Origin of the sequence: Providencia rettgeri (genome assembly GCF_001874625.1) — a bacterium.
In the GTDB taxonomy this organism is placed as follows: domain Bacteria; phylum Pseudomonadota; class Gammaproteobacteria; order Enterobacterales; family Enterobacteriaceae; genus Providencia; species Providencia huashanensis.
This window is the reverse complement of sequence record NZ_CP017671.1, coordinates 1,384,115-1,441,785: the sequence shown is the minus strand read 5'-3', so window position 1 is coordinate 1,441,785 and position 57,671 is coordinate 1,384,115. Positions and strand designations below refer to the sequence as shown.

48 protein-coding genes and 1 other annotated feature (1 of these 49 cut by a window edge) are annotated in these 57,671 nt (G+C 41.1%); of the genes, 28 read left to right on the top strand and 20 right to left on the bottom strand.

What is annotated here, in order from left to right:
* Positions 1 to 81: 81 nt before the first annotated feature.
* Both RB151_RS06435 and lrp read right to left on the bottom strand, forming a co-directional pair.
* Complete coding sequence (locus RB151_RS06435; protein WP_071547882.1) at positions 82 to 3,735, bottom strand: DNA translocase FtsK 4TM domain-containing protein; 3,654 nt, start codon at positions 3,733 to 3,735, stop codon at positions 82 to 84.
* 413 nt (positions 3,736 to 4,148) lie between these two features.
* Positions 4,149 to 4,643, bottom strand: a complete 495-nt coding sequence (lrp, locus tag RB151_RS06430; protein WP_004918089.1) for a leucine-responsive transcriptional regulator Lrp — start codon at positions 4,641 to 4,643, stop codon at positions 4,149 to 4,151.
* Between the two features lie 538 nt (positions 4,644 to 5,181).
* Between lrp and trxB the strand changes: the two genes are divergently transcribed.
* The 6 genes from trxB to infA all read left to right on the top strand — a co-directional run bounded on the left by trxB (position 5,182) and on the right by infA (position 13,002).
* A complete protein-coding gene (trxB, locus tag RB151_RS06425; RefSeq protein WP_042846507.1) occupies positions 5,182 to 6,141 on the top strand; it encodes a thioredoxin-disulfide reductase in 960 nt (319 codons plus the stop codon).
* A gap of 183 nt (positions 6,142 to 6,324) precedes the next feature.
* A complete protein-coding gene (locus RB151_RS06420; protein ID WP_048606565.1) occupies positions 6,325 to 8,004 on the top strand; it encodes a DUF4153 domain-containing protein in 1,680 nt (559 codons plus the stop codon).
* Between the two features lie 417 nt (positions 8,005 to 8,421).
* Positions 8,422 to 10,188, top strand: coding sequence for a heme ABC transporter permease/ATP-binding protein CydD (cydD, locus tag RB151_RS06415; protein WP_071547881.1), 1,767 nt, complete (start codon positions 8,422 to 8,424; stop codon positions 10,186 to 10,188).
* A 2-nt stretch (positions 10,189 to 10,190) separates the two neighbouring features.
* Positions 10,191 to 11,933, top strand: a complete 1,743-nt coding sequence (gene cydC / locus RB151_RS06410) for a heme ABC transporter ATP-binding protein/permease CydC (protein WP_042846510.1) — start codon at positions 10,191 to 10,193, stop codon at positions 11,931 to 11,933.
* A 7-nt stretch (positions 11,934 to 11,940) separates the two neighbouring features.
* Entirely contained in the window at positions 11,941 to 12,642 is a 702-nt protein-coding gene (aat, locus tag RB151_RS06405; RefSeq protein WP_042846511.1) for a leucyl/phenylalanyl-tRNA--protein transferase, read from the top strand.
* 141 nt (positions 12,643 to 12,783) lie between these two features.
* Complete coding sequence (gene infA, locus RB151_RS06400) at positions 12,784 to 13,002, top strand: translation initiation factor IF-1 (protein ID WP_004244560.1); 219 nt, start codon at positions 12,784 to 12,786, stop codon at positions 13,000 to 13,002.
* Between the two features lie 62 nt (positions 13,003 to 13,064).
* On the opposite strand, the gene clpA is transcribed toward infA, so the two are convergent.
* Together clpA and clpS are read right to left on the bottom strand one after the other, a co-directional pair.
* Positions 13,065 to 15,347 carry an ATP-dependent Clp protease ATP-binding subunit ClpA gene (gene clpA / locus RB151_RS06395; protein WP_048606557.1) on the bottom strand — a complete coding sequence of 761 codons (2,283 nt, stop codon included), beginning with the start codon at positions 15,345 to 15,347 and terminating at the stop codon, positions 13,065 to 13,067.
* 30 nt (positions 15,348 to 15,377) lie between these two features.
* Positions 15,378 to 15,698 (bottom strand): ATP-dependent Clp protease adapter ClpS, encoded by a 321-nt coding sequence (gene clpS / locus RB151_RS06390; RefSeq protein WP_042846513.1) that lies wholly within the window; start codon positions 15,696 to 15,698, stop codon positions 15,378 to 15,380.
* A gap of 400 nt (positions 15,699 to 16,098) precedes the next feature.
* Here clpS and cspD point away from each other — a divergent pair, with 400 nt between their 5' ends.
* Positions 16,099 to 16,341, top strand: a complete 243-nt coding sequence (cspD, locus tag RB151_RS06385; protein WP_071547880.1) for a cold shock domain-containing protein CspD — start codon at positions 16,099 to 16,101, stop codon at positions 16,339 to 16,341.
* 94 nt (positions 16,342 to 16,435) lie between these two features.
* Here the strand turns inward: cspD and RB151_RS06380 are convergent, their stop codons facing one another.
* The 7 genes from RB151_RS06380 to RB151_RS06350 form a co-directional block, all read right to left on the bottom strand.
* Positions 16,436 to 17,398: a DUF1177 domain-containing protein gene (locus RB151_RS06380; protein ID WP_071547879.1), complete on the bottom strand. Its 963-nt coding sequence runs from the start codon at positions 17,396 to 17,398 to the stop codon at positions 16,436 to 16,438.
* Positions 17,399 to 17,648: 250 nt separating this feature from the next.
* Positions 17,649 to 18,398 carry an IclR family transcriptional regulator gene (locus RB151_RS06375; RefSeq protein WP_042846516.1) on the bottom strand — a complete coding sequence of 250 codons (750 nt, stop codon included), beginning with the start codon at positions 18,396 to 18,398 and terminating at the stop codon, positions 17,649 to 17,651.
* Positions 18,395 to 19,228: a nitrilase-related carbon-nitrogen hydrolase gene (locus tag RB151_RS06370; RefSeq protein WP_048606539.1), complete on the bottom strand. Its 834-nt coding sequence runs from the start codon at positions 19,226 to 19,228 to the stop codon at positions 18,395 to 18,397. The genes RB151_RS06375 and RB151_RS06370 overlap by 4 nt, the downstream gene beginning before the upstream one ends.
* A gap of 3 nt (positions 19,229 to 19,231) precedes the next feature.
* A complete protein-coding gene (locus RB151_RS06365) occupies positions 19,232 to 20,584 on the bottom strand; it encodes a purine-cytosine permease family protein (RefSeq protein WP_042846518.1) in 1,353 nt (450 codons plus the stop codon).
* Positions 20,585 to 21,053: 469 nt separating this feature from the next.
* The gene (macB, locus tag RB151_RS06360; protein WP_042846519.1) at positions 21,054 to 22,997 is read right to left on the bottom strand and encodes a macrolide ABC transporter ATP-binding protein/permease MacB; all 1,944 of its coding nucleotides are present in this window, start codon (positions 22,995 to 22,997) and stop codon (positions 21,054 to 21,056) included.
* 1 nt (position 22,998) lies between these two features.
* Positions 22,999 to 24,105, bottom strand: coding sequence for a macrolide transporter subunit MacA (macA, locus tag RB151_RS06355; RefSeq protein WP_048606537.1), 1,107 nt, complete (start codon positions 24,103 to 24,105; stop codon positions 22,999 to 23,001).
* Positions 24,106 to 24,316: 211 nt separating this feature from the next.
* On the bottom strand, positions 24,317 to 25,981 hold the full coding sequence (locus tag RB151_RS06350; protein WP_071547878.1) for an ATP-dependent nuclease: 1,665 nt from the start codon (positions 25,979 to 25,981) through the stop codon (positions 24,317 to 24,319).
* A 391-nt stretch (positions 25,982 to 26,372) separates the two neighbouring features.
* Here RB151_RS06350 and RB151_RS06345 point away from each other — a divergent pair, with 391 nt between their 5' ends.
* The 6 genes from RB151_RS06345 (at position 26,373) to artM (ending at position 31,812) form a co-directional block, all read left to right on the top strand.
* Positions 26,373 to 27,272: a lysine exporter LysO family protein gene (locus RB151_RS06345; RefSeq protein WP_048606535.1), complete on the top strand. Its 900-nt coding sequence runs from the start codon at positions 26,373 to 26,375 to the stop codon at positions 27,270 to 27,272.
* A gap of 51 nt (positions 27,273 to 27,323) precedes the next feature.
* On the top strand, positions 27,324 to 28,805 hold the full coding sequence (locus tag RB151_RS06340; protein ID WP_042846523.1) for a DUF2867 domain-containing protein: 1,482 nt from the start codon (positions 27,324 to 27,326) through the stop codon (positions 28,803 to 28,805).
* 98 nt (positions 28,806 to 28,903) lie between these two features.
* Positions 28,904 to 29,632 carry an arginine ABC transporter ATP-binding protein ArtP gene (gene artP, locus RB151_RS06335; protein WP_042846524.1) on the top strand — a complete coding sequence of 243 codons (729 nt, stop codon included), beginning with the start codon at positions 28,904 to 28,906 and terminating at the stop codon, positions 29,630 to 29,632.
* Positions 29,633 to 29,650: 18 nt separating this feature from the next.
* Entirely contained in the window at positions 29,651 to 30,394 is a 744-nt protein-coding gene (artJ, locus tag RB151_RS06330) for an arginine ABC transporter substrate-binding protein (RefSeq protein WP_042846525.1), read from the top strand.
* A gap of 12 nt (positions 30,395 to 30,406) precedes the next feature.
* Positions 30,407 to 31,147: an arginine ABC transporter permease ArtQ gene (artQ, locus tag RB151_RS06325; RefSeq protein WP_042846526.1), complete on the top strand. Its 741-nt coding sequence runs from the start codon at positions 30,407 to 30,409 to the stop codon at positions 31,145 to 31,147.
* Positions 31,144 to 31,812 carry an arginine ABC transporter permease ArtM gene (gene artM, locus RB151_RS06320; RefSeq protein ID WP_048606531.1) on the top strand — a complete coding sequence of 223 codons (669 nt, stop codon included), beginning with the start codon at positions 31,144 to 31,146 and terminating at the stop codon, positions 31,810 to 31,812. The genes artQ and artM overlap by 4 nt, the downstream gene beginning before the upstream one ends.
* Positions 31,813 to 31,941: 129 nt before the next feature.
* Here the strand turns inward: artM and rlmC are convergent, their stop codons facing one another.
* From rlmC to RB151_RS06305, 3 genes are all read right to left on the bottom strand, one after another.
* Positions 31,942 to 33,069 (bottom strand): 23S rRNA (uracil(747)-C(5))-methyltransferase RlmC, encoded by a 1,128-nt coding sequence (gene rlmC / locus RB151_RS06315; protein WP_048606529.1) that lies wholly within the window; start codon positions 33,067 to 33,069, stop codon positions 31,942 to 31,944.
* A gap of 9 nt (positions 33,070 to 33,078) precedes the next feature.
* The gene (locus RB151_RS06310) at positions 33,079 to 33,597 is read right to left on the bottom strand and encodes a YbjN domain-containing protein (RefSeq protein WP_042846530.1); all 519 of its coding nucleotides are present in this window, start codon (positions 33,595 to 33,597) and stop codon (positions 33,079 to 33,081) included.
* Positions 33,598 to 33,733: 136 nt separating this feature from the next.
* Positions 33,734 to 34,060, bottom strand: a complete 327-nt coding sequence (locus tag RB151_RS06305; RefSeq protein ID WP_042846531.1) for a YbjC family protein — start codon at positions 34,058 to 34,060, stop codon at positions 33,734 to 33,736.
* A 159-nt stretch (positions 34,061 to 34,219) separates the two neighbouring features.
* Between RB151_RS06305 and RB151_RS06300 the strand changes: the two genes are divergently transcribed.
* On the top strand, positions 34,220 to 34,483 hold the full coding sequence (locus RB151_RS06300; RefSeq protein WP_042846532.1) for a GrxA family glutaredoxin: 264 nt from the start codon (positions 34,220 to 34,222) through the stop codon (positions 34,481 to 34,483).
* Between the two features lie 246 nt (positions 34,484 to 34,729).
* Here the strand turns inward: RB151_RS06300 and RB151_RS06295 are convergent, their stop codons facing one another.
* Positions 34,730 to 35,158, bottom strand: a complete 429-nt coding sequence (locus RB151_RS06295; protein ID WP_042846533.1) for a secondary thiamine-phosphate synthase enzyme YjbQ — start codon at positions 35,156 to 35,158, stop codon at positions 34,730 to 34,732.
* Positions 35,159 to 35,360: 202 nt separating this feature from the next.
* Here RB151_RS06295 and ybjG point away from each other — a divergent pair, with 202 nt between their 5' ends.
* The 3 genes from ybjG (at position 35,361) to RB151_RS06280 (ending at position 39,578) form a co-directional block, all read left to right on the top strand.
* The gene (gene ybjG / locus RB151_RS06290) at positions 35,361 to 35,969 is read left to right on the top strand and encodes an undecaprenyl-diphosphate phosphatase (protein WP_042846534.1); all 609 of its coding nucleotides are present in this window, start codon (positions 35,361 to 35,363) and stop codon (positions 35,967 to 35,969) included.
* Positions 35,970 to 36,819: 850 nt separating this feature from the next.
* A complete protein-coding gene (locus tag RB151_RS06285) occupies positions 36,820 to 38,136 on the top strand; it encodes a serine/threonine transporter (protein ID WP_042846536.1) in 1,317 nt (438 codons plus the stop codon).
* 74 nt (positions 38,137 to 38,210) lie between these two features.
* Positions 38,211 to 39,578 (top strand): L-serine ammonia-lyase, encoded by a 1,368-nt coding sequence (locus RB151_RS06280; RefSeq protein WP_048606527.1) that lies wholly within the window; start codon positions 38,211 to 38,213, stop codon positions 39,576 to 39,578.
* A gap of 75 nt (positions 39,579 to 39,653) precedes the next feature.
* On the opposite strand, the gene RB151_RS06275 is transcribed toward RB151_RS06280, so the two are convergent.
* Positions 39,654 to 40,859: a serine hydrolase gene (locus RB151_RS06275; protein WP_071547877.1), complete on the bottom strand. Its 1,206-nt coding sequence runs from the start codon at positions 40,857 to 40,859 to the stop codon at positions 39,654 to 39,656.
* 232 nt (positions 40,860 to 41,091) lie between these two features.
* On the opposite strand from RB151_RS06275, the gene RB151_RS06270 reads away from it, so the two are divergent.
* Positions 41,092 to 41,715, top strand: coding sequence for a glutathione S-transferase family protein (locus RB151_RS06270; protein WP_042846539.1), 624 nt, complete (start codon positions 41,092 to 41,094; stop codon positions 41,713 to 41,715).
* On the opposite strand, the gene RB151_RS06265 is transcribed toward RB151_RS06270, so the two are convergent.
* Positions 41,716 to 42,543 carry an SDR family oxidoreductase gene (locus RB151_RS06265; RefSeq protein ID WP_042846540.1) on the bottom strand — a complete coding sequence of 276 codons (828 nt, stop codon included), beginning with the start codon at positions 42,541 to 42,543 and terminating at the stop codon, positions 41,716 to 41,718.
* A gap of 268 nt (positions 42,544 to 42,811) precedes the next feature.
* Positions 42,812 to 42,939: a sequence feature (His leader region), on the top strand.
* Positions 42,940 to 42,979: 40 nt separating this feature from the next.
* Here RB151_RS06265 and hisG point away from each other — a divergent pair.
* The 8 genes from hisG to hisIE are packed head-to-tail and all read left to right on the top strand — an operon-like array spanning position 42,980 to position 50,056.
* Positions 42,980 to 43,879 carry an ATP phosphoribosyltransferase gene (hisG, locus tag RB151_RS06260; protein WP_042846642.1) on the top strand — a complete coding sequence of 300 codons (900 nt, stop codon included), beginning with the start codon at positions 42,980 to 42,982 and terminating at the stop codon, positions 43,877 to 43,879.
* 6 nt (positions 43,880 to 43,885) lie between these two features.
* The gene (gene hisD / locus RB151_RS06255) at positions 43,886 to 45,202 is read left to right on the top strand and encodes a histidinol dehydrogenase (RefSeq protein ID WP_048606526.1); all 1,317 of its coding nucleotides are present in this window, start codon (positions 43,886 to 43,888) and stop codon (positions 45,200 to 45,202) included.
* A gap of 3 nt (positions 45,203 to 45,205) precedes the next feature.
* On the top strand, positions 45,206 to 46,276 hold the full coding sequence (hisC, locus tag RB151_RS06250) for a histidinol-phosphate transaminase (RefSeq protein WP_048606525.1): 1,071 nt from the start codon (positions 45,206 to 45,208) through the stop codon (positions 46,274 to 46,276).
* A gap of 13 nt (positions 46,277 to 46,289) precedes the next feature.
* The gene (gene hisB / locus RB151_RS06245; RefSeq protein ID WP_042846543.1) at positions 46,290 to 47,357 is read left to right on the top strand and encodes a bifunctional histidinol-phosphatase/imidazoleglycerol-phosphate dehydratase HisB; all 1,068 of its coding nucleotides are present in this window, start codon (positions 46,290 to 46,292) and stop codon (positions 47,355 to 47,357) included.
* Positions 47,357 to 47,950: an imidazole glycerol phosphate synthase subunit HisH gene (gene hisH, locus RB151_RS06240; RefSeq protein WP_042846544.1), complete on the top strand. Its 594-nt coding sequence runs from the start codon at positions 47,357 to 47,359 to the stop codon at positions 47,948 to 47,950. The genes hisB and hisH overlap by 1 nt, the downstream gene beginning before the upstream one ends.
* Before the next feature lie 5 nt (positions 47,951 to 47,955).
* The gene (gene hisA / locus RB151_RS06235; RefSeq protein WP_071547876.1) at positions 47,956 to 48,693 is read left to right on the top strand and encodes a 1-(5-phosphoribosyl)-5-[(5-phosphoribosylamino)methylideneamino]imidazole-4-carboxamide isomerase; all 738 of its coding nucleotides are present in this window, start codon (positions 47,956 to 47,958) and stop codon (positions 48,691 to 48,693) included.
* Entirely contained in the window at positions 48,675 to 49,451 is a 777-nt protein-coding gene (gene hisF, locus RB151_RS06230) for an imidazole glycerol phosphate synthase subunit HisF (protein WP_071547875.1), read from the top strand. Before hisA ends, hisF begins: the two co-directional genes overlap by 19 nt.
* Positions 49,445 to 50,056 carry a bifunctional phosphoribosyl-AMP cyclohydrolase/phosphoribosyl-ATP diphosphatase HisIE gene (gene hisIE / locus RB151_RS06225; protein ID WP_071547874.1) on the top strand — a complete coding sequence of 204 codons (612 nt, stop codon included), beginning with the start codon at positions 49,445 to 49,447 and terminating at the stop codon, positions 50,054 to 50,056. The genes hisF and hisIE overlap by 7 nt, the downstream gene beginning before the upstream one ends.
* Positions 50,057 to 50,090: 34 nt before the next feature.
* On the opposite strand, the gene RB151_RS06220 is transcribed toward hisIE, so the two are convergent.
* On the bottom strand, positions 50,091 to 51,077 hold the full coding sequence (locus tag RB151_RS06220) for an ABC transporter substrate-binding protein (RefSeq protein ID WP_081363939.1): 987 nt from the start codon (positions 51,075 to 51,077) through the stop codon (positions 50,091 to 50,093).
* A gap of 60 nt (positions 51,078 to 51,137) precedes the next feature.
* The gene (locus tag RB151_RS06215) at positions 51,138 to 53,315 is read right to left on the bottom strand and encodes a TonB-dependent receptor (protein ID WP_071547873.1); all 2,178 of its coding nucleotides are present in this window, start codon (positions 53,313 to 53,315) and stop codon (positions 51,138 to 51,140) included.
* A 349-nt stretch (positions 53,316 to 53,664) separates the two neighbouring features.
* On the opposite strand from RB151_RS06215, the gene RB151_RS06210 reads away from it, so the two are divergent.
* Entirely contained in the window at positions 53,665 to 54,141 is a 477-nt protein-coding gene (locus RB151_RS06210) for a YbaK/prolyl-tRNA synthetase associated domain-containing protein (protein WP_042846643.1), read from the top strand.
* Between the two features lie 49 nt (positions 54,142 to 54,190).
* Here RB151_RS06210 and RB151_RS06205 read toward each other — a convergent pair whose 3' ends face one another.
* Complete coding sequence (locus tag RB151_RS06205; RefSeq protein WP_042846551.1) at positions 54,191 to 54,832, bottom strand: CatB-related O-acetyltransferase; 642 nt, start codon at positions 54,830 to 54,832, stop codon at positions 54,191 to 54,193.
* Between the two features lie 286 nt (positions 54,833 to 55,118).
* Here RB151_RS06205 and RB151_RS06200 point away from each other — a divergent pair, with 286 nt between their 5' ends.
* Positions 55,119 to 57,671, top strand: the 5' portion of a protein-coding gene (locus RB151_RS06200; protein WP_071547872.1) for a M66 family metalloprotease. Its footprint extends 609 nt past the window's final position; 2,553 of the gene's 3,162 nt are visible here — the first part of the coding sequence; the start codon lies at positions 55,119 to 55,121; its stop codon lies off the right edge, out of view.

Here is a 57,671-nt window from a genome sequence, read left to right as displayed (position 1 = left end):
CTAAGAGGTGTGATAACGTTATACACCCCTAAAATTAAACCAACAATCAGCACACTAAATGATTAAGCTGTTAACCTATTTTTAATGCCCCATTGACGGTGGCGCAAGGACTTCACGATTCCCGTTATGACCTTGTTCACTCACAATACCTTGGATCTCCATTTGCTCAACAATCCTTGCGGCGCGGTTATAGCCAATCCTAAATTGACGTTGAACACCGGAAATAGAAACACGTTGTTTTTCAACCACAAACTCTACAGCTTGGTCAAATAATGGGTCAAGTTCTTCCCCACCACTATCATAGCCCCCACCTTCGTTATCATCACTACAAGTGGTAATGTTATCAATATATTGTGGTTTCCCACGCGCCTTCCAATCATTCACAACCGCATGAACCTCTTGGTCACGAACAAAAGCACCGTGTACACGCATAGGGATTGATGAGTTTGGCGGAAGATATAGCATATCCCCCATCCCTAATAGGGACTCAGCACCGCCTTGGTCAAGGATAGTACGAGAGTCTATTTTACTGGAAACAGTAAATGCAATACGAGTAGGGATGTTTGCTTTGATCAACCCAGTGATAATGTCGACAGACGGACGTTGCGTTGCAAGAACAAGGTGAATACCTGCTGCTCGGGCTTTTTGTGCCAATCGAGCAATTAGCTCCTCAACTTTTTTACCTGCTGTCATCATTAAATCAGCAAATTCATCAACCATAACAACGATATAAGGTTCTTTTTTCAGCATAGGATGTTCAATTTCCATGCTATCACTAGGTTTCCAATGCGGATCAGGTATTGGACGCCCCATCTCTTCGGCTGCTTTAATTTTATCATTATAACCCGCAAGGTTACGTACACCGAGAGCAGACATTAGCTTATAACGACGTTCCATTTCATTCACACACCAACGTAATGCATTAGCGGCGTCTTTCATGTCGGTAACGACTTCTGTCAATAAATGCGGGATCCCTTCATAGATGGAAAGCTCCAACATTTTCGGGTCAATCATAATAAAGCGGACATCTTCGGGCTTCGCTTTATACAAAATACTGAGGATCATGGCGTTGACACCAACGGATTTACCTGACCCAGTGGTACCTGCTACTAATAAATGCGGCATTTTTGCTAAATCAGCAACCACGGGGTCACCTTCGATATCTTTACCTAACACAATCGTTAATGGCGAAGGGTTTTTCCTAAAGTCATCGCAGTCTAAAACTTCACTTAAATAAACCGTTTGGCGTTTTTCGTTAGGGAGTTCAAGCCCAACGTACGGCTTACCCGGTATCACTTCCACAACACGTACTGCCACTGTAGATAAAGAGCGTGCAAGGTCTCGTGATAATGTTGATATACGAGCGGCTTTCACACCGGGTGCCAAATCCAGTTCAAAACGCGTGATCACAGGCCCTGGGGAGAAACCAACAACCTCAGCTTTCACCCGATAGTCATTTAACCGAGCTTCGATTAACCTAGCGGTTTGCTCAAGTTTAAACATGTCGACTGGTTCTTCCTGTTCAGGTGGGCTCGCCAGTAAGTCAAGGGATGGCATTGGTGTTGTTGGTTTTGGTAAAGGTTGATCATTTCGCACCAAAAACGGGTGGAATAAGCTATCTTGCTGTGGCTGCTGTGGCTGCTGTGGCTGCTGTGGCTGCTGTGGCTGCTGTGGCTGCTGTGGCTGCTGTGGCTGCTGTGGCTGCTGTGGCTGCTGTGGCTGCTGTGGCTGCTGTGGCTGCTGTGGCTGCGCAAAAGTGTGTGCCGATGTTGACGAATTGCCAAGACCTTCATGAATATTATTTTGTGAATTTTCCGAAGGAACTGGCACCGCACTAAATGAAGGCATAAATAATGGGTCAGCTGGTTCATCGTCTACCAGATCATCAACTGGAGAAAAACTACCCAGCACGGAAAACTCTTTTTTCAAATCAACCTTAGATTCAAAGTGATCAGATATCTGGGAATGTTCATCTTCTGCAAAGCTATTTTTGTACACGTCATCGACTGCAGGAGTGGATTCAGTTGATGCGGGTATTGTGTGAGTATTATTAGAAAATGCTGACGCTGATGGCCAACGATGCTCAATTTCTGGCTGCGTCAAAGAACCTGATTCAGATGGTTCATCTTGCTGCTGTTGTTCTGCAACGCTCGGTTGTGCGCTAAATACCGGCGATTCATAGTCAGTTTCATCGATATCACCATAACGCTCTCGTTGTTGCTCTAAGAACTGAGCTCGTAGCAATTCATCTTGCTGTGCTTCCTCTTCCGTTTCAGAGGACTCCTGCTCACCTGCGGACCACTGTTGATACGCTTGCTCGCGTTTTAACGCCTCTTCTTGGCGGCGTTGCAACTCAGCATCACGCTGAGAAGGGATACGGATACCGTAAAGTTCACGACGAGTAGGTAAACGAACAGGGTTTGGCCTTGGTAATTCAGGCTCTACTGTTTGTTTTACTTGGGCGTGGCGTTCAAGTGCGGCAATGGAAATCCCCGCAGCAGCAATGGCCGCTGGGTCTGAAACACGCTCCGTCACTGTTGAACTTACAGCACTCGCGACATCACTAACATTCATCGATGGCGATGAAAGTGATTGTGGCTCAAACGAGTTATATTGTGGCCTTTGAGGCTCTATTTGATTATTTGACTGTTCTTGATGAGGAACATCAGCTTGATTTTGTGGTGTTATATGCTCATTAGCGTGATATTCAAATGGCGTGGATGTCGCGTTTGATTGATGAACAGGAGGTTCATCCGATATTGGTGTCGTTTCCTCAAAACCAGAACCTAATTGAGGTTGGTAATCTTCAGGCACTTCAAAATGATAGGTATTAGGCTCATCAATAGCAGAAAACGATGGCACCGTTTCTTGTTCTGGTACACCTTGAGCCGCTATTGGCGTTGCCCCTTCAGTAACCGCTGTATTTTCGGTAGACTCTGCCTCTGGTGCAGGGGATACTTCAGTCACCAACTCGGCAACAGTAGGCGCAGAAAATAAAACGTCATCTGGGTCTATAGTATCTGGGTAATTGTTAGCCCTATGCTCTGCTTCTTGCGCACGTTGTAACGCACCTTCGGTTTCTTCGACATCTACATCATAGTCATCTAAGTCATCACCCCTCGCCCTATTTGTTAATAAAGCGATAGGAAAAAGGACGGCAGATCCAATTTTTTCTGCAATTGTCAGCCATGACCAACCTGTAAATAACGTAAAACTAATAGCCCATAAGAACAGCAATGCAAGTGTTGCACCTAATGAGTTAAACCACGGCATTATTGCGTTACTAAACACGCTACCAATAACACCGCCTGAAGCAAAGTTAGGTAAATCATCAAAATTCAGTGCAGCTAGCCCACAAGAGGATAAAATTAGCGCTAACCCACCAATTAACCTTAGAGAAAGAGAGAAGAAATCAATATAGCGACGCTGACTTTCGTATTGGAAAATAGCCCAGCAACCGAGAATTAATAAGGGAGGAATTGCAAAAGCAAGAATACCAAAAGCAGAAAAAAGAATATCCGCGCTCCATGAGCCAACACTACCAGCTAAATTCTTTACGGGCGCATTCCATGTGGTTTGGGACCAACTTGGGTCCGAAGGGCTGAAACTCAATAAAGCAACCATTAAAAAGATAGCGCTCAAGCAAATTGCGAGCAAAATAACCTCTAATAGCCGCCTACCGCTACTTAATTTTTTAAATTTGATGTGTTTATCTTCTGTGTATTCTTGGCTCATTATTGTTTCTTTGCTGACTGATGTTCTTTACTGATTTATGTTTATTCTAACATTAATCGCCTTGCTGTGCCTGTTTTACCGTTACGGAAGTAAATCAATGCATCACAGGAACGACAAGTTTCAGTATTTCATCTAACGCATAAGGATTCAATTTCTATTTCCCGTTAAAAATCCTAAATATTTATAGATTTAAAATCAATTAATTGGAAACAATACTCCTTGTTTACTAAGTAATTTTAGCAAACAAATGTCAACGCGGTTAGATTTGCGATTAAATGAGACACTTGAGGGTGAATAACACAATGTTTTTACTGTATTAAAACGGAACAACGCTGAGTAAACTCAGCGTTGAAACTGCAGTGCGACAACAAAGCTGAAAATGCTGTGCTGAAGTGAGGTTAAAAAAGTAAAAATTAGCGTGTTTTAATCACTAAACGGTTACTTTGTTTAACTTCTTCCATAACCACGTAGGTACGAGTATCGTTTACACCAGGTAAGCGTAAAAGAGTTTCACCTAGCAGCTTACGATATGCGGACATATCTGGCACACGCGTTTTCAACAAGTAGTCAAAATCACCAGAAACAAGGTGACATTCTTGAATTTCTTCAAGCTTTTGAACTGCTGTATTGAATTGTTCGAACACGTCTGGTGCACCACGATTCAGTGTAATCTCAACGAACACTAATAGGGATGCATCTAAGTAATGTGGATTTAACAAGGCGGTATAGCCAGAAATAAACCCTTGTCTTTCAAGACGACGCACACGCTCTAAACACGGTGTCGGTGATAAACCAACACGCTTAGACAATTCTACGTTAGAAATTCGCCCGTCTTTTTGTAATTCGTTTAATATATTCCTGTCGATACGGTCAAGGTCTTTGCCTGGACGCTTTTTATTGTCAATCATCTCTTAATCTCTCTTTCTCTAATTGTTATTTTCTACATCTATAAAATAGCACCTTAGCCGCACCTTTTATATTTAGGGAACCGTGTTCAGGAGCAAATTTTATTCATAGTGCTGAATTTCGTGTGAATGTAATTATCACCCACAATTTTGACTCATTTTTTAAGTTTGTAAGTAGCGTAAAGTTAACTTTCCAGTAAGAACAAAAATGCGCCATTTCCATTGACCTGCTAGATAATTAACTCTTACACAGATGTTTTCGCAAATGCGCAGCCGATTGTCAAAGCAAATGAATAAAAATCAGTACAAGATTTCGCTTTTTTTTCCAGTAAAACGTTTCGCAGCCTTAATTCAAGATAATTCCTAAAAATTGTGAAGCGTGACATATTCAACTTTTTGCTACATTTTTTTACAATTAGTAGGTATTGCCTATCATAGAAATTAGTGGCATGACACTCACTCGCACTTAAACCACTTTTGTTAACCTGCTATTTCTCCTACAATCCTGTTAACGCTTTTTTTTAGATTAAAAGAGGAATTCATGAGCACAACCACACATCGCAAGTTAATCATTCTAGGTTCAGGCCCCGCAGGTTATACTGCCGCAGTCTATGCTGCACGCGCAAATTTAAGCCCAGCCCTGATTACTGGGGTGGAAAAAGGTGGTCAGTTAACTACCACCACTGAAGTTGAAAACTGGCCAGGCGACCCTGAAGGGCTTACTGGACCGATGCTAATGGAGCGCATGCATGAGCACGCAGTTAAATTTGAAACTGAAATCATCTCTGACCATATTCAAAAAGTAGATTTAAAGCAACGCCCTTTCCGACTAATCGGTGATGAAAATCAATATACTTGTGATGCCCTCATTATCGCAACAGGAGCTTCCGCTCGTTATATTGGTTTACCTTCAGAGGAAGCCTTTAAAGGTCGTGGGGTCTCTGCTTGTGCCACTTGTGATGGATTTTTTTACCGTAACCAAAAAGTCGCCGTCGTTGGTGGTGGAAATACCGCGGTTGAAGAAGCACTATATTTATCGAATATTGCCTCAGAAGTTCATTTGATCCACCGTCGTGATAGCTTCCGTGCAGAAAAAATCCTTATTAATCGTTTAATGGATAAAGTCGAAAACGGCAATATTATTCTGCATACCGACCGTACTTTAAACGAAGTACTCGGCGATGACATGGGGGTTACGGGTGTACGCCTTGAGTGCACTAAAACCCACGAAACAGAAGAAATACCTGTAATGGGAGCCTTTATTGCTATCGGCCATAGCCCAAATACCGCTATTTTTGAAGGGCAATTAGACTTAGACAATGGTTACATTAAAGTCCAATCTGGCACACAAGGTAATGCAACCCAAACCTCAGTAGAAGGTGTTTTCGCCGCTGGTGATGTAATGGACCATATATACCGCCAAGCCATCACCTCAGCAGGGACAGGCTGTATGGCAGCATTAGATGCAGAACGTTACCTTGATGGGCTTGCTTCTAAATAATCTATAACGAACACCTAGGCTTTAATCTTAAATAGATTAAAGCCTTTTTTATTCCTTCCTACTCTCCCTAGTTTTTCTTAACAACTTGCTATTGCTCTATATTTTAAGAGCAAGTTTATATTGCGTGCAAAACATTCAACCTATACTGTTTTTACATAAAATTAACGTTAACAAGGCACAAATATGGGGCAGCAATTAGGGCGTGATGATATTCGTGGTTATGCCTATTTTATTATTGTAGTTCTCGCAATAATCCAAGGTGTTATTATTGCAGCTACCACGGATTATTCTATCCGTTATGATAGCCAGTTAAGTACAACAACAGTGTATCTACCAGTCTTACTCGCTATTTTTGTTCCTTCGGTCATTAGCTACTTAATTACTAATGCGAAATCCGCCATTTTTTATCTCAATATTGCAATTACAGTCGGGTTAACTTGCTGGATTAACTACTGGCACGCCCAAGATTTTAAAACGCCAACAGAAGCAGACCCATTTTTTGCCTTTCTCACACTGACTGTTTTATTCTTTTTCATGTTGCCATGGATGCAAATGTTACAAACAAGCGCAACATGGAAAATCAATTACAGTTGCTTAATGGGTTTATATATTAAAAATACTTTCCTAGGTATTTTATCCTCTGCCATTGGTGGGCTATTAGCGTTAATTATAAAGCTAGCTAGCTTTTTATTTGGCATTGTAAACCTCAATTTTTTGCACGATATCCTAGATAACGAATTAGTCTATTGGGCAGGCTTTGCTCTTGGATTCAATATCAGTTTGGTCTTTTTAAGGGCTGTACTTGATATTCAACTTAGTAATTTTGCCAGTTTTATTGCTCGATTTTTCTTACCGTTGCTTAACCTAGTCGCTGCCATTTTCTTAGTGGGTTTTGTGATTTCATATTTCTCAGGTTTAGCCTCCGTCGGTCTAGGTTCGGCAGTCATGCTGTGGTTTATTATCCTGAACCTTATTTTTATTAACTTCGTATATGGTGATGGCAGTACACAATACCGATTCCGTCCGGGGCTAAATGGTTTTGTTCTCCTTAGCATTATTCTGCTCAATGCATTTTCAGCACTGTCTCTATACGGGATCATTGCACGTGTTAACCAATACAGTTGGAGCATTGAGCGCTTATACGCTTTCACAATTGCCTTGTTTTTATCCGCTATTGTCCTTGCTTATAGCCTTGCAATTCTTCGCAAAAAAACAGCATGGATGGCATCTCTAGGTACTATCAACAAAGTCGGTATTTTGTCTTTGCTAGCGATTATTTTGGTCATCAATAGCCCGATTGCCGATTTTAAAAGGATCACGGTCAACAGTATCATAGCGGGGGTTGAAAACGGCAAAATTAAGGTAAATAGTTCTTTAGCATACGACTTAAAGCATTTAGGTGAATATGGGGAACAAGCCTATAAACAATTAGATAAAAACCCAGAATACACAGAAGCGTTTCAAACTAGCCCATACAATGAAGAACAACGTAAGCCATTGAAAGGTGTGTTAATACAAGCTAAAAACAGCCCTAAATTACCAGATAGTTGGTTTGACCTCGGTGAAAATCTCACCGGCGAATGGTATTGCACATCACAGTATGAGCCATACTCATGCATGGGCTTTATGGCAGACGCCAACCAAAATGGGCAAAATGATGTTGTTATGTGTTATACCTACCCCACCAGTGCCAGTATTGAATGCAATATTTGGCAACAACAGGAACAAAGCTGGGAGTTAGTCGATAACCAAACTCGTTTGTTTAATACTGTACAAGCGAAAGACAAAGCTTGGGATAATTTATTAGACGGACATTTTCAATTAAAACCTAAAGAATGGTTAATGATTGACCCTACCCCTTAATTTTTTCTAAAAATGTAGATGGCTTAACAGAATGTCATTTAGCCATCTACATATCAAATAAAAATACAGTAATATCTCAACCAACCTCATCTTTTAAGACTGACTGAAATATTAAATTTACCTTTATAAAACAATTTAATAACAAAACACAGTTCACTTTAAATAAGGTGCTTTTATTATGTAACATATCCTAATGAAGCTGTTATGATGGAGCCTAAATAACTCGAATTACCGAGCAAGATCAAAAATACTGGTTTTCATATCGTCATTAATTATGTTGCTAGGTCACTCTATTATCTTTCTTGTGCAGTTTAAAATAGGGACTAGCGCAATATAGTAATGATGAAAGCGACGTTAGGTTGGCATAATCTAACTACACTCAATAACATTAAAACTACACCTGCTAACTAAATCATTATGGATAAATCAAGACAGACTGAATTGGTACGTTGGTTAAAACAACACAGTGCTCCCGCGAAGCGCTGGTTGCGGATCTCTATGCTGTTGGGCATGCTTAGTGGCTTACTGATTATTGCTCAAGCGTGGTTTTTAGCCGTTATCCTACAAGCATTAATTATGGATGGCACTCCACGGGAACAACTTGTAACGCCTTTTATTCTACTAATTAGCGTCTTTATTCTTCGTGCAATTGTCACTTACATACGAGAACGTATTGGCTTTCGCTGTGGGCAAGTTGTACGCCAAGAAATCCGCACAATGGTGCTAGATAAACTCCAAGAATTAGGCCCCGTTTGGGTCAAAGGGAAACCAGCGGGGAGTTGGGCAACCATTATTCTTGAACAAATCGAAGATATGCAAGACTACTACTCCCGCTATCTACCTCAAATGTATTTAGCGGGTATTATCCCCATCATGATTTTGATTGCTATCTTTCCCTTTAACTGGGCTGCTGCGTTAATTTTATTCGTGACCGCACCGCTTATTCCTATTTTTATGGCATTAGTTGGGCTTGGCGCTGCGGATGCTAATAGGCGTAATTTCATTGCATTAGGCCGCCTCAGCGGTAGTTTTCTTGATAGGTTGCGAGGCCTCGATACTTTACGATTATTCTTCCGTGAAAAAGCAGAAATTCAGCAAATTCGTGAGTCAACTGATGATTTTCGCTCTAGAACCATGGAAGTACTGCGGATGGCCTTTCTCTCTTCTGGGGTCCTCGAATTTTTTGCGTCAATTTCTATTGCGGTTGTTGCCGTCTACTTCGGGTTTTCATACCTTGGTGAAATGAACTTCGGTAGCTATGGTTTACCTGTCACACTGTTTGCGGGTTTTTTAGCTCTCATTCTTTCCCCTGAATTCTTCCAGCCATTGCGTGATCTCGGCACATATTACCATGCGAAAGCCCAAGCGGTTGGAGCTGCTGAAACGTTAGAAACATTGCTAAATAGCGAGGGGGAACAAAAAGCCCAGCAAGGTACAAAAACCCTCCCAAATGAACCTATTCGTATCGAAGCCAAGCAGCTAGAAATTTTATCGCACGATGGAGTGTGTCTTGCAGGGCCATTAGATTTTAGTATTGAACCACAGCAACGTATTGCTTTAGTAGGCCAAAGCGGTGCGGGCAAAAGCTCTCTACTCAATCTACTATTGGGTTTTTTACCCTATAACGGCTCAATCACGGTAAATGGCATTGAATTAAGTGAATTATGCCCCGATAAGTGGCGTGAATTGCTTGGCTGGGTTGGGCAAAACCCACATCTACCCGAACAAACACTGATTGAAAATATCTGTTTAGGTAAACCTAACGCTTCTGAAGCAGAAGTTAAACATGCTATTGATAATGCTTATGTCTCTGAATTTTTACCGCACTTACCTGATGGCTTAAATACACGGCTTGGCGACTACGCCGCTCGCCTTTCTGTTGGGCAAGCACAACGAGTTGCTGTTGCTCGCGTTTTATTGAAACCATCGCGTTTATTGCTGTTAGATGAGCCCGCCGCAAGCCTTGATTCTCATAGCGAACAACGGGTTATGCAAACACTAAACCAGCTATCAGAGCAACAGACGACCCTGTTAGTCACCCATTTACTGGAAGAAACTATCGATTACGACCAAATTTGGGTAATGGCTAATGGCCAAATCATTCAACGGGGTAATTACAAACAACTCAGTCAATCTGAAGGGGCGTTTGCCCAGTTACTTGCCCACCGCAGTGAGGAGCTTTGATAATGAAAGTTTTATTACCCTTCTTAGCCCTTTATCGCCGTCATTGGTTTTTGATCACCTTAGGCATTATTTTAGCCATTGTGACCCTACTTGCCAGTATTGGGCTGTTAACTCTTTCTGGTTGGTTTTTAGCAGGTACCGCAATTGCCGGTTTCCCTGGGCTGTACTACTTTAATTATATGTTACCTGCCGCAGGTGTACGTGGCGCTGCTATTTTCCGTACTGCTGGTCGCTATGGAGAACGCCTAGTTAGTCACGATGCGACGTTTAAAGTTTTAGCTCACCTACGTGTTTTTGCATTTAGTAAAGTACTTCCACTCTCCCCAGGTGGGATCAGCCGCTTTCGCCAAGGTGAATTACTTAACCGCCTTGTTGCCGATGTAGAAACACTTGATCACCTCTATTTACGGGTGTTATCACCAATTATCACTGCATTTTTCGTGACTTTCGTGCTGATTTTTGGCTTAAGTTATCTTGACCCTCGCCTTGCGTGGACACTGGGAGGGGTCATGTTATTTTTATTATTTACCATGCCAATAGCCTTTTATCATGCGGGTAAACCAATTGGTCGAGAACTGACTGAATTACGTGGAAATTACCGCACTATTTTAACGTCCGCACTACAAGGGCAAGCGGAATTAACATTATTTGGCGCAACATCGCGTTTTCGCCAAACCTTGTGGGGAATAGAAAATAGCTGGCAAGCTCGCCAACAGCAACAAGCTGCGCTTACAGGGCTATCACAAGCGGTTATCTTGTTTGCATCGGGTATTACCGCAACATTATTGCTGTGGATGGCTGCGGAGCATGTAGGAGGTGATACAAAGCCTGGCGCATTAATCGCATTATTTGTTTTCTGCGCCTTAGCAGCCTTTGAAGCGCTAGGCCCAGTTGCTGTTGCTTTCCAACATATGGGCCAAGTTATTGCTTCTGCCACCCGAGTTTCACAACTGATGACAGCCAAACCGGAAGTGACTTTCCCTACCCAAAGCCATTCAATAGAAACACTAGAAAGCTTAGAGGTTGAAAATATTTCGTTTACTTATCCAGAGCAGCCTTTTGCTGTTCTGAACAATGTCTCCCTGTCTTTGACTAAAGGCCAACATTTTGCCTTGTTAGGTAAGACTGGCTGTGGAAAATCTACTTTGCTTCAGCTTCTTACCCGCGCATGGGATGTCGACAGTGGAAGCATTACTCTCAATGGTCATCCCATCAATGAGTTTAGTGAACAAGCCTTGCGCAGCGTGATGTCCGTAGTACCACAGCGCGTTCATGTGTTTAGTGATACTTTACGTAATAATTTATTATTAGCAAAAGAACAAGCGACTGATGCAGAACTTAATGAAGTGCTTCGCCAAGTTGGGTTAGGTAATTTGTTAGAAAACGAATTAAAACTCAATGCATGGATGGGCGATGGTGGCCGCCAATTATCTGGAGGGGAACAACGCCGTTTAGGGATTGCTCGGGCACTATTACACAATACTCCATTGGTCCTTATGGATGAACCGACAGAAGGGCTTGATGCACAAACTGAGCAACAAATTTTAGCACTGCTAAAAGAAAAGTGTGCAGATAAAACCTTGATTGTCATTACTCATCGGATGCAAGGTCTAGAAGAAATGGATAACATATGTGTGATGGATGATGGTAAAATCGTCGAACAAGGCACCCATCAAGCGCTGTTAGATATGCAAGGTCGGTATTACCAATTCCGCCAGCGCCATTGGGTACAGCAACCCCTTTGAGGCGCATATGTACCAATTAGATGATGACTCCAATTTATTTCCTCCCGTGTCTGAAGCGATGCGGGAACCGAATGGTTTATTAGCCATTGGGGGAGATCTTTCATCAAAAAGGCTGCAAGCTGCTTATTATGATGGTATCTTTCCTTGGTTTAATCCTGGAGAGATGCCTTTATGGTGGTCACCAGACCCCAGAGCTGTGCTAATGGTGGGCGATTTACATATTAGTCGTTCAATGAAAAAAGTGTTAAAAAAACAGATTTATCGCATTACGATTAACACTGCTTTCAAGCAAGTTATTGAAGCTTGTTCTGTCCGTCCCGAAGGTACGTGGATTTTACCTGAAGTACAAGCCGGTTATCTGGCTTTGCATCAAGAAGGGATCGCGCATTCTGTTGAGGCTTGGCATGGCTCACAACTTGTTGGGGGGCTCTACGGCGTGAACATGGGTCACCTATTTTGTGGGGAATCTATGTTCAGTAGAATGAATGATGCATCCAAATTTGCTTTTATTACATTCTATTTTCATTTTTTGCGCTATAATGGGCAGCTTTTTGATTGTCAGGTACTTAACCACCATACCGCCTCGATGGGCGCAAAAGAGATATCCCGTAGGGATTTTTTACATATTCTTTATCGGTGGCGTAACAAAGCGATTGACCCCGCCTGCTGGTTACCGCAATCGATTGAAATACCGCCAATTTTTAATTAGTAAAAATTGGTTTTTACAATAATTTTATTCCCCATGAAAAAATAAAGATCGTGTTAAAATGCGACACTTCTTTACTTAGTGCGGGTTTTTGGGCATTATCTTGCCCGTTAAAAATCACGGTTATTAGACTTAGAGGATTAGATGGCCAAAGAAGACAATATAGAAATGCAGGGCACAGTTTTAGATACCCTGCCAAACACAATGTTCCGTGTTGAACTAGAAAACGGTCACGTAGTGACTGCTCATATTTCTGGTAAAATGCGTAAAAACTATATCCGCATCCTGACAGGCGACAAGGTAACTGTAGAGTTAACTCCTTATGACCTGAGCAAAGGCCGAATCATTTTCCGTAGCCGTTGATATTCTCTTCAGGCAAGGCCTGACATTACCACAGGTGCATGACACACCTGTGGTCTATTTCGTCAGAATACCGCATCCTCCGGAGAGGCCTTGTGCACGCTACTGAAGCTGTATGTCAGTGTGTTACTTTTTTCATCAAGCCCGATACTTACAGAGCCGCCATTGGTTAATGAACCAAATAGCAATTCATTTGCTAATGGTTTTTTCAGGTTATCCTGAATTGCGCGCGCCATAGGTCGGGCGCCCATTGCTTTATCATAACCTTTTTCACACAACCAACGACGAGCCGCTGAGCTCACCTCAATGGATACCCCTTTCTCATCAAGTTGTACTTGTAATTCAACAATAAACTTATCAACCACTTGCGTGATAATCTCAGGCGTTAACGAATTAAACCAAATAATGCCATCTAGACGATTACGAAACTCTGGAGAAAATACTTTTTTAATCTCAGACATCGCATCAGTACTGTTGTCTTGGTCAGCAAAACCAATGGAACGACGTTGTGTTTCTTGCACACCAGCATTGGTTGTCATCACCACCACTACATTACGAAAATCAGCCTTACGGCCGTTATTATCGGTTAATGTGCCGTGATCCATTACTTGCAGCAGAATATTAAACACATCAGGATGTGCCTTTTCGATTTCATCCAATAACACCACTGAATGTGGATGTTTAATAACAGCATCAGTCAGTAAACCGCCTTGGTCAAACCCGACATAGCCCGGAGGTGCACCAATTAAACGACTAACTGTGTGGCGCTCCATATACTCAGACATATCAAATCGTAATAGTTTGATATCTAGTGCTTTAGCTAACTGAACGGTGACTTCTGTTTTACCAACCCCAGTTGGACCTGCAAATAAAAACGAGCCAACAGGTTTATTGTCTACCCCTAAACCTGCTCGATTCATTTTAATGGCTTCCGATAATGCATTGATCGCATTGTCTTGGCCAAATACGAGCATTTTCAAACGCGAATCAAGGGTTTTCAGTTTGTCTTTATCACTCGATGAAACCGTTTTTTCTGGGATACGTGCAATACGTGCCACCACGGTTTCTATTTCAGGTACACCAATGGTTTTTTTACGCTTACTTGGTGCAATAAGCCGCGTACGGGCTCCAGCTTCATCAATAACATCAATTGCTTTATCTGGTAGGTGCCTGTCTGTGATGTATTTAATAGATAAATCCACAGCAGCTTGGATAGCTTTAGCGGTATAACGCACATCATGATGCGCTTCATACTTAGGCTTTAACCCAGTGATGATACGAATAGTTTCTTCTGGTGTAGGTTCAACAATATCAATTTTTTGAAAACGACGCGCTAACGCCCTATCTTTCTCGAAAATACTACTAAACTCTTGATATGTCGTTGAGCCAATGACTCGAATACGCCCACCTGATAGCAAAGGCTTAATCAAATTAGCGGCGTCAACTTGGCCACCGGATGCAGCACCCGCACCGATAATCGTATGTATTTCATCGATAAATAAAATACTCTTCGGGTCTTTTTCTAGCATTTTTAGCAGCGCTTTAAAGCGTTTCTCAAAGTCCCCGCGGTATTTGGTGCCCGCTAATAATGAGCCAATATCTAATGAATAAATAGTGCAACCTTTCATCACTTCTGGGACATCGTCTTGCTCAATACGCCACGCTAAGCCCTCTGCAATTGCTGTTTTACCAACGCCAGACTCCCCGACTAATAGTGGGTTATTTTTACGGCGGCGACATAGCACTTGGATCGTACGCTCTAATTCTGCCTGCCGTCCCACCAGTGGGTCGATATTCCCTTTTTTAGCCTGCTGGTTCAGGTTAGTCGTGAAGTTGTCCATATGGTCTTCTGAGACCGGCTGTTCTTCATTTGGAGTACTACTCGGGGAAATATCTTGTTCAGATGAAGGCCCCTCACCTTTTACTGTGCCATGAGAGATATAATTGACGACATCTAAGCGACTGACATCATGCTTACGCAATAAGTATGCCGCTTGAGATTCTTGTTCACTAAAAATAGCGACTAAGACATTCGCACCACTGACCTCGTTGCGCCCAGATGACTGCACATGAAAAACAGCTCGCTGTAATACACGTTGAAAACTCAGAGTAGGTTGGGTGTCTCTGTTATCATTTTCGGGTAACAAAGGTGTAGTTTGCGCGATGAAGTGTTCCAGTTCTTGGCGCAGCGCGACAAGATCAACCTTGCAAGCATCTAGAGCTTCGCGCGCAGAGATATTACTCAATAACGCCAGCAATAGGTGCTCTACTGTCATAAACTCATGGCGGCTATCTTTCGCTTTTGTAAAAGCTACATTTAAACTAAGCTCCAGTTCTTGATTGAGCATAAGCACCTCCCAAAATTGATATTAAACCAGTCAAACTTTCTCTATAGTGCAAAGCAAAGGGTACTCATGTTCACGAGCAAAAGTATTGACTTGCGCCGCTTTTGTTTCAGCAACCTCTGCGGTAAAAATTCCACAAACTCCCTTTCCTTGAATATGGACATCTAACATTATCTGTGTAGCGCGTTCTTCATCAAAAGAAAAGTATTTTTGTAACACTTCGACAACAAAATCCATCGGAGTATAATCGTCATTATTTAATAATACCTTATACATCGATGGTGGCTGTAAGGTTTGCTCTACTTCATCTTTAAAAATGACGTCTGTTTTAAATGTGCCCAGAAAATCGCTCATTACTTTCTTGCTCAGTCTTACTAAATGTTAAATTTCAATTTTAGCATAGTCTTTATTATCAACGATTTCACCAATCAAGTTGATAATGCCATCAAACTATACGGTTAGATTAGTATGTCATTTTTTATCATATGTACTATAAACCACAGTGTAGCATGGCAATCGCCCTCACTTCTATGATTTGCAATCTGTGAGCCATATCAAATATCACAGAAAATAGCCGTCAATGCTTATCGAATTCTTAACACTTTACCATAATTACTGAGACTCGCCTCTTGACCTTATAAGGCAATTTACTACAGTATGTTTTACGAGCAATCAACAGAGTATTTATACTTAGTTGTTGTGTGTATTTTATACATGTCTGTAAAACACTATTTGCAAACCTAAAGGATAAAATATGGAGACGGGTATCGTTAAGTGGTTCAATAACGCAAAAGGCTTTGGTTTTATTTGCCCGGCTGATGGCGGAGAAGATATTTTTGCTCATTATTCCTGCATTAAAATGGATGGTTATCGGACTTTAAAAGCAGGTCAAAAAGTGCAATTTAGCGTAACGACTGGGCCAAAAGGTAATCATGCGGATCTGATTATTCCAATTGAAGTTGAGAGTACTCTTCCTGATAATACTGAATCAAATTAATACGTTGTACAATTTAACACTTTGTGCAATAGAGCACAGTTAATTATTTCAATATCATTGATGACGTCAATAATTAACTGTGGCTATTTATAACTTAACTATCAGATAATGGTTTTTTAGCCGCACAACCACCCGCTGTTTGCAGATGGGACATATCACCATACAATGACGTTAATAATGCATATTGTTCAACGTCATAAAACTTACATTGGTTTTCTGTAAACGCTTTTGCAACTTCAATCATAAATTTTACAGCCGCCGCAATATCAACTTCATGGCTAGCCCCTGTGGAGCAACCCGGTACGACGGTATCTGAGCAAATGGCCACACCAACAACAGGAGCTGATGTTGACACCGCAGGTTGTAAAATACTATTAATATGATGAAGGCCATTGCCGTAAGGCGTTATGTCTTGAATAGATAACGGGAACGTGACTGCCTTTTGCCCACTACTCCACTCCATTAAGCGGATCAAATCTTCAGACACAGGCAGGATATAACCACTTTTTACTGTAGGGGATAACGCATACCCCTTGTGGTTCAGTAAACGGTTTCCTTTTGTCGTATCTACCGACAAAATTGCATCCGCCCCAGGAATTGCTTCATGCTGATTCATCGTCGCATCTTCAAGGGGAGAATCCATAAAATCAACAGGTGTATGAGGGCGCGTTGGGGCATTAGGGCAAATATGAGTTGTGATAATCACATCCCCTGCCAGTTTGTCCCCCTTTTCATGCATTTCTGCTAACTTAAGACCTGCCGCAACTGCAGCTATGGCACCATCAGCATCAGAAACAACACCAATTCGAGATGGCCTAGCACCAATACCACCTAAGCGGCCGATAATCCCCAGTGTTGGAGCATCTTTACCTTGTGATTTACCTTGTGTGCCAGGAATATGAATACGGACAAAATCACTTTGACCTTTAAGATCCTTGACTGTTTTAGACGTGACATTAATTTGTGGGAAACCCTGGAATAATGCAACAATGTCTTCACCCCTAACACTAGCGCTATCGATTAAATCGTAAACGCAAAGAGTTTGTTTTAGACTCATTGTATTTCCTTCAATTTTAATTATTTTTTATAAAAATGAAGGGCTACTTTGGGGATAACTAGCCCAATAAAGCTAGGTTTCCCCATTTCACCCCATGTGAAACCACTTATTGCTGAGGTCTCACCTTTTCCTGATGAAGGCGTTATTCACGCACTTAAAATAAAGTACTAACGATATAAACTGCTTATAATTTACTCTTTACTTTCACTACTTACTTTTACTACCTACTTTACTACATGACATAATTTCACTACTTTTTGATACTTTTTTGTAGCCAGTAAGGGTCGCCAACCATACAACCTAGATAAGCAGCCTTATGGCAAAGATTAGTGGATAATTGCTCCATAACCTCTTTGTTCATCTGCATTTCAGGCAAACTTAAACACAGTGCATATAATGAATTTTGCGATGGGTCAAAAACGGTACTGGATACAGAAGCAACACCAGCTACAGATTCATTCATCGAGAACTCCCAGCCACGCTCAGCAATAAGGTTCATTTGTTGAATCAACCTTTCTTGCTCATCTTTTGACTCACGACTAATAATTTCTGACCTTTCATTCAACGGTAGCCTAGATAACAACGCACGCCCCGTAGAAGTACCAAGAATAGGCAAACGAGTCCCCGGCTGGGTAACCACTTGCAACATACTATTGCCAAAACGCGCATGGACAACACGCACCATGTCATCATCAAGTGCGGATACATAGCTGGTAAAACCGCTATCTTTAGCAAGCTCATCAAGCGCTTCAAGCATCATATCGATTAAAGGGTTCATCCCCCTCGCTCGGTGAGCTAATTCCATAATCAATAAGCCAGGCCGATAAATTGGCGCATTATTTTTCTTTTCTAACAGCCCTAGTTCTGCCATCTGTTTTAAAAGGCGTGATGCGGAGCTCTTTGGCATACCTAATTCATTTACCAACGTTGTTACTGTTAGCTCAGCGCCTGTACGCAGGAACAGTTGATAAACATCAACGACACTAGATAAAATACTCATGACCCTAAACCTTGGGTTAATACACCGTAACTTTGTGGTTTTCTATCTCTTAGATAAGGTACTTTAAGGCGTGTATGCGCTTGGTCTAAGAAATCAATTTCACCAATTAATAGCTCTTCACCTGCATGAGTTGCTTCATAAAGAACTTGTCCACGAGGGCCTAATACCTTGCTTCCACCAAATAAATGGAGGTCTTCTTCATGGCCCCAACGGTTTACAGCAAGTAAGTGGGTACCATTTTCCAGTGCTCGACAAGCGCTGTTGATATCCCAAACGTCTTTATCTTGTACACACCATGCAGAGGGGGCTAATAACAATTCGGCCCCTTGTAGCGTTAAAATACGAGCGACTTCAGGGAACCCCATGTCATAACAGATCATGATGCCAATTTTCCCTATTGGTGTGTCAAATACAGGGAAGCTGTCACCACGACCAAACCACTGTTTTTCTAAACCAAAAGCATGGACTTTGCGAAATATACCGCTAACCCCTTTACACCCTGGGTTCCAAACCCCCACAGAGTTATATATGTCACCTAAATAGTCGCCACGCTCAACAAAACCGCTAACGATGGTAATATTAAGGCGGGTCGCAAGTTCACTAAATAAGTTATAGGTTTCGCTGCCCTCTGAATCACTTAAGTCCCAGAGTTTTGTAGTTAATAAATCACCACGATAACCTGTTGTTGCTAATTCAGGGAAACAAACCAGCTTCGCACCTGAATCAGCAGCTTGTTGGCACATTAGCGCCATGCGCTGCAAATTATTCTGCTTATTACCGAGTTCAGAATTAAACTGAGCCAAAGCAACTTTAACTTTTGTACCTGACATTGCTTAATCCTTATCCAAATTAGAGACTTGGCGAAAATGCACAGCTTCAACACCTTTTGCTTTTGCCTGCCAGCTCATGGCAACCCAATAAGCTATAGCCCCCGTAACTAATGAGTTAAGTGCTGGAATACCGTAATCTGCATTAAATGGCCCTAACTCTGATGTTCCCCATCCGACTATGACGGCAATTAACCAGACAATTAAAGTAATGGGGTTATACGCTTCGCAACTAGGCGGCAATATGCCCTGTGCACGCGTAGTATCTAGCTCTTTGCGGTCTCGTTTTAAGATATAGTAGTCAACAACCATAATCCCTGCGACAGGAGGGATTGCTATTCCAAGGTAAATTAAGAAGCCAATAAAATTGTCTAAAATCCCTAACATTGAAGCGATGGTCCCAAAAATACCAATCACCCACGTTAAATAACGGCGGTCAAAACGTTTATTAAAAATCGCATTGAGTAGTGTTGAGAAACCTAAAGATGATGAGTATAGATTGATATCATTCATTTTTATTGTTGAAAAAATAACAATCGATGCACCTAATAGGCCAGTCAATGCCATCATTAAATCAAACACTTGGCTAGTACGTAATGAAAGTGCCATCAGTACCGCTATCATGTTTACCAGAAGCTCTCCAAAAAAAGTGCCGATGAGCGTCATCCAAAACACATCTTTAGGGGCTTTCATAAAGCGGCTGATGTCTGGTGTTGTCACCGCTGCAATAATAAAACCGCCAGCAACCATCGTGATTGCAGCTGGCATTGTCATTAGTGGCCCGGCGGGTTCAGTGTCATTGATAAGAGTACCAATATCCTGACCTGATAATAAATTATACGTCGCCCAACCTAATGCGAATAAAAATAGCGGCGTTGAGATATTTGCAGTAATAGATAAAAATCGATACCCATATACTGTAATAACCGTCACCGCAATACCTGTAATAAGTGACCAAGTCCCTGGTGTTAGCACGTTAGTCGCTTTATACATACCATCCGCGAAGAAGCCATTTTGTACGCCAAACCAACCCATTAAAGAAATGGCAATTGCGCCACCAATCAGAGCTGAACCTAACTTACCAAAACCCGCCCACCTAGAGAGTAGGCTAATCGACATACCTTCGCGACATGCAGCCGCCCCAAGCCCCCAACTGACTACCTGCAAAATTACAGAGCCAAGCATGGTTGCCCAAAACGCCTGCCAAAAAGTTAACCCGTACCCGAGCGCCGCACCTAACATGACTTGTGAAACACAAGCTAGTGCACCAATTCGTAGAATTAACACTTCATAGAATGGTCTACGAGCACTTTGGGGTACCCGAGCCAAAGAATAATCTTCACCTACTTTATTCGCCATATTCGCACCTGCTGTGTGGTTGTCTTTGCTTAGTTTTTTACTGGCTTTATTATAAGTTCCATTATGTGGAACTAGGTTTCATTTATTCTACAAGCAAATAATATCCATGATCGCTACCAATTCGCAAGTAGAATTTATCTTTTCAGACAATATTTTTATTATGAAATATTTAAATAAATGAGGGAATACATATAGCGAGAAAAAATTTCATTGATAAATGAATAGGTTAAATTTGGAGCATTTAATTAGCAGAATTTAATCGAGGAACTCAGTTCCATTAAACGGAACTGTAACATGATGTAAATATATTCTTAAATAGGCAAAACTTCAATGCATGAATACCCTACTTATAAGGAAAATGATATCTATATTGATTGGAAAGGTCAGATATTAAACCGCCTTAAAAAACACTAAAGCAATTTCCTCTGTATTGTATAACCCAATACAGAGGAAAATATTAATAGGTTAATTACTCCCTCGCTAATGCATCAATCGGATTTAATCGAGCGGCATTGCGTGCGGGTAGAAAGCCAAAAATAACCCCGATCGCTGTTGAACAAGCAAACGCACTCACTAGCGCCATAGGGTCAAAGGAAAAAGTCCAGCCGGGCAATGCCATTTGGGCCAATAAACTGATGCCATAGGACAATCCAATTCCTAGCAGCCCCCCCATTAAGCATACTAAAATGGCCTCAATCAAAAACTGCTGCATGACATCACTGGTCCTTGCCCCCACAGCCATACGAATGCCTATTTCACGAGTTCGCTCCGTCACCGAAACAAGCATGATATTCATCACCCCGATCCCCCCGACCACGAGTGAAATAACAGCCACTAAAGTTAGGAATAACTGCATTGTTCTCGTTGTTTTTTCAGCTGCTTTAACAAAAGTATCAAGGTTAAAAGTAAATATATCTTGCTTACCATGACGCAATGTCAGTAAACGAGTTAATTGTTGCTCTACCGTTTTAGCGTCATAACCCTCTTTTACCCGAACCGTGAAACTATCATAATAAGGGCGATTAATAATTTTACTGTTCACTGTGGTATCTGGCAGCCAAATTGATAATGACTTGCTTGAGCCAAAAGCTGATTTTTTCTCTTCAAGCACCCCAATAACGGTAACAGGCATATTACCAACTAACAAAGTTTCGCCCACCACACGCTCTTGCTTAGGAAAAAATCGTCGTTTCGTGTTCGCATCAATCACAACAACTTGCGCACGCCTATCCACCATATCTTGCGTAAAATTCATGCCTTCTGAAAACTTTGACGCATAGACATCAAAATAACCGCGCCCAACACCTAAAAGCTGTGCCGCCGCATCTAAATTTCCCTTTCTTAGGCGAGTCGAACTATTGATTTCTCCTGAAATCGCATACACATAGGGTTGTTTTGCTAAGGCTTCAATATCTGCGGCTTTTAAAGACTGACGATTTTGCGCATCATCACTGCCAAAATCTTCCCCGGGATAAATTGAAATGGTATTAGTTCCAATTGATTTTATATCATTCAAAACCATATCTTGTGCTGCATCACCAATAACCATAATCGATACCACCGAAGCGATACCAATGATGATCCCTAACATTGTCAGCAAAGTACGCATTTTATTGACGACCATTGCACGCCAAGCCATCAATAAAGCTTCACTAAACCGACCATATACCTGACTTAAAGACAGTTTACGGCTAGCAGCTTTTGGTAGCGAATTAGTACGAACAGCTGCTACCGCCCCCGAATCACGAAGAATTTCACCATCCTTAATCTCAACAACCCGCTCCGCTTGCTCAGCTATTTTTGGGTCGTGGGTGACAATAATTACGGTATGCCCCTGAGCGCAGAGGTCTTTTAAGATTTTCATCACCTCTTCGCCAGAATGGCTATCGAGTGCGCCTGTCGGTTCATCAGCTAAAATGATTTGCCCACCATTCATCAGTGCCCTTGCAATACTGACTCGTTGCTGCTGGCCACCAGAAAGCTGACTAGGACGGTAGTTGATGCGTTCACCTAACCCTAAGCGTTGTAATAATTGCGCGGCTCGTTCGCGGCGCTGTGCCTTCCCTGCTCCCGCATATATAGCGGGGACTTCAACATTTTGCTCTGCACTTAAATGACTCAATAAGTGATAACGTTGAAAAATAAAGCCAAAATGTTCGCGTCGAAGCTCAGCAAGTTGGTCGTTATCTAAAGTGGCAATATTTTGCCCGTCAACGATGTAATCCCCTGACGATGGTTTGTCTAAACAACCAATAATATTCATCAGTGTTGATTTACCAGACCCTGATGCCCCAATAATTGCAACCATTTCACCTGCATTAATTTTCAGTGAAACATTTTTCAAGACTGTAGTTTGGTTTTCACCTTCACCGTAACGACGGGTGATCCCTTGAAGCTCAATTAACGCAGACATTTTAGTTCTCCGTGTCACTGTGCCCAATGATCACTTTGTCACCATCATTTAACCCCTTGACGACCTCCACATACACATCATTACGGCTACCAATCTCAATTTGTTTTTTCTCTACTTTATTACCTTGCAGAATATCTACCTCATAAGTTTGTGGCGAAATTTGATCTCCCAATGCAGATAGAGGCAATAACAAAACGTTCTTACGTGAGTCTAATTCGATTTTGACCTGTGCCGTCATTTGTAATTTTAATAAATGTTGTGGGTTAGGCACTTCAAACCGCGCATAATAGAAAATAGCATCATTGATTTTTTCAGGTGTCGGCAGTATATCCTTTAGCTGGCCTGAAAATTTTTTATCTGGTGCGCCAAGCACCGTAAACGATGCCTCTTGCCCTGGCTCTAAGTAAATTACGTCAGCTTCAGAGACTTCAGCTTTCACCAACATAGTATCCAAATCAGCAAGCGTTAAAATGGTTGGTGCCTCTTGGGCTGCGATTACTGTTTGCCCTTGTAATGTTTTAATAAAAGTAACAATACCGTCCATTGGTGCAGTAATTTGCGTGTATTTTAGGTTCGTTTTCGCGGTGTCTAAAGTGGCTTGGTTACGTTTAATTTGCGCTTGATAAGTCGCGACTTGGGCTTTTTTTACTTCAACGTCGGTTTTTGCTTTGTCTAAATCTTGTTGTGCAACCGCTTGTAACTTTGCCAAGCTAACATGACGCTGGTACGTGACTTGTGCCAAACGCAACTCAGCTTGAGCTAAGGAAAGGTTAGCTTCTAACTCGCGAGTCGTTGCTTCGGATTCAATCACATCATTTTGGGCTTTTTTAGGGTCAATAACGGCAAGTAAGTCACCTTTTTTGACGTAATCGCCTTCTTTAACATATAACGTTTGTAGCTGACCACTTACTTGGGCTCCGACATCAACTTTACGTACCGCATCGAGTTTACCTGTAGCGAGAACTTGCTTATCCAAATCGCCTCGAGTGACATCAACGGTCTGAAAAACTTCTGGATCGTTATCATTAAAGAGAAACCCAGCGATACCAGCGGCAACAATAATTATCACCAAATAAAGAGGCCACTTTTTTTTAGGCTTTACCTTCATTTATACCTGCTTCCTATGAACAAAAAGAGGGCTGCGCCCTCTAAAATAACTTACTGTAAGATAACAATAATGTTTCAACTTAACATATTGGCTTAATTCAATATGTTCATAATATATAACTTAAGTTATCAATTGATTAAACACATAGCAGGCTAAACTTTTCCTAGGTTAAATAATCAATCAACAACATACCTATTTTTGTTATCTCAGCTTAATTAGCTTTTCCCCTTGCAAGCCATGCAACACGAGAAAACATATTTTTCAGTTGCAGTGGAATGCTATCAGGCCCTAACTCTGCCGCCCGATTTACGGTGGCTAAGGCTAAATCAGGTTTTGAAGTACGGGAAATCGCTTTAATGATCACCCGTCTGGTTGAGACTTTTGCATTATCAGGAATATCTGCAATTTCATGATATAGGCTTCTGAACCCTTCGCGATATAGGAAATGTTCCATATCTGGAGCGGTTAACATCGTTAGCCTATCCCTATCTGGCGAATTGATTTTATTCGCATAATGCGTTGCAGTAGCGGCATATTTACGCCCCGCTTCATCACCATCCGTCAACACATGCCATTCAATCCCCATTTTATTGGCAAATTTCAACAGCGGCTTCAAGCCACTTTGTGCAAACGCAATAACTTTAATGCCTTCCGTTTCAAAGTAATAATGACATTGGCTTGCAAACTCGCTCATTAGCCAAATTTCAGTTTCCCCTTCAACCAATAACCAACAACGAGCAAAAAGTGCAGATGGCCGGTTAAATCGAATATGGAAAGAGATTTTACGTAACTCTTCAGGGCTTAAATCATTTTGGTTTAAACGATAAGCAGATACTTTATTCGTATTGCGCACCAAACGACACAAATCTTCCAAAGGCGCCAGTGAAAGTAGCTCACCTGAATTGGTTGTCGTGATACGTTGAAGTGAAAACAGGCTAAATAACCCCCAAGCAATAGAGAGCATAATCGGATGTAGTCGAGTTTCAGGGTCTTCAACAATAATCAATGGCCTCGCATGTTTATCTAAGTGAATATTACCTTTGGCTTGTAATAATGAATAAAACATCCCTAAGATAATTAAACGGATATTTCGTTGGTTTGGTTTTGCGATAAGACGATTAATATTGTCCAGTGCTTTCCAACCTTGTTTGCGAGGTTGAATATTTATGAGTGAATTGTCTGTCTTAATAATATGTGCAGTTTGCCCTGAAAAATAATGGCTCAATAATTGCTGCATTGCATCGATACCCGCCCCTAAATCATCATCACTGAGGCGCTCAGGTTTTTTAACTAACGCACTTGTTAATTCCTTAATATGAGCATTAAACATATCCCGCATTTCTTTTTGCCCAGTCACTATTATTTCTGGGTTAATCGACTGTAAGAAACGAGCATCTCGTAAACGGATAACGGGGTACAGCCGAACAATTTCTTTTATGTATTTCCCTACATTATCCAAGGATAATTTATTACCACCTGAATTTAAGAAGCTTTTATCAACCACGACAGTATTGTCATCTTTGAGTTCAGCACTCACTCGGTAAAAAATATGCTTAAGGTCATCACCATTATCGACCCAAACGGAGCTAAGATTATGGAAACGATATGACTGATGCCGGCCTTTACGGCGCTCACAAAATTTTAAAACAATCTGTAATGAACGATAACGTGAATCATCATTCCCTGCTGGGTGATGAAAGTCATGTAAAGTGAATTGATAATCTTTATGTTCGGGGGAGAGAAGAATATCAAGAGCATCAAGTAAACTGGATTTACCCCATGAGTTCTCACCGATTAAAACTGTGCTGTTATTAAGTTCTAAAGACAGCCGGTTAATCCCTCTAAATCCATATATTTCCACACGTTCCAGATACATATCTCTCTCCTTGGAATATTTTTAATTCACTTGGAACCACCAGTACAAGATAGCGCCAATGATTGAGCATACTAAAGGACAATATTTAGAGCTTACCGATTAAGCTTGTTTATTACTATATATATGTACGAGAAATAAAAAATCTTCACAACAAAACAGCTAACTGTATTGAGCATCTAATTGCAGTGTTATAAAATAGTAAAACTTTTATTTTTAGTATTTTTAACTTGCTTTTCGATGAATTAACCAATAAAAAATTTTATGGCGAAAAGCCCTTTTAGTACGGTGCGTTAAATCAGGTTTGTGCTGCGATAACTTAAATAAAGAAAAATAAGCATAACGCCTTGTTTATATTTACCTAGTCGATGGGATAACCTCTAAGGATGCGGCCATGTATTCAGGACTTTTAATTATTCTTCTACCGTTAACTTTCGGTTATCTTATTCCTATAAAAAACAAACAAATACTCCATCGTGTCCATCAATCATTGAACTCAATGGTGTATGTTATTTTATTTTTAATGGGTATTACGCTTGCACTGCTCGAAAACTTAAGTGTTCACTTAATTTCTATTTTAATTTATGCCGTTACCTTCTTTGCCTGTATATTTTTACTAAATGTTATCTCGCTGTTATTGTTAGATAAACTTGACCCGTGGAAAATTCCTCAGCATAAACAAGAAAAACCTCCTTCACGCCTCAAGATGGTATTCGAATCCTTACAGCTCTGCGGTGTACTGCTTTTAGGGTTTGTTGTTGGGCTAACTGGCTTTGATTTTCTACACTATGCAGATAAAGGCAGCCAGTTAGCGTTGATGCTACTGCTTTTATTGGTTGGGATTCAGCTACGTAATAGCGGCATGAGCATCAAGCAAATTTTAATTAACCGCCGAGGCACAACAATTGCCTTCGTGATGGCGGTCAGTGCGTTGGCTGGTGGCGCGCTTGCTGCATTTTTATTAGGTATTCCTGTTAAAATGGGGCTAGCTCTTGCTTCTGGGTTCGGTTGGTATTCCTTAACGGGGATTGTCTTAACCGATGCTTACGGCCCTGTAATGGGAAGTGCAGCATTCTTCAACGACTTAGCTCGCGAACTTGCTGCAATTATGTTGATACCAATGATTATTAACCGTTATCGCTCAACCGCACTGGGTATTTGTGGCTCAACCTCAATGGATTTTACCCTCCCCGTTTTGCAACGTAGCGGTGGGGTGTCTATTGTCCCTGCGGCCATTGTTCATGGCTTCGTACTTAGTCTTATTACGCCAATTCTTATGGCCTTCTTTACATAGGTAAAATTTCAGTCACAATAGCGGTTAATTTGCGTGAAACAGGAAATTAACATGACAGATAAACAACGTGTTTTAGTGTTGGGCGCTAGCGGCTATATTGGGCAAAACCTAATTCCCCAGCTGATTGAACAAGGATATGACGTTATTGCTGGGGCTCGTCGTGTTGATTGGATGCTATCTCAAGGTTGGCATGATACCCAATGCATTTATGTTGACCTTCACGACCCCGAAACTTTAAAAGGGGTCATGGAAGATATCGACATTGTTTATTTCCTAGTACACAGCATGGCAGACCAAGCTAATCTGGTTGAGCGGGAACGCGCAGCAGCACGTAATGTACAACAGGCTCTTGAAGGCTCTAATGTTAAGCATATTATCTATCTTAGCGCATTGCAGCACGGCCATACCTATTCACCACACCTTATCGCAAGGCGTTTAACCGGCGATATCTTGCGTGAAAGTCATATCCCTGTGACTGAAATCCGTTCTTCTATTATTGTTGGGCCAGGTTCAGCAGCCTTCGAAATTATGCGGGATATGGTTTATAACTTGGCTATTTTAACCCCACCACGCTGGGTGCGTTCAAAATCATCTCCAATCGCCCTATCCAATATTCTATATTATTTAACACAACTGGCAAAAACGCCGGTAACAGAAAGCCGAATTTTCGATGCAGGCGGCCCTGAATATATAAGCTACCAAGAGCTATTCAAAAGATTTATCAAAGTCAGCGGTAAACGCCGTTTGCTGATCCCTATCCCAATTCCAATTAGTATGATTTCGGTGCATTTTATTAGCCTTATCACCTCAGTACCGCCTTCAATTGCTAAGGAGCTAATCCAAGGCTTACAACATGACCTTCCTGCTGATGATAAAGCACTACGCGAGTTGATCCCTCAAACCTTAATTTCTTTCGATGACGCAGTCAGGGCAACCTTAGCGGAAGAAGCGGATGCCGTCGATAATGCAGATTGGGGATACGACCCTGAAGTTCGCAAGCGTTGGCGACCGGGCTATGGTTTTTATCCAAAACAAGCAGGTGCAACGCTTGGTACCATCGCTAGCAGCGAGTCTCTTTGGCATGTCGTTCAACAAATTGGTGGCAAAGATGGTTATTTTTATGCCAACGGCCTTTGGAAAACCCGCGCCATCATGGATGATATGATGTTGAATAAAATTAAATATGGGCGTCCCAATCGCGAAGAGCTGCAACTTGGCGATGAAATAGATGGTTGGCGTGTCATAAACCTTGAACCTAATAAACAACTTAGTTTGCTATTTGGTATGAAGGCACCGGGCCTTGGGCGGCTGACATTTACTATTCATGATAGCGGTAACCGCCGCTCAATTGATGTTAGAGCTTGGTGGCACCCAGCTGGCTTCTGTGGTCTGCTTTATTGGTTTGCCATGATGCCAGCACACTTATTTATTTTTAAAGGTATGGCGAAGCGAATTAGTGAACTGGCTTTTGAACGGGATAAACAACTCGCTAAGCAACAGCCGATAGAGCATCCAACTGAGAAAACAGAATAATTTCAGCGTAAAAACCAAATTTTTATGCATAAATTATTGCATAAATATGCTCATGGGATTAATATCGCAGGTAGTGAAAAAAGATATTATTGGTAAGCATGAGCATTCAATTAAAAAACATCAACTGTTTCTATGGTTCCCATCAGGCTCTCTTTGATATCAATCTAGAGTGTTCTGCAGGTGAGACCATGGTATTACTCGGGCCAAGTGGAGCAGGTAAAAGCTCTTTACTGCGTGTTCTCAATTTATTGGAAATGCCACGTTCTGGCCATTTAAATATTGTCGGTCAGCAATTTGACTTTTCATCGGTACCCGATGCGAAATCTATCCGTGAATTGCGTCAAAATGTCGGCATGGTATTCCAACAATATAACCTGTGGCCTCACTTGAATGTGATGGATAACCTAATTGAAGCCCCTTGCCGTGTATTAAAGTTATCGAAACAAGAAGCACAAAGTAAAGCGGCTAAGCTGTTAGAACGCCTACGTTTATCTCAATTTGCTGACCGCTATCCTTTACATTTATCTGGTGGTCAACAACAACGTGTTGCAATTGCAAGGGCGCTTATGATGGAGCCTAAGGTTCTGTTGTTTGATGAACCAACGGCTGCGCTTGACCCTGAAATAACCGCACAGGTTGTCGATATTATCCGCGAATTATCAGCAACAGGCATTACACAAGTTATCGTGACTCATGAAGTAGAAATTGCACGTAAAACCGCTAGCCGTGTAGTGTACATGGAAAACGGTCATATTGTAGAACAAGGAGACGCCAGCCATTTTGCGGCGCCTCAAACTGAAGCATTTGCAAATTATCTGTCACATTAATAGATATAGGATTAAGCAATGAAAAAAATTATATTAGCCGCGCTACTAGGCGCAGTAACCCTATCAGCAACTGCTGCAGAAAAAGAAACCATTCGTTTTGCAACGGAAGCAACTTATGCACCGTTTGAAATGTTTGATAAAAATAACCAAATTGTGGGTTTTGATGTGGATTTAGCCAATGCAATGTGCGAAAAAATGAACGCAACTTGCACATTTACTCACCAATCATTTGATAGTTTAATCCCTAGCTTGAAATTCCGTCGTTTCGAAGCATTGATGGCTGGTATCGATATTACCCCTGAGCGCCAACAACAGGTCGATTTTACTGAAACCTACTACCCTAACTCTGCTGAGTTTATCGCAGTAAAAGAGAAAATCTCTTCGGTTGATCAACTAAAAGACAAAAAAATCGGTGTGCAAAATGGGACAACTCACCAGAAATACATCATGGAACAACATAAAGGGATGACAACCGTTCCTTATGATAACTATCAATCTGCCATTTTAGATTTACAAAATGGCCGTATTGATGCTGTCTTTGGTGACACCGCTGTTGCTGATGAGTGGTTAAAAGCGAAAGGTAATGAAAACCTAACGGCTGTTGGCGAAAAAGTCACTGATCCACAATACTTCGGTATTGGTCTAGGTATTGCTGTTCGTAAAGGAAATAAAGAGCTACTGGATAAAATGAATAAAGCCTTAGCTGAAGTTAAAGCAGACGGCACTTATGATGCTATCCACAAAAAATGGTTTCAACAGTAATTGATATAATTAATGAGCAACTTTCTATTTTTAACAAGTGCCGCCGGTATCACCGTCGGCCTTGCTGTTTCTGCACTGGTTTTAGGGCTGATCCTCGCCATGTTATTTACTGCGTGGGAGTCCGTCCGTTTTAAACCTATTGCCTTTTTAGGGACTTGCTGGGTTACTTTGATCCGTGGTCTACCTGAATTACTGGTCGTGTTGTTTGTCTACTTTGGTACATTACAACTGATCAATTTGCTTGGTGATGGGTTCGATATAAACCTCGGTTTTTGGCAAACCACTATTCAAATTGACCCTAGCATTTTCTTTGCTGATAGCGGTGAATTTGATTACACCCCATTTGTCTGCGGTGTCATTGCCCTCGCCTTGTTATATGCGTCTTATGCATCACAAACATTGAGAGGAGCTTTAAAAGCAGTACCTTATGGTCAGTGGGAAGCCGGTTTTGCATTAGGTTTAAACAAACGCACTATTTTCTTTCGGTTCATTATGCCGCAAATGTGGCGCCATGCACTTCCTGGATTAGGTAACCAATGGCTTGTATTATTAAAAGATACTGCGTTAGTTTCACTCATCAGTGTTAATGATTTAATGCTACAAACAAAAACAATCGTTAATAGAACTCACGAACCTTTCACATGGTACGCCATTGTAGGGTTGATTTACCTTGCTATTACGTTAGTCAGTCAAGTTATCTTAAAACGTATTGAATTGCGTACCACTCGCTTTGAGCGAGGTGAATCAAAATGATTGATTTAATTTTAGATATTCTTCCGGGGCTACCAACCAGCTTATCACTGACGTTTAGTGCTCTTATTGTGGCTTTTCTTTTAGCGATATTATTTACTTTAATTCTCTCGCTTAAGACCCCCGTGGTTTCTCAAGCGGTTAAAGTCTATATCACGCTATTTACTGGCACGCCTTTATTGGTACAGTTTTTCTTAATATATAATGGTCCAAGCCAGTTTAAATCGTTGAAGGATTATCCAATGCTCTGGGAGTTTATCTCGACCCCATGGGTATGTGCGATGCTCGCATTAGCACTAAACAGTGCAGCGTATTCCACTTTGTTATTCCATGGCGCAGTTAAAGCCATTCCATCAGGCCAATGGCAGTCGTGCCAAGCCCTCGGGATGAGTAAAATGCAAACCATGCGTATTATTTTGCCTTATGCCTTTAAACGTTCGTTATCGTCCTATTCCAACGAAGTCGTTCTGATTTTCAAAAGTACTTCACTTGCCAGTACGATTACAATGCTAGATGTCATGGGCTACAGCCAACTGATCTTTGGGCAAAGCTGGAATGTCATGGCGTTTGTTGCTGCGGGGATTATTTATTTAGTGGTCAATGCAATTTTAACAGTGCTAATGCGTTTAATCGAGCGTAAGGCTCTAGCCTTCGAACACCGCAATTAACAAATTATAATTCAATTGGTTATATAAAAAGCTTGGGTGCCCACCAAGCTTTTTTATTCTATCGTTCTTCCATTCATATTGATAATGAGACCTTAGCTCAAATATGTACGCATATTATCAACTTAAGTCTTATTTTATTTTTAATAATGTTAATACTTCAAAATGTGCAGTGTGTGGAAATAAATCAAACAGTTGTACCTTACAAACTTGATAGCCAGACAACCACTTCAAATCTTGTGCCATCGTTTTTGCATTACAGCTTGAATAGAGAATATATTCAGGTTGCATATGAGAAAGGTAATCACACAGTGCTTTACCTATTCCTCTACGTGGTGGATTGACTAAAATAAGCTGCGGAATATCCTGATTAGCGGTAGCGAAACGCGTAGAGTCGAGGGCTTTAAATTCAACATATTGTAGCCCTAGTTCATTCGCTGATTGTTGAGCACTGGCAATTGCAGGAGCACTGATTTCAATGCCAGTTAAGCGAGTCTCTTTTTCAGCGCAGTGCAACCCAAAACCCCCAACCCCACAAAACAAATCCCACAAGCTATGAATATTTAATGCTTTTACCCACTCTCTCGCGGTTTGGTATAGCTTAGCTGCAACAACAGGATTAGTTTGGAAAAAACCTTGTGGTCGAATAAACAAAGGAACTTGATTAAACTCCTCACGCAGTGTGTGTTGCGGAGTTAAGAAAATCTCTTCCTCGCCTTCGAGTATTGCCATATGTACGGGCTGAATATTTGCCGTAATCACCTCAAGTTGTGGTAATTGCTCTTGTAACCAAGGCAATGCATTTTTGAGCTGAACCAGTTTTTTCTCTGAACGCAGCACAAAGCGCAGCATAAACCTACCCGTGTGTCGGCTTTGTGTTAACAAAAGATATTTCAGTTCCCCACGTTTGCGTTCAATGTTGTACGGCGTGAGCCCTGCTCGAGCGATAAAGGGGGAAAGCACACTAAAGATATCTGAAAATGAGGCGGGGTATAATGGGCAATCCGTTAGGTCGACACCGACCCCATTTTCTCCGATAATCCCGAAAATTGGCCTTTCAACACTCCCACTAACCACCATTTTCGCTTTATTACGAAAAGCGACTTGTAAGCCAGTGACGGGGGGTTGAAACTTAATAGCTTCAATTTCTGGTAATAACGCCTGTAGTTGCCCCTGCTTTGCAGCAATTTGTTGTTCTGGTGTCAGTTCTAACCATTGGCACGAGCGACATGCGCCCGTGAGGTATTTTTCACAATGCATAACAAAAAGTTAGTGAAGGATTATGGAAGGTTTATCATCATCAGGAGAAAACTCCGACTCATCTTCAGCAGAGCCGTCATCCTCACTAAAATCACCTTGATTGGCATACAAGAGATTATTACTAAAGATTTCATAAACAATAGCAGAAATTTGGTCTTCTGCTTGCTGCACAAAAAGGCAAAACTGTCGGTAAGTCATTCCTGCTTCTAAGGAAAATGATTGACTCACAACGAGTTTAGGTAAGTTTTCATCGTTAATTTCAAGAAAAACTTTAGCTGTTAATGAACTGGCATTGATTTGGCTGATATTCGCCACAAGCGTCACAATAGCCGTTGGTTTCAACTCGGCTAATGCAGACAGTACCAAAACATTATTTAAAATATCGAGCTTCGCATCAAAAATACCCTCTATGTTTTGCATATGAGGTAAATGCAATGCTGCGCAGGAATCACACTCGAAATAAGAGGTTTTGAGTTGGTCTAGCCATTCACGTAACTTTGTGATGTCAGGGTAACAAATAGAATCCATGGGCAATAAACCTTCTTCAACTCAAAATAATCATGCAATATCGGTTTGTTAGAGCCTTGATTTCACCTCTAACAGAAAAGCGAATAATTTTCACACATTGTAAGCCGAAACGCTAGCGAAACCACGTTTTTTATGGCTATTCATCGTGTTTATCATCAAAAGATTCTGGTTTTTGGCTGTGCTTTTTGGTCGATTGTTTATTATCAATCCCTAAAAAACTTAAACTATGGATAGCGCGCCAAATAATATGAATGACAGCAGGAACTAAACAGCCAATCCCAACCATAATAATCGCAATTATTACCCCTTGCTGCATTAAAGGTTCAGGTAATGTCATATAATCATTTAATGTCAGTAAAACGATTATCAGGAGTATAATTCCCACACCTTCTAATACCAAAATAGGTTTGGGCATATCCGCTAATGAGCGCATAGTCCCTTTAGATTCCGGTTTGTTACTCATTATAGTTACCTTTCCACTGTTACATCGCTATCATACTCTCTCGATTATATGTCATACCTATAGGTATAACAGGAAAATTCGACTTTTATTTCACAATTTATGTAGGCATAGTATTGAATATTGCGATTAAAATTCGAGTTCAAGATAAAAGGAGATACTATGTATACTGTTATTTTTGGTCGCCCTGGCTGCCCCTATTGTGTTCGTGCGAAAGAACTTGCTGAAAAACTGAAAAATGAACGTGACGATTTTGACTACCGTTATGTCGATATCCAAGCTGAAGGCATTTCTAAAGAAGATCTGTCTAAAACTGTCGGTAAACCTGTTGAAACTGTGCCACAAATTTTTATTGATGAAACTCATATCGGCGGTTGCACTGATTTTGAAGCTTATGCAAAAGAAAATTTGGATCTATACAAATAATTAGTCCCTCAGATTTCTCTACTCAACAAGCAAAGTGGTTCACTTATTGACAAGTACTCACACTTTGCTTGTTCTTTTTGTGCTATTTCATTTAAATTTCATAAAAAAGTGCATTTTTTTTCATCTGCCTGAGAACTTTCTTTTTTAGATGGGGTCTTAATTTATGCCACTGCTTTTCTTTGATGTCCCCATATTGAGGAGCCCGATAGCCAACTCTATGTTTTCATGCTATCGGGTTTTTTGTTTCTAATCAGCAAGTTCCCCTTGTAATGTAATAATTAACCTGCGTTTTCCGCCGTAATTACGATGTTCACACAAGTAGATCCCCTGCCATGTTCCAAGATTTAAGCGCCCTTTTGTCACAGGGATAGTCAAACTAGCTCCTAATAAACTACTTTTAAGGTGCGCAGGCATATCATCACTTCCTTCATAAGTATGCTTAAAATAAGGTTCATTTTCCGGCACTGCTTTATTAAAGAAACGCTCAAAATCTTCTCTAACGGTATAATCTGCATTCTCATTGACTGTCAAAGAGGCAGATGTATGCTGAATAAAAATATTCACTAAACCAATATCGATTGAACTTAGTTCAGGCAATTGCTGAAGGATCTCCTCTGTGACTAAATGGAATCCCCTTTGTTTTGCATTGAGCTGTATTTCTTTTTGCCACCACACGATTTTTCCCCTTCCTCAACGACGCGAAAACACTTTACCGCGTTAAATAATCATTGAGTAATTGTTTAACCGCAAGTAAATTTGTCGCACAACGCTTTCAATAATAAGACAAAGGGACTTTACCTGCTAAGTCGGAAACTTTAATCTCTCCCTCTTACATGTTTGCTCTGTCTTATTTACTAACTGTCCGAGGTACTGAACTGTGCTGGAACAACTGAATCTTGATCTTTTCAATTTGATCAATGCCACACCAGAGACCGCGAGTGGAACCATTGCGCTAGCCAATGTTATTGCCAAGCGCTTAATCCTTATTTTTCCACTTTTTACTGTTGCCTGTTGGTTCTGGGGTGCCCAGCCAAATATGACCCGCCAACGTGCTTTTGCATGCAAAGCAGCGATTGCTATTGTTGTAGGTTTAGCCATTTCTTGGTTAATTGGCTATATTGCCCCACACGATCGCCCATTTGTCATGGGAATTGGAACAAACTTCTCAGATCATGAAGCCACACCATCATTTCCAAGCAACCATGGCACCATTGTCTTTACTTTCGCCTTTGCCTTCCTTTTCTGGCTAAGAACTTGGGTGGGGTTAGTGATGATGATACCGGCTATCGTGATTGCGTGGTCACGCATTTACCTAGGTGTCCATTGGCCTTTAGATATGGCAGGTGCCTTTATATTAGCAATTGTTGCCTGCGGAATTGCACAGGTTATCTGGTCTATTGGTGCAAATAAAATCCAAGAACCTATAACCCGGCTTTATAGTTTAATTTTTGGTTCTCTTATTCGCAAAGGTTGGTTCCAACCATAGTCATTAAAAAGTACTGGTGTTAATTAATACCAGTACTTTTATTCATTTTAGAAATTGAGCTAAATCAAAGTTTCTGCTTATTTTCTTCCTCTTCTTTAAAATTATTTTTAAGTATTAAACATAATTATTAAAACAATTAATTAACAAATATTTTGTTACGCTTTTTAATTATTTTTTTCGACGCAAAAAAAGTCACAAAAAATGACATGAAAATATCTATAAATAATTAATATATGATTTTATCCCCAACAAATTACCCTCTGGTTAATCACTCACTAAACCATTCCAAGAAATAAAAATATAATGTTAAATAACAACATATTACATAAGACAAAAGTCTAATTTATTGCCCTAGCATTAGAGTAAAACTTCATACTTAGATTAGCGTGGATTATATTTCAATCAGTTTAATGCTGATTATTAATATAATAATGTTTTTCCAGCAGAATTTAATTCTGTTTGTATTTAGCTTATTTAGAATTCATTAAATCAATATATAAACGTTTTAAAAAATAAACCTAACGCAAATTTTATTAACAATTTTATAAAATATAATGATTCCTTGCAAACTTGGTGGATATTTCTCTTTTGAGAGAATGATCACGGTACTTTATTCTGTTAAACTATAGATTCACACACTCAAAAACCATTTTTAAAATTTACTGATAAATTTACAAAACTGATTGAAGATAAAATTAGTATTACTTTTAGTTTTATTTCTAATCAGATTGTTACGTAAAAGAAAACGATTGTTATTTAGTAATTGTTCGTACCAAAAGATTAAAACGTCGTAACGCATTTGAACGTTACGCTTAAATGATTTTTTTGACTTTTATTTTCGGAGACTATTATGGATGCAACAAAAGTTGGTTCCATCGACAAAACAGCCTCGCAAACAGTAAACAGTAATGCTTGGCGCAAAACTGACACAGTATGGATGCTGGGTTTATATGGTACAGCTATCGGTGCTGGAGTACTGTTTTTGCCAATCAACGCAGGTATGAGCGGCTTATTACCTGTTTTATTGATGCTAGTTTTAGCCTTCCCTATGACGTTCTTTGCTCATCGCGGTTTAACTCGGTTCGTTCTTTCTGGTTCGAAACCTGACACAGATATTACTGGTGTTGTAGAAGAACACTTTGGTCGTACAGCAGGCAACTGGATCACCCTACTTTATTTCTTCGCGATCTACCCTATTTTGCTGGTTTATGGTGTATCTATCACCAATAACGTGAATAAATTCCTAACCGAATTATTAGGTGTTGGCGCGCCACCTCGCTGGTTACTTGCCTTGATCCTTGTTGGTGGTGTAATGGCGATTGTTGCTTTTGGTGAAAAATACATAGTCAAAGTCATGAGTATGCTGGTTTTCCCATTTATCGCTGTATTAGTTGCCTTTTCTTTGTATATGATCCCTCATTGGAGTGGGGATGTACTGAATACATTAACCTTTGAAGGCATCACTGAAGCCACTAAAAATACAGGTGGGCAAAGTATTTGGATCACTATTTGGTTAACAATCCCAGTGATGGTGTTTGCATTTAACCATTCTCCTATCATCTCGGCTTTCTCTGTCGCAAAACGCGAAGAATATGGCGATGCAGCGGAAAAAAAATGTTCACGTATTCTTGCTTCTGCACATGTTTTGATGGTTTTGACTGTCATGTTCTTCGTCATTAGTTGTGTGTTTACTTTATCTTCAGCAGACCTAGCACAGGCGAAAGCACAAAATATCAGTATTCTTGACTATTTATCTGGCTACTTCGATCAACCATTCATCAAATACGCAGCTGCAATTATTGCATTCATCGCAATTATTAAATCTTTCCTAGGGCACTATCTAGGTGCTCGTGAAGGTTTCAATGGCCTAGTTGAACGTGCTTATCGTGCAAAGGGTAAAACCGTTGATGTTCGTAAGCTAAACCGTGGTACCGCAATCTTCATGCTAGTCACTACATGGATAGTTGCAACATTAAACCCTGGCGTACTGGATATCATCGAAAGCCTCGGTGGGCCTGTTATCGCCATCTTATTGTTCCTGATGCCAATGTATGCCATCAACAAAGTGCCTGCAATGCGCAAATATGCCGATAAAATCAGTAATGTATTTATCGTAATTATGGGTCTAGTCGCTATCTCTGCGGCAATATATAAGTTATTCTTCTAATTGAAGCTACCAGGTCGTTATTATGAAAATAGCGACCTGATTTCAATGACTTTCTACAAAAGGAAGCACTGAATATGATTAGTGTATTTGATATCTTCAAAATAGGCATCGGCCCTTCAAGTTCCCACACTGTCGGCCCAATGAAAGCGGGCAAACAATTTGTTGATGACCTTATTCAACAAAACTTACTTACCACCACTACACGTATTGCGGTTGATGTATACGGCTCGCTTTCCCTGACAGGTAAAGGCCACGCCACAGATATGGCAATCATTATGGGGCTTGCGGGTAACTTACCCGATACTATTGATATTGACGCTATTCCTGCGTTTATGCGTAATGTCGAGCACACAGGTAAACTTCTTTTAGCCCAAGGGCAACATGAGGTCGATTTTCCGACCGAAGGTGGGATGAACTTTCATCATACCAACTTGCCGCTCCATGAAAATGGAATGACTATCACGGCATTTGCAGGTAACGAAATTCTATACACTAAAAATTACTATTCCATTGGTGGTGGCTTTATCGTTGATGAAGAGCATTTCGGCCAAGAGAATGAAAATGCAGTTCAAGTCCCTTATCCGTTTAAATATGCGGCAGATTTACAAAAGCATTGTAAGGAAACAGGTTTATCCCTTTCTGCACTGGTAATGCAAAATGAATTAGCTTTACGCAGTAAAGATGAAATTCAACATTATTTATCCTCCGTTTGGGATGTAATGAAAGCCGGTATTGAACGCGGCGTGACAACGGAGGGTTTATTACCCGGTCCATTACGTGTCCCTCGCCGTGCCGCAGCACTACGCCGCCAACTTGTCACAACCGATAGCACAAACACAGACCCTATGGCGGTCATTGATTGGATCAACATGTTTGCTCTTGCCGTCAATGAAGAAAACGCTGCCGGTGGCCGCGTTGTAACAGCTCCAACTAACGGCGCCTGTGGCATAGTCCCCGCCGTGTTAGCCTATTATGATAAATTCATTCGCCCTGTGAATGAGAACTCCTACACTCGGTATTTTTTAGTCTCAGGGGTTATCGGTGCTCTATATAAAATGAACGCATCGATTTCAGGTGCTGAAGTTGGTTGCCAAGGGGAAGTTGGTGTTGCTTGTTCAATGGCGGCTGCAGGTCTCGCAGAGTTAATGGGCGGTAGCCCTGAGCAAGTGTGTATCGCCGCGGAAATTGCGATGGAACATAATTTAGGGTTAACTTGTGACCCCGTTGGCGGGCAAGTTCAGGTCCCTTGTATTGAACGAAATGCAATCGCGTCGGTGAAAGCAGTTAATGCGGCGCGTATGGCATTACGACGAGTCAGTGACCCGCGTGTTTGCCTTGATAAAGTTATTGAAACGATGTATGAAACAGGCAAAGACATTAACGCAAAATACCGTGAAACCTCCCAAGGCGGGCTAGCCATTAAACTGGCACACTGCGAATAAATACTTGTATACACTATCTAGCCCTAATCCCCCATAGTGGGACGGTTAGGGCTAGTTTTAGCTAAAGATAATCACTTACCCAAAGATTGCACTCCACCAGCCGCTGATGGTTTTCATGATATAGTCCCAAATACGACCAAAGAACCCGGCTTCCTCAACAGCAGATTTTGCCACTAAAGGATGTTGCTCAACGACTTCACCATTCAGAATAAAGTTAATCGTCCCTACCGCTTGGTTTTTCGCTAAAGGTGCTTCAAGGGAATCATTTGTAAGCTGAATATCTACTTTTAAATTTTGTAGCTGCCCTTTAGGGATTGTGATAGAAACATCATCAGCAACACCGAGTGAAACCTCCGAGGTATCCCCAAACCAAACCCGTTGTTTCTTCAATGTGGTGTCTGCTTTTATTGGTGTCACCGTTTCAAAAAAGCGAAAACCCCAAGTCAGTAACTTCTCACTTTCTGAAAAACGCACTCGGTCACTTGGCGCCCCTAACACAACAGAAATTAAGCGCATATCACCTTCCGTGGCTGATGCCACTAAATTATGCCCTGCGCCACTAGTGTGCCCTGTTTTTACGCCATCAACTTTTAAATTTTGGTTCCACAACAAACGGTTACGGTTAGGTTGGCGAATTTTATTAAAGGTAAATTCTTTCTCTTTATGCAATACATATTCATCGGGGACATCACGGATCATCGCTTGTGTTAAAATAGCCATATCGCGTGCTGTACTAAATTGCCCTTCAGAATCTAGGCCATGAACTGTTTTAAAGTGTGTATTCTTTAAGCCTATTTGTTGCACATAATGGTTCATTAAACTGACAAATGAATCCTGGCTCCCCGCAACATAATCAGCTAAAGCGATACTGGCATCATTCCCTGACTGGATAACAATTCCTTTGTTTAAATCCAATACTGAAACACGGTCTTTCGGCTTCAAAAACATGAGTGAAGAGCCTTTTAATACCGGGTTTCCTGTCGCCCATGCGTCTTCCCCCACTGTTACCATATCCTGCGGCGTAATTTTCCCTGATTTAACTGCCTGACCTACCACATAACTGGTCATAATTTTAGTCAAGCTTGCAGGGTCTAAACGCTCGTCAGGGTTTGCAGACGCTAGGATTTTGCCACTTTTATAATCCATTAGAACGAATGCTTTTGCATCAACTTGAGGAGCAACCGGGGTCTGAGCCGCATACGTACTCCCACTTACGGCAATCAATAGACTCAACCCAACCCCGAATTGTCGGGTTTTTAGGGACAACATTTTTTTACTCATCGGTTATTCCTTCACTTATTCATAAAACATTTAAAATAAATATCATCTTGCTCAACATCACTAAACGATGAAACCACCGCTGTGATCAAATGCGATAACTCAATCTAACCAAGCCTAATATAAGACTTTATTTTCACTGAGACCACCTATAGGAAATAAAGATTTGCCTACGAGTGAATTTAATCTATCTTAACCATGGCTGATGACAAAAAAATCAATTTAGGAGGCTGCAATGTTAACTGTCTGGGGACGCGTCAACTCTTCCAACGTTAAAAAGGTACTTTGGTGCTTAGAAGAATTAAATGTCGCTTATAATCAAAAAGATGTGGGTGGCCCATTTGGTGGGTTAGATACACCTGAATATAAAAAAATGAATCCAAACAGTACAATTCCAACTCTACAGGATGATGACTTTGCACTGTGGGAATCAAATGCAATTTTACGTTACCTTACGGAAAAGTTTGATCACTCTCACTTATTGATCGCTAAAGACCTGCAAGAGAAAGCCGCAGCGGATAAATGGATGGATTGGAGTAGTGCTAATCTGTTTGAACACATCAAACAGATGATGAACAAAATTGTCCGTGTCCCACAAGCAGAAAGGGACCCAGAACTCGCTAAGGTAATTTATGGCAACATTAATAAATTATTGCAAATTGCCGACGATGCATTAGCAAACCAAGCTTACTTCAGTGGCGACAAATTTGGCATTGCTGATATTGCTATCGCACCGCTATTTTATCCATGGCATGAAATCGTTACCGACCGCCCTGAATTCAAAAATTTAGAGCGTTGGTATCAGCAATTAACCACACGCCCTGCATTCAAAAAAATTGTTATGATCCCAATTAAGTGATTATAGCGTCATATTCATCAAGTCAGGGTTTGGATATTGATATTCAAACCCAAGTTCTTGGCAAATCTTATTACCATTAATTACTTTACCTCCTGACTCATTTATTTCATCAATAAATTCAGGTGGTACTAAGCCAATCGATTTAGCCGCCTTGGTATAGAATTCCGCGCGTGTGGGGTGCGTTGGTGCACACAAGTTAAAAATATGGCCGCCATCAGGCTGCTGAAGCAATAGTAAAATTGCCGTGATAACATCATCTTGATGCACCATATTCACCGGTAGGTTAGCCCCTTTAACCCCTGTTTTACCCGCTAAAAACCGGCCCGCATGGCGTTTCTCTCCCACTAAACCGGCGAGTCGTAAAATATCCACTGAAATGTTCGGCAATTGGTGTAACCAGCGTTCAGCCCTTATGAGTGCCGTCGCTGAGGTTGTTGACCCATTAAGATTCGCTTTTTCCGTGATTTCACCATCTTGCTCCCCATATACCGAGGTAGAAGAGGTAAAAATCACTTTTGGCACTCGAAAAGTGACTGCACAATTAACTAAAGTTTCAATCGCTTCAACGTATTGGTCCACATTCACTTTTGAAGGCGGGAGCAAAATGACCAAGGCATCGCTCTCCACCATAAGCTGAGTTAAATCTTCACTGTCACACTCAATTTCAGGGGTTAGCTTTAATGCATAGCATTCTATACCCACAGCACGGGCGGCCTCTATGCCATCAGGCGTCGTCTTAGTTCCGACAACTTGAATACCCTTTGCTAATAAAGCCTGAGCCAATGGTAACCCAACCCAACCTAGCCCAACGATGGTCACTTTTTTCATACAATCGATCCTCCATTGACTCATTCACTGAAATTCACTCTAGGTTATCTGAAAACCTTAAAACTTCCGAATACATTTTTTGAGGGATTTATCACTATAAATCCTACTCAACTAATTATTATTGGTTATTTTTTAAAAAAAGGTTGCATTCATAGGGGGAAATCGGATAGGTTGAATACCAATGAGTATTTAGTTAGCACAGTGAATGTTTAGTCATTCACGCAAATTAGAGAACGGAAGACATTATGAATCGTATTTCACGCAACCATCATCATCACCATCATCCTGATTAGTCTTTCGGGCGATGTGTGCTGGAAGACGATCAACGAATCTTCCGGTGGCTGAAATGCGAATTGAGAAAACCCTCGGAAGATTATCTTCCGAGGGTTTTTTTATTTTAAAACAAAAATTTATTAAAGGAATATGGGGTAAGGTTATGTTGGATAAATCACGTTTACGTATTGCAATTCAAAAATCAGGTCGTCTGAGTGAAGAATCAAGAGAATTACTATCTCGCTGTGGGATCAAAATTAATTTACAACAACAACGTTTGATTGCTTATGCAGAAAATATGCCTATTGATTTACTTCGTGTCCGCGATGATGACATTCCGGGGCTGGTTATGGATGGCGTTGTTGACCTCGGTATCATTGGTGAAAACGTTCTGGAAGAAGAGCTATTAAATCGCCGTGCTCAAGGTGAAGACCCTCAATATAAAACACTACGTCGCCTTGATTTTGGCGGCTGCCGCCTATCACTTGCTGCACCATTAGATTTCAACTATACCGGTGCAGAATGCTTAAATGGTTCCCGCGTTGCAACTTCTTACCCGCACTTATTAAAACGTTATTTCGACCAAAAAGGCATTCAATTTAAATCATGCTTACTTAATGGCTCAGTTGAAGTTGCACCACGTGCAGGCCTATCAGACGCGATTTGTGACTTAGTCTCAACAGGGGCGACATTAGAGGCAAACGGGCTGAAAGAAGTGGAAGTCATTTACCGTTCAAAAGCCTGTTTAATCCAACGCGATGGTGAAATGTCGGCAGATAAACAGCAACTCATTGACCGCATGATGACCCGAATTCAAGGCGTTATCCAAGCTCGCGAATCTAAATACATCATGTTACACGCGCCAAGTGAAACACTGGAAGAAATTATTGCACTACTGCCTGGTGCTGAGCGCCCAACTATTTTACCTCTAGCGGGTGAACAAAGCCGTGTAGCAATGCACATGGTTAGCTCCGAAACTTTGTTCTGGGAAACCATGGAAAAACTGAAAGCATTAGGCGCAAGTTCAATTCTTGTTCTGCCAATCGAAAAAATGATGGAGTAAATCGTCATGGAAATGGGATTCAACCAGCCAATTCGCTGGGCAGATTGTAACGACCAACAACAAAGTGCATTGCTGATGCGCCCTGCTATTGCTGCCTCTGGCAGCATTACTAGCGCGGTCAGTGACATTATCGACCAAGTCCGTCGTGAAGGTGACCTTGCCCTTCAAACCTTAAGCCGTCGTTTCGATAAAACCGAAATCGACACCGTGCGTATTGCAGCGAATACGGTAGATGAAGCTGAAGCTCGTCTTGGTGATGAAATTAAAACTGCAATGAAAACGGCAATTGGCAATATCCGTCGTTTTCATGAGGCTCAAAAGCCTGTACCAATAACGGTAGAAACCCAAGCTGGTGTTGTTTGCCAGCAAATCACGCGCCCAATTGATGCGGTTGGCTTGTATATTCCGGGTGGTTCCGCGCCATTACTGTCAACGGTTATGATGTTGGGAACACCAGCCAATATTGCGGGTTGTCGGAAAATTATCCTGTGCTCTCCTCCACCAATTGCTGATGAAATTCTGTATGCAGCCAAGCTGTGTGGTATTAGCGATATTTTCCAAGTAGGTGGCGCACAAGCGATTGCCGCCATGGCATTTGGCACCCAAAGCATTCCTACAGTGGATAAAATTTTTGGCCCCGGTAATGCCTATGTCACAGAGGCAAAACGCCAAGTCAGCCAAAGCCATGATGGTGCTGCCATTGATATGCCAGCGGGCCCTTCTGAAGTATTAGTGATTGCGGATAGCGGAGCAAACCCAGCGTTCACCGCATCTGATTTACTATCACAAGCGGAACACGGCCCTGATTCACAAGTCATTTTATTAACTGACGATGAAAACTTTGCCCAGCGCGTGATTGAGGAAACAGAAAAACAATTAGCGCAACTTTCTCGTGCAGAAATTGCAAGGGAAGCACTGAGTGCCAGCCGTGTGATCATCGCTGATTCGATCGAACAATGCGTTGAAATTAGCAATCGCTATGGCCCTGAGCATTTAATATTACAAACCCGCGATGCTGATAACCTAGTCGACGCTATCACTAGTGCAGGGTCAGTATTCGTTGGTGACTGGTCACCGGAGTCTGCGGGGGATTACGCATCAGGGACTAACCACGTTTTACCGACCTATGGCTATACCTCGACTTATTCAAGCCTTGGCCTTGCTGATTTTATGAAACGCATGACCGTACAAAAGTTGTCTAAACAAGGCCTATTAGGGCTAGCCAACACCATCGAAACTTTAGCTCAAGCAGAGCAACTCACCGCTCACAAAAATGCCGTTACCTTACGCGTTAACGAACTAAAAAAACAAAATCAGGAGTAAGTCATGAGCCAAAAATTTAATGCCGCCAGTCTTGCACGTGAAAATGTTAAAACCATGACCCCTTATATGTCTGCACGGCGCTTAGGTGGAAATGGTGATGTCTGGCTCAATGCCAACGAATACCCCATTGCCCCTGATTATCAATTCAGTGAACATAACCTTAACCGTTACCCTGAATGCCAACCGGTTGCCGTAATCAATAACTATGCGGCTTATACGCAAATTACACCAGAACAGGTGTTGGTTTGCCGTGGAGCCGATGAGTCCATTGAGTTGTTGATCCGCGCATTTTGTGAGCCGGGAAAAGATGCGGTGATGTTTTGCCCGCCAACCTATGGCATGTACAGCGTCAGTGCAGAAACCTTTGGTGTTGAACAAAAGAAAATCATGGCGTTGCCAGACTGGGCATTAAACGTTAATGCAATCCGTGAAAACTTATCTAATACCAAACTGATTTATATTTGTAGCCCAAATAACCCAACGGGCAATATCATCGATAATAAAGATTTACGTGAAGTGTTAGATATGGCAGCGGGCCGTGCATTGGTGGTAGTTGATGAAGCCTATATTGAATTTTGCCCGCAATATAGCGTGACTACTTGGTTAGCAAAATACCCAAATTTAGTTATTTTAAGAACTTTATCAAAAGCTTTCGCTCTCGCTGGGTTACGTTGTGGTTTTACCCTTGCTTCACCTGAAGTTATTGAAGTGCTATTAAAAGTGATTGCGCCTTATCCATTATCAACACCGGTTGCCATGATTGCGGCTCAAGCCTTAGATGAACAAGGCATAACCACCATGAGAAACCGCGTAAAAACCGTAACAGAAAACCGCATCGCCCTCAGTGAAGCCCTGCGTGACTTATCGGTGGTTGAACATGTTTATCCGAGTGAAACTAACTATATTTTAGTGCGCTTTAAAGATGGCAATAAAGTGTTTAAAGCCCTGTGGGATCAAGGCATTATTTTACGTGACCAAAGTAAACAACCTGGTCTTGAAAACTGTTTACGCATTACTATCGGGACAGAAATTGAAAATACCCGTGTTATTGAAGCTATTGCAGCACTTTGCTAATTAGGAATGACTCATGAGCCAGAAAATTCTTTTTATCGACCGTGATGGTACCTTAATTACTGAGCCACCGACGGATTTTCAAGTCGACAGCTTAAACAAACTCGCCTTTGAAAAAGCGGTCATTCCTAGCTTACTTGCTCTGCAAAAAGCCAATTACCGCTTAGTGATGATAACCAACCAAGATGGCTTAGGCACCGATAGCTTCCCAACTGCTGACTTTGAACCACCCCATAATTTAATGATGCAAATTTTCACTTCTCAAGGCATCACGTTTGACGAAGTTCTAATTTGCCCTCATAAGCCTGAAGATAACTGCCCTTGCCGTAAACCTAAACTTCAATTGGTAGAACGCTATTTAGATAGCAATGTATTAGATAGCGAAAACAGCTATGTGATTGGTGACCGCGAAACCGATATTCAGCTTGCTGATAATATGGGGATCAAAGGCTTACGTTATAATGCAACTGAGCTTGATTGGGAAGCGATCACAGCACAACTCACTAAACGTAATCGCCATGCACGAGTAGAACGCGTTACCAAAGAAACGAATATACAAGTAGAAGTTTGGTTAGACCAAGAAGGTGGCAGTAAAATCAACACTGGGGTTGGCTTCTTCGACCACATGTTAGACCAAATAGCGACCCATGGCGGCTTCCGTTTAAATATCGAGGTCAATGGTGACTTATTTATTGATGACCACCACACAGTTGAAGACACAGGGCTTGCATTAGGTGAAGCTCTCAGAATTGCTTTAGGTGATAAACGAGGCATCGCACGCTTTGGTTTCGTGCTCCCAATGGATGAATGCCAAGCACGCTGCGCACTGGATATTTCAGGTCGCCCTCACCTTGAATATAAAGCAGAATTTAAATACCAACGCGTAGGTGATTTAAGTACAGAAATGATTGAGCACTTTTTTAGCTCACTTTCCTATGCAATGGGCTGCACATTACACCTAAAAACAAAAGGAAAAAACGATCACCACAAAGCAGAAAGCTTATTTAAAGTCTTTGGTCGGACACTGCGCCAAGCGATCCGCGTTGAAGGGGATACCCTCCCAAGCTCAAAAGGGGTTTTGTGATGAACGTCGTCATCCTTGATACTGGCTGTGCTAATTTGGCGTCTGTCGCTTATGCAGTAAAACGTTTAGGCTATGACCCGGTGATCAGCCGAGAAACCAATACTATTTTACAGGCAGACAAGGTGTTTCTACCCGGTGTCGGTACCGCTAGTGCCGCAATGGAAAAGCTCATTGAGCGTGAATTAGTCCCATTAATTAAGGCGCTAACTCAACCTGTATTAGGTATCTGTTTAGGGATGCAATTGCTTGGCTCCTTTAGCGAAGAAGGGCAAACAAATATCCCATTACTGGGGTTGATTGATAGCCCAGTACAAAAAATGGATGCTAACGGTTTACCTGTTCCCCATAGTGGTTGGAACCAAGTCAAAGCACTTGCTGGAAACCCGTTATTTAAAGGCATTGCCGATGATGCTTATTTTTATTTTGTACACGGCTATGCTATGCCTATTTCAGCGAATACCATTGCGCAAACACAATATGGAAATTTATTTAGCAGTGCTATCAATCGCGATAATTTCTATGGCGTACAATTTCACCCAGAGCGCTCTGGGGCTGCGGGTTCTCGCTTGATTCAGAATTTTTTGGAGATGTAATTACCATGATCATTCCTGCATTAGATTTAATCGATGGCACGGTAGTACGGTTACACCAAGGGGATTACGCTAAGCAAACAGATTACGGTAATGACCCTCTGCCACGCTTGCAACAGTATGAAAAAGAAGGCGCAAAACTCTTACACCTTGTGGATTTAACGGGGGCTAAAGACCCGCAAAAACGCCAAATTCCACTTCTTAAAAAATTATTAGCTGGCGTTAGTGTGCCGGTGCAAGTTGGTGGCGGTATTCGTAGCGAAGACGATGTTAAAGCATTGCTAGAGGCCGGTGCGACTCGCGTGGTGATCGGCTCAACTGCCGTAACAAAACCTGAACTCGTAAAAACTTGGTTTGAAACCTATGGTGGAGAAGCCATTGTACTGGCTCTAGATGTACGCATTAACACCGAAGGTGTAAAAGAAATTGCTATCAGCGGTTGGCAAGAAAACTCAAATTTAACATTAGAACAAGCCATTGAAATCTATCAACCTTATGGTTTAAAACATGTGCTCTGCACCGATATCTCTAAAGATGGCACGTTAACCGGCTCTAATGTGAATTTATACCAAGAAATCAGCCAAAAATTCCCTGATATTGCCTTTCAAGCATCTGGAGGAATTGGTAATTTAGACGATATTGCGGCTATTCCAGCATCTGGTGCCGCTGGGGTTATTGTTGGTCGTGCATTATTGGAAGGCAAATTTACCGTTACGGAGGCAATCGAATGTTGGCAAAACGCATAATTCCGTGTTTGGACGTCCGTGATGGCCAAGTCGTTAAAGGGGTGCAGTTTCGTAATCACGAAATCATCGGTGATATCGTTCCTTTAGCGCAACGCTACGCACAAGAAGGCGCTGATGAACTGGTATTCTACGATATTACAGCTTCGTCGGATGGCCGCGTTGTGGATAAAAGCTGGGTCGCTAAAGTTGCTGAGGTGATTGATATTCCATTTTGTGTAGCGGGTGGTATTAAAAGCGTTGAAGATGCAGCTCAAATACTGTCTTTTGGTGCAGACAAAATTTCAATTAATTCCCCTGCGTTATCTGACCCAACCTTAATCAGCCGCTTAGCAGATAGGTTTGGCGTACAATGTATTGTTGTTGGTATCGATACTTGGTTTGATGACAGTACTAATGAATACCTTGTATACCAATTTACCGGTGATGAAAAACGTACAACACAAACTCATTGGAAAACCCTCGATTGGGTCAACGAAGTGCAACAACGTGGCGCTGGGGAAATCGTTTTGAATATGATGAACCAAGATGGCGTCCGCCAAGGATATGACCTTGTTCAACTGAAAAAAGTCCGTGATGTGTGCCAAGTACCACTCATCGCATCAGGCGGTGCGGGGGAAAAAGTCCATTTTCTTGATGCCTTTGCTGACGCCAATGTTGATGGGGCTTTAGCCGCCTCGGTTTTCCATAAACAAATTATTAATATCGGTGAGTTAAAACAGTACCTAGCCGAAAATGGAGTTCAAATTAGAGTATGTTAACCACAGAACAATGTAGCCAACTGGCATGGCAAAAAGTCGATAATTTAATACCTGTGATCGTGCAACATGCCGTATCAGGGGATGTATTAATGCTTGGGTATATGAACCCTGAAGCATTACAAACCACTTTAGACAGCCGTAAAGTCACTTTTTATTCTCGAACTAAACAACGTTTGTGGACCAAAGGTGAAACATCAAATAATTTTTTAAATTTAGTTGATATTTACCCTGATTGTGACAGCGATACTTTATTGGCGCTCGCCTTACCGGATGGCCCAACATGTCATAAAAGCACTCAAAGTTGCTTTGCTCCCGCACAAAGTGATTGGGGCTTTCTGTTTGAGCTAGAAACCTTGCTAAAAGAGCGAAAAACGGCATCACCTGAAAGCTCTTATACCGCTCGTTTATATGCAAGTGGCACTAAACGTATCGCCCAAAAAGTTGGGGAAGAAGGTGTTGAAACGGCCTTAGCAGCCACCGTCAATGACCGCGCTGAATTAACTAACGAAGCCGCTGATTTGATGTATCACTTAATGGTACTACTGCAAGACCAAGAACTTGATTTAAGTACTATTATTAAACGTTTAAAAGAACGTCACCAATAAATCAATAGCTGCCAGTTTTACTGGCAGCTAAATTTTAAGGGTTCAAAATTTTATCGATTTGCTGGTCACTGAGGCGAATTGCAAAGAATTTCAGGTAAAAATCTGCGGTTTCCTGTTTCATGTCAATATCCGCAAAGCGTTCGGGGTAAAGTGTTTGCGCCAACCATAAAAATTGTAATGCTTCTTCTGACGTCTCACGGCACCACCAGAACATACCCTTTGGGTTCACATATACTTGCTGGTTCTTTACTGCGCGAAGCGCACTCCACTGAGCTGATGATTTTATTATCTGTGCATCTTCTTTATTCATTGCCACTATTACATCAGGGTTCGCCGCAATAATAGTTTCGAGTAAAACTTCACCAGAATTATTTTTCTTATTGGAAAACCATGTTTCAGCGACATTTTTTGCGCCAGCTAAATCCATCCAGTCTTGGTTTAATGAGGGACGACCAGAGGTAAATAACGCACTCCCCATACTATGGTACACCGTCCGCTTCTCTCCCTCGGTTAACCCGACTAAGCGTTCGCTGACTAATGTAATATTGCGGTCAAAATAACGTTGATATTCTATCGCTTTTTGCTGTGCATCCGGGCCTAGCTCAACCGCCGTTGCTTGTACTCTTTCCTGCAAAGCTTGTAGTGAATTGGCAGGGTACTCCACAACTTTCACCCCCGCACTTTCTAAAATGTCTCTCTGTGGTACTTCCATCCCTTTTGCAACAAACAATAATTGTGTTTGTAATGAAATAATCTGTTCTGGGTTTAATTGGTTACTTAGGCTGATAACTGGAACATTATCAATGTTGGGTAACATTTGGCGAAATAATGGAATTTTCTTCGCAATCACCGATGTACCAACAATCTGCTCACCATACCCCAACATCATAATAATGGTATTTTGTGCCGGCCATGGTGTCGCAATCCGTAGATCGGGATTATCTGTTTTCGCTAGGGATAAACCATAAGTTAGCAGTCCTACCAGCAAAATAACCGTTTGTAAAAAATCAGCTTTTCTCATATTTGTCACCCTTCTTTGCTGAATAATAAAGAAGGGTGCCCCTTATTTTTATAGGATTAATTAGAAATCAAAAGTTGCGGTTGCGCGTACTTCACGGCCTGAACCTACAAATGCGCTATTACCACCGCCTTGGCCATTATTTCCCCCCGGGAAAATCGATGCCCAATAACGCTTATCTGTCACATTATTAACGGATAACCTAAAAGTGGTAGGAACAAGACCTATTTTGGTGCTGTAACGAGCCCCTAGGTCTACAGTGGTGTAGCTATCTATCCAACTCGTATTTGTATCATTAGCGGCACGTTTTCCGCTGTAATGCACATTAGCGCTATAAACCAGTTCAGGCACCGATGGTAAGCTATACTCTACGAGCATATTGGCTTGGACTTTAGGTACCCCAACGACGCGTTTGTCTTTAGTCGATATTAACCCTGTATCTGTTAATTTAGGGTCAAGAAAAGTCACACCACTATAGATATTTAACCCCTGCCATACATGGCCTGTCGCGCTAAGCTCAAGCCCTCGATTTACTTGTTTTCCCTGTTCACGAAAGAGATCATTACCATCCACATAAGCAAATGGCCGTTCTAAATGAAACAACGCAGCCCCTAGGTTTAAGTCGGCAACATCGGCTTTAATTCCCAACTCATATTGCTTACTACGGTAAGGGTTTAAAGTATGCCCTTCATTTTTAATACCTTGTCCTAATGGAGCAGTATCTCCTTCCTCCAGTGAATCCGCATAGCTAATATAGGTCATTACTTGTGGGCTAATTTTGTACATCAGTGCCGCTTGTGGGCTAAGACCATGATGATGAGTTTGACTCGTTTTATGGTGTTGTTTATCAAAACTACGGCTTTCTAACCAACTTTGACTGAGGTAAAACATTGCAGACCATTGGGGGTCAAAGGTGATGGTATCGCCAATTGTGATACTTTGTTGTCGATTTTCAGCCGATTTATAACGTGAGCCCCCCGTATGGATCTTACCATCAGAAGGCTCTTCCATTGGCGATGGATGGTACATATTGGTATCACCTAAATTGCGTCGAGTACTATTTTCTTTTGAGCTATAAATCGACCACACATAGCCATTCGTCGCTAACGACAAATCATGAGCGATTGGCCCTGTCTCCACATGGCCATTTAACATTACGGAGTGACTTAGCACTCTAAAGCGCCCCGATGCAGGAGAATCCATCAACGATCGGGAAATCGTTCCATTATTATCTTGAATAGCACTGGTTACCGTCCGCATAGCTCTATCTGCTTGTTGATAGCCTACCCCAGCTTTCAATGACCAATCTTCATTAAAATCATGAAGTAAGCGAGTACTAACTGTATCAGTAGTTAAATCATTGCCTGCGGTATGTAGTGCTAAGTTTTTATCTTGTGGATTTGGTGCTTTTGGTAACTTAACCTTAGGACCATAGCTGAAACTCCCCACATACCCTTTTTGCACAAAGTTATAATGGCTCGCATTAAGTTGTAATTGCGTACCAGGCTGAATATTCCAATCCAGTGCTAATGAGGCAAATTTACGCCGTAATGTACTATCATCTACACTGCCCGTACCTTCTTCATCCAGTAAGTTAAGACGGTAGCCAAAGCGCTTATTTTCATCAAAATACCCTCCTAAGTCCCCATGACCACTATAGGCATTACGGCTTTGATAGCCTAACGTTAAGCGTTGCACATCCTCAGGTCGTTTGGCCGTAAAATTAAACTGCCCCGCTGGGCTTGCAGGGCCATACAATGCCCCCGTCAAACTATTAATGATGTCGACCCTGTCCAGCATTTCAACAGGGAATGCTGTGGTCGAAATAATATACAAATCATCAAGGCGACTATTTGCCACCACACTACCCTGCATTCCTCTGCTTTGAGGACGCCCGACATCCATGCCCCCTCGGGCTTGCATTTGTGTACTTGGTGCAAACTTCAACAATTCACTCAAACTTTTAGCTTGTTGGTTATTGATTATTTCGCGGCTAATAGTGGTTGTGGAGTATGGTGTATCAATCCATTCCAAATTCCCTAATGGGCCAATATCAATTTGTGAAGTAAAAAAGCCGGCTCCGGCTTGCGCTTCTGTCGTGACATCGTTTGGCGCTGCTGTCACCAACATACGGTCTTGTTTAGGTTTAGCTAGTTGCTCAGAGACTTGAGCAGCAACAATAGATGGGGCTATCCCTGCAATAAGAGGCAATATTACATATAAGTTAAATTTACGGTTCATATTATCTTTTCGTTATATAAAACTTTATATTACCGATAATAAAATACAGCGTAAATGATCAACCTCAATTCTTAACAATTTGTATTCTCACTAACTCATGAAAAAACATAACTATAACGGTTTGATTTTAATAGAAATAAAAAACAAAATAGCATATGAAATAGAAAAGGCTATAAACTAACCAATAAAACAGATTAAAACCGCATCTGATATGCAATTTATAATATTTAGCATATTTTGATTTTTAACAGCCCTTGGTTTTGCGGTTGTATCTGCATGTAAACTTGCTATCATTCCCTGATATTGATGTGGTTTAAAGGGAAGAACAGTGTCTGAAAATTCTATTTTTATGCAGTTAACGCAATTACTTAATAAAAATAATGCAAAGTATCGTGTGATGGAGCACCCCACCGCTGGGAAATCAGAAGAAGTGGCAAAAATACGTGGCACTCAACTTGGACAAGGTGCAAAGGGATTGGTATGTCATGTTAAAGGTAATGGTATCCGCCAGCATGTACTCGCGATTTTGCCAGCAGATAAACAAGCCGATTTAAACAAAATTGCACTGGCAATTGGTGGAACTCGTGCGTCCTTAGCAAGCCCGAAAGAAGTGGATGAACTCACGCAATGTGTATTCGGTGCGATCCCCCCTTTTAGCTTTCATCCCAATTTAAAGCTCATTGCTGACCCGCTGCTGTTTGAACGTTTTGAGGAATTAGCCTTTAATGCAGGCACATTAGAACGCTCGATTATTTTAAATACAGAAGATTACCAAAGAATAGCCAAGCCCACTTTAGTAAAGTTTATTCGTATAGAGGAAAGCTAACCATCTAATCGTAAAAAGGGTTATTCCATAGAATAACCCTAAATGACAATTACTGATTAAGCTGTCGGTCGTATTCAATACTGGCTTGCTTTAGTGCCTGAAAATCAGATCCACAAATCACGCGCTTTAAAGCGGAGAATTTTGCTTCTGGCCAATCATAGATTTTCAGCGCCAAGAGTTCGCTAATCACTTCAGGCGCAAACCGGTGTTTAACTGGCTTGGCAGGGTTCCCCCCAACAATGCTATAAGGCTCAACATCTTTAACAACCACACTGTTGCTCGCAATGACGGCTCCCTCACCAATTTTGACACCCGGCATGATAAAAGCTCGCATGCCAATCCATGCTCCGTCACCAATCACCGTATCCCCCTTTCCTATATAAGCTTCCTCAATATATTCAAGGAAAGGATATAAACAAAACCAATCCATTCGATGAGTATGATTCCCACCCATCAAAATCACGGCTTCACTGCCAATACAAACATAGTCCCCAATGTAAAGTTGGTCTACATCCCACGCAAGCTGCCAATCTCGACTTTGCTCATCCCCCTGAAGGTAACGAACAACCGAATTTTCAAAGCCATTATCCCAACAATCACTGTAGTAGCTATGCTTACCTTTAATATGAATATTAGGGTTTTGCACAACCTCATGCAGTAATTCATATTTTGACCAATGCTTTTTATTCATGGTAATAAACCTTTTAATCCGTTTATATTTACCATAGAACGCTGTCTATGGTGATGTATTCGCGTTCAAAATACATCACCTTTAGCTACCCTTGGCTTATTTAACAATGGATTCTGCATATTCAATACTCAGCTAGAAATATCATACAAACTTACCATTAATTAAAGTTTAAGACTAACTGTTAGTCAATCATGATTATTAGCTGCACTTTATTTAATATAATATTGATAAGTAATTTTAATTAATTACTTGATTGATAAATACCAAAAATATAAAAAGGAATTTTATGTTTAATCCTACTACGAGCGCACTACCATCAATAACAGAAATAATCGAGGCTGAAAATACCTATCCCTTCACTCTTAACCCTGAAAATGATAACAGAATTTTATTAGATATATGGCACATCATACATGAAGCTAATACTAACCCATTAATAAGTGATAAATACCTAGAAGTACAATTATTCCAGCAACGGTTCAACGATATCATTAATGCAAAAATGAAGTATTTTAATAAAAACCAATTTCCTAATGACCTTATTGGGGAATTAAAGGCTAATGTCACTTTTGCTCAAGCCAGTATAATCCCTGCCAAAAATAGAATTGCTGGAGACACACACCCAACTCTAGTTTCCGACCGTAATACTTTGATACTGGTAAAACCCCATAAAATTATTGCAGAGAGTGAACCTTTTCAATTCAAAATATTTGATAAAAAAAACAACTTATTAATAACTAAAGAGCTTCTTCCCCCTTCAAAACTCCCCCCCACTGCAAATAACCATATTCCAGAAACTGACTTATTACCTCGCTATTTTAATAAAACAAATAAATTTGACCTGACTATTAACCATAATGATGACCTAAAAAAGGTAACAGAAAACCCCATTTACTTTGATAAGTTAATTAAAATAAATGATAAAATAAACATAATATTCAATGACCCTTCCCCGCAGAAAACCTTTGTAATTAATAATAATACTGGATATAGCTATAAATACATCTCTATTTACAATGATTCAAATAAAACCGTAAAAATTGAATATGGTAATAAGCATACCTCACTGAAAAAAAACAACAGCCTTATTTTTATTTGTGATGGAAATGGCCGATGGCAAACAAAGAAGGATGTAGAAATATCTGAGTACTACCGGGTTACACCATCTTCTTTAGAATTTAAACTAAAAGGATTTACTCAATTACTCGCCCCCCGAAAAGAGGGCAGAACTGACACAAATAATTTAGACCAATATTTTAAAATTCACTCGAGTATAGAACTTGAATTAACAGATAATGATTGGGTTAAAAAAATTTACTTAATTAATAACAAGCAGCATAGTGGTAAAAAAATACTGTTTTCATCCAAAACTAAAAAACAAACGGAGATTAGCTTCAATAATAATATTGTCTCACTGAAAAAAGGTGAACAACGACTTCTCGTTTGTAACTTTGATGGCGTATGGAAAAACACTCCCATTGCTGCTCCCCCACCATTAGCTATTTCACCTTCTATAATAGACGGCAGTTTATATGACTTACTCATTAGTGATAACTCACAAATCCAAAAAATCACCAATGATAGTGAATCTTTTAACCAGCTAATCGCACACAATGAAACGATAAAAATAGCAACTAGTGATGGGAATTGGGCGCCAAAATTTCGACTTAACGCTAATGACTTTTTCCATAATAAGAAAGTTATGTTTTCATCCGAAGCTTCTTATACCAGTTCTATTTTCTACGGCAGTAAAAAATATGAGCTAAAAACAGGCGAAAAAATCACTTTTATTTATGATATTAAAAAAAAATGGGTCCCGATAACAGAACCTACCACAAGCGCCCCGCTTGAAAACCTCGCCTATTCAGAAAATACTTGGTCAGCTATCATTCCTAAAGAATATATAAAACCGGGGATACGCTTTGAGTTCAATACCCTTGAGTCTACAGGAGCGCTTAATGATGTGAAAATTGGTGCTCCCAATATCCTGATGATTAACACTATAGATATTGGTATGTTAACCCCCCCAAGGAATGAGTTTGACTTTCAAAATAACCATGAGTTAAACCGCCAATATGGCCAAACAGTCCCCGCTGCGACATTGATTGTAACTCGTTTTGACCCCGTCTACTTAACTCAAGTTGTTACCCCTCGTGGTGAGCTATTTATTGATAAAGCAACAGGCGAAGGGGGTGGTCATGACGGGAATATGCGACATGAGATTGCCAAAGACCTCATTTCCGACGGCATTAATTCAGCCAACTATGGTATTAATAGTTCTCAGGCATCAGCTCCATCATTTCTCCCCACATTCCAAGTAACCATGCATAATTCTGTTGGCGTATACGAAAATGGCATACAACATCATGGTTGGTCGGGAGGCGGTGGAAAAGCCACATTATATGAATCAAAGGGAAATGAGGTTAGCCATGAATTAGGTCATAATTTTGGCTTAGGTGATTATCACGGCGGTCCTGAAGGCGGAACACACACCACACCCGATAAAAAAAACTCATCATGGCTATGGGATTGTGAGTACAATTATTTTATTCCTAACTTGTCACACGACGGGGTATTTAATACTGATGCAATGTCTAGTGGCTACCCTTTCGACTCAAACTATAATTCTTTTACCGCTTACACACCAAATTCATTAGCTGCAATTCAAAAACGGCTTCAAAATAGTTATATATTTTCCCTTGAATCGACGACTGGTTATAAAAAATGGGATTCTGACAAAGCAGAAATGGTAGATGCCAGCCCTGATCTTTCAGAACTTATATTCTTTCATTATTCGACAAAGAATGGGGAAAATTTAACCGATGAAAAACTTAATACT

Coding starts and splice junctions, on each gene's coding strand:
- RB151_RS06435 (WP_071547882.1), bottom strand. CDS start 3,735: ATGAGCCAAGAATACACAGAAGATAAACACATCAAATTTAAAAAATTA.
- lrp (WP_004918089.1), bottom strand. CDS start 4,643: ATGATTGACAATAAAAAGCGTCCAGGCAAAGACCTTGACCGTATCGAC.
- trxB (WP_042846507.1), top strand. CDS start 5,182: ATGAGCACAACCACACATCGCAAGTTAATCATTCTAGGTTCAGGCCCC.
- RB151_RS06420 (WP_048606565.1), top strand. CDS start 6,325: ATGGGGCAGCAATTAGGGCGTGATGATATTCGTGGTTATGCCTATTTT.
- cydD (WP_071547881.1), top strand. CDS start 8,422: ATGGATAAATCAAGACAGACTGAATTGGTACGTTGGTTAAAACAACAC.
- cydC (WP_042846510.1), top strand. CDS start 10,191: ATGAAAGTTTTATTACCCTTCTTAGCCCTTTATCGCCGTCATTGGTTT.
- aat (WP_042846511.1), top strand. CDS start 11,941: ATGTACCAATTAGATGATGACTCCAATTTATTTCCTCCCGTGTCTGAA.
- infA (WP_004244560.1), top strand. CDS start 12,784: ATGGCCAAAGAAGACAATATAGAAATGCAGGGCACAGTTTTAGATACC.
- clpA (WP_048606557.1), bottom strand. CDS start 15,347: ATGCTCAATCAAGAACTGGAGCTTAGTTTAAATGTAGCTTTTACAAAA.
- clpS (WP_042846513.1), bottom strand. CDS start 15,698: ATGAGCGATTTTCTGGGCACATTTAAAACAGACGTCATTTTTAAAGAT.
- cspD (WP_071547880.1), top strand. CDS start 16,099: ATGGAGACGGGTATCGTTAAGTGGTTCAATAACGCAAAAGGCTTTGGT.
- RB151_RS06380 (WP_071547879.1), bottom strand. CDS start 17,398: ATGAGTCTAAAACAAACTCTTTGCGTTTACGATTTAATCGATAGCGCT.
- RB151_RS06375 (WP_042846516.1), bottom strand. CDS start 18,398: ATGAGTATTTTATCTAGTGTCGTTGATGTTTATCAACTGTTCCTGCGT.
- RB151_RS06370 (WP_048606539.1), bottom strand. CDS start 19,228: ATGTCAGGTACAAAAGTTAAAGTTGCTTTGGCTCAGTTTAATTCTGAA.
- RB151_RS06365 (WP_042846518.1), bottom strand. CDS start 20,584: ATGGCGAATAAAGTAGGTGAAGATTATTCTTTGGCTCGGGTACCCCAA.
- macB (WP_042846519.1), bottom strand. CDS start 22,997: ATGTCTGCGTTAATTGAGCTTCAAGGGATCACCCGTCGTTACGGTGAA.
- macA (WP_048606537.1), bottom strand. CDS start 24,105: ATGAAGGTAAAGCCTAAAAAAAAGTGGCCTCTTTATTTGGTGATAATT.
- RB151_RS06350 (WP_071547878.1), bottom strand. CDS start 25,981: ATGTATCTGGAACGTGTGGAAATATATGGATTTAGAGGGATTAACCGG.
- RB151_RS06345 (WP_048606535.1), top strand. CDS start 26,373: ATGTATTCAGGACTTTTAATTATTCTTCTACCGTTAACTTTCGGTTAT.
- RB151_RS06340 (WP_042846523.1), top strand. CDS start 27,324: ATGACAGATAAACAACGTGTTTTAGTGTTGGGCGCTAGCGGCTATATT.
- artP (WP_042846524.1), top strand. CDS start 28,904: ATGAGCATTCAATTAAAAAACATCAACTGTTTCTATGGTTCCCATCAG.
- artJ (WP_042846525.1), top strand. CDS start 29,651: ATGAAAAAAATTATATTAGCCGCGCTACTAGGCGCAGTAACCCTATCA.
- artQ (WP_042846526.1), top strand. CDS start 30,407: ATGAGCAACTTTCTATTTTTAACAAGTGCCGCCGGTATCACCGTCGGC.
- artM (WP_048606531.1), top strand. CDS start 31,144: ATGATTGATTTAATTTTAGATATTCTTCCGGGGCTACCAACCAGCTTA.
- rlmC (WP_048606529.1), bottom strand. CDS start 33,069: ATGCATTGTGAAAAATACCTCACGGGCGCATGTCGCTCGTGCCAATGG.
- RB151_RS06310 (WP_042846530.1), bottom strand. CDS start 33,597: ATGGATTCTATTTGTTACCCTGACATCACAAAGTTACGTGAATGGCTA.
- RB151_RS06305 (WP_042846531.1), bottom strand. CDS start 34,060: ATGAGTAACAAACCGGAATCTAAAGGGACTATGCGCTCATTAGCGGAT.
- RB151_RS06300 (WP_042846532.1), top strand. CDS start 34,220: ATGTATACTGTTATTTTTGGTCGCCCTGGCTGCCCCTATTGTGTTCGT.
- RB151_RS06285 (WP_042846536.1), top strand. CDS start 36,820: ATGGATGCAACAAAAGTTGGTTCCATCGACAAAACAGCCTCGCAAACA.
- RB151_RS06280 (WP_048606527.1), top strand. CDS start 38,211: ATGATTAGTGTATTTGATATCTTCAAAATAGGCATCGGCCCTTCAAGT.
- RB151_RS06275 (WP_071547877.1), bottom strand. CDS start 40,859: ATGAGTAAAAAAATGTTGTCCCTAAAAACCCGACAATTCGGGGTTGGG.
- RB151_RS06270 (WP_042846539.1), top strand. CDS start 41,092: ATGTTAACTGTCTGGGGACGCGTCAACTCTTCCAACGTTAAAAAGGTA.
- RB151_RS06265 (WP_042846540.1), bottom strand. CDS start 42,543: ATGAAAAAAGTGACCATCGTTGGGCTAGGTTGGGTTGGGTTACCATTG.
- hisG (WP_042846642.1), top strand. CDS start 42,980: ATGTTGGATAAATCACGTTTACGTATTGCAATTCAAAAATCAGGTCGT.
- hisD (WP_048606526.1), top strand. CDS start 43,886: ATGGAAATGGGATTCAACCAGCCAATTCGCTGGGCAGATTGTAACGAC.
- hisC (WP_048606525.1), top strand. CDS start 45,206: ATGAGCCAAAAATTTAATGCCGCCAGTCTTGCACGTGAAAATGTTAAA.
- hisB (WP_042846543.1), top strand. CDS start 46,290: ATGAGCCAGAAAATTCTTTTTATCGACCGTGATGGTACCTTAATTACT.
- hisH (WP_042846544.1), top strand. CDS start 47,357: ATGAACGTCGTCATCCTTGATACTGGCTGTGCTAATTTGGCGTCTGTC.
- hisA (WP_071547876.1), top strand. CDS start 47,956: ATGATCATTCCTGCATTAGATTTAATCGATGGCACGGTAGTACGGTTA.
- hisF (WP_071547875.1), top strand. CDS start 48,675: ATGTTGGCAAAACGCATAATTCCGTGTTTGGACGTCCGTGATGGCCAA.
- hisIE (WP_071547874.1), top strand. CDS start 49,445: ATGTTAACCACAGAACAATGTAGCCAACTGGCATGGCAAAAAGTCGAT.
- RB151_RS06220 (WP_081363939.1), bottom strand. CDS start 51,077: ATGAGAAAAGCTGATTTTTTACAAACGGTTATTTTGCTGGTAGGACTG.
- RB151_RS06215 (WP_071547873.1), bottom strand. CDS start 53,315: ATGAACCGTAAATTTAACTTATATGTAATATTGCCTCTTATTGCAGGG.
- RB151_RS06210 (WP_042846643.1), top strand. CDS start 53,665: ATGCAGTTAACGCAATTACTTAATAAAAATAATGCAAAGTATCGTGTG.
- RB151_RS06205 (WP_042846551.1), bottom strand. CDS start 54,832: ATGAATAAAAAGCATTGGTCAAAATATGAATTACTGCATGAGGTTGTG.